59 protein-coding genes and 1 riboswitch (2 of these 60 cut by a window edge) are annotated in these 56,481 nt (G+C 45.1%); of the genes, 28 read left to right on the forward strand and 31 right to left on the reverse strand.

The window, feature by feature from the left end; all coding sequences use genetic code 11:
* Nucleotides 1-848: the 3' portion of a class I SAM-dependent methyltransferase gene (locus N288_RS11405; protein WP_410110751.1), read on the forward strand. The gene continues 193 nt to the left of window position 1, outside the view; the window shows 848 of its 1,041 coding nt (coding positions 194-1,041); its start codon lies beyond the left edge, outside the window; its stop codon occupies nt 846-848.
* A gap of 39 nt (nt 849-887) precedes the next feature.
* Here N288_RS11405 and N288_RS25380 read toward each other — a convergent pair whose 3' ends face one another.
* From N288_RS25380 to N288_RS11415, 4 genes are all read right to left on the reverse strand, one after another.
* Nucleotides 888-1,046 (reverse strand): hypothetical protein, encoded by a 159-nt coding sequence (locus N288_RS25380; RefSeq protein ID WP_009793820.1) that lies wholly within the window; start codon nt 1,044-1,046, stop codon nt 888-890.
* 153 nt (nt 1,047-1,199) lie between these two features.
* A complete protein-coding gene (locus N288_RS24700) occupies nt 1,200-1,307 on the reverse strand; it encodes a YjcZ family sporulation protein (RefSeq protein WP_009793819.1) in 108 nt (35 codons plus the stop codon).
* 94 nt (nt 1,308-1,401) lie between these two features.
* On the reverse strand, nt 1,402-1,686 hold the full coding sequence (locus N288_RS11410; protein WP_022543859.1) for a hypothetical protein: 285 nt from the start codon (nt 1,684-1,686) through the stop codon (nt 1,402-1,404).
* Between the two features lie 152 nt (nt 1,687-1,838).
* Nucleotides 1,839-2,492 carry a hypothetical protein gene (locus tag N288_RS11415; RefSeq protein WP_009793817.1) on the reverse strand — a complete coding sequence of 218 codons (654 nt, stop codon included), beginning with the start codon at nt 2,490-2,492 and terminating at the stop codon, nt 1,839-1,841.
* Between the two features lie 276 nt (nt 2,493-2,768).
* Here N288_RS11415 and N288_RS11420 point away from each other — a divergent pair, with 276 nt between their 5' ends.
* On the forward strand, nt 2,769-3,986 hold the full coding sequence (locus N288_RS11420; protein WP_009793816.1) for a NupC/NupG family nucleoside CNT transporter: 1,218 nt from the start codon (nt 2,769-2,771) through the stop codon (nt 3,984-3,986).
* 49 nt (nt 3,987-4,035) lie between these two features.
* Here N288_RS11420 and N288_RS11425 read toward each other — a convergent pair whose 3' ends face one another.
* On the reverse strand, nt 4,036-5,964 hold the full coding sequence (locus N288_RS11425) for an endonuclease MutS2 (protein ID WP_009793815.1): 1,929 nt from the start codon (nt 5,962-5,964) through the stop codon (nt 4,036-4,038).
* A 534-nt stretch (nt 5,965-6,498) separates the two neighbouring features.
* Here N288_RS11425 and N288_RS11430 point away from each other — a divergent pair.
* Both N288_RS11430 and N288_RS11435 read left to right on the forward strand, forming a co-directional pair.
* Complete coding sequence (locus N288_RS11430) at nt 6,499-7,983, forward strand: aldehyde dehydrogenase family protein (RefSeq protein WP_009793813.1); 1,485 nt, start codon at nt 6,499-6,501, stop codon at nt 7,981-7,983.
* 200 nt (nt 7,984-8,183) lie between these two features.
* Nucleotides 8,184-8,783, forward strand: a complete 600-nt coding sequence (locus N288_RS11435; protein WP_009793812.1) for an SCO family protein — start codon at nt 8,184-8,186, stop codon at nt 8,781-8,783.
* Nucleotides 8,784-8,951: 168 nt separating this feature from the next.
* Here N288_RS11435 and N288_RS25670 read toward each other — a convergent pair whose 3' ends face one another.
* The gene (locus tag N288_RS25670; protein ID WP_009793811.1) at nt 8,952-9,086 is read right to left on the reverse strand and encodes a hypothetical protein; all 135 of its coding nucleotides are present in this window, start codon (nt 9,084-9,086) and stop codon (nt 8,952-8,954) included.
* Nucleotides 9,087-9,395: 309 nt separating this feature from the next.
* On the opposite strand from N288_RS25670, the gene N288_RS11440 reads away from it, so the two are divergent.
* Complete coding sequence (locus N288_RS11440; protein WP_009793810.1) at nt 9,396-11,015, forward strand: ABC-F family ATP-binding cassette domain-containing protein; 1,620 nt, start codon at nt 9,396-9,398, stop codon at nt 11,013-11,015.
* 85 nt (nt 11,016-11,100) lie between these two features.
* On the opposite strand, the gene N288_RS24705 is transcribed toward N288_RS11440, so the two are convergent.
* Nucleotides 11,101-11,238, reverse strand: coding sequence for a YuzL family protein (locus N288_RS24705; protein ID WP_009793809.1), 138 nt, complete (start codon nt 11,236-11,238; stop codon nt 11,101-11,103).
* Nucleotides 11,239-11,343: 105 nt separating this feature from the next.
* Here N288_RS24705 and N288_RS11445 point away from each other — a divergent pair, with 105 nt between their 5' ends.
* Nucleotides 11,344-11,589: a YkuS family protein gene (locus N288_RS11445; RefSeq protein ID WP_009793808.1), complete on the forward strand. Its 246-nt coding sequence runs from the start codon at nt 11,344-11,346 to the stop codon at nt 11,587-11,589.
* Nucleotides 11,590-11,656: 67 nt separating this feature from the next.
* On the opposite strand, the gene N288_RS11450 is transcribed toward N288_RS11445, so the two are convergent.
* The 3 genes from N288_RS11450 to N288_RS11460 form a co-directional block, all read right to left on the reverse strand.
* Nucleotides 11,657-12,820 carry a D-alanyl-D-alanine carboxypeptidase family protein gene (locus N288_RS11450; RefSeq protein WP_009793807.1) on the reverse strand — a complete coding sequence of 388 codons (1,164 nt, stop codon included), beginning with the start codon at nt 12,818-12,820 and terminating at the stop codon, nt 11,657-11,659.
* A 252-nt stretch (nt 12,821-13,072) separates the two neighbouring features.
* Nucleotides 13,073-14,059: a glycine-rich domain-containing protein gene (locus N288_RS11455; protein ID WP_009793806.1), complete on the reverse strand. Its 987-nt coding sequence runs from the start codon at nt 14,057-14,059 to the stop codon at nt 13,073-13,075.
* A 76-nt stretch (nt 14,060-14,135) separates the two neighbouring features.
* On the reverse strand, nt 14,136-15,353 hold the full coding sequence (locus N288_RS11460; protein WP_009793805.1) for a DHH family phosphoesterase: 1,218 nt from the start codon (nt 15,351-15,353) through the stop codon (nt 14,136-14,138).
* A gap of 167 nt (nt 15,354-15,520) precedes the next feature.
* Between N288_RS11460 and N288_RS11465 the strand changes: the two genes are divergently transcribed.
* The gene (locus N288_RS11465; protein ID WP_009793804.1) at nt 15,521-15,976 is read left to right on the forward strand and encodes a cupredoxin domain-containing protein; all 456 of its coding nucleotides are present in this window, start codon (nt 15,521-15,523) and stop codon (nt 15,974-15,976) included.
* A 763-nt stretch (nt 15,977-16,739) separates the two neighbouring features.
* Here the strand turns inward: N288_RS11465 and safA are convergent.
* Nucleotides 16,740-17,363: a SafA/ExsA family spore coat assembly protein gene (safA, locus tag N288_RS11470; RefSeq protein ID WP_009793802.1), complete on the reverse strand. Its 624-nt coding sequence runs from the start codon at nt 17,361-17,363 to the stop codon at nt 16,740-16,742.
* 184 nt (nt 17,364-17,547) lie between these two features.
* On the opposite strand from safA, the gene N288_RS11475 reads away from it, so the two are divergent.
* Nucleotides 17,548-18,597 carry a hypothetical protein gene (locus tag N288_RS11475; protein ID WP_035402573.1) on the forward strand — a complete coding sequence of 350 codons (1,050 nt, stop codon included), beginning with the start codon at nt 17,548-17,550 and terminating at the stop codon, nt 18,595-18,597.
* Nucleotides 18,598-18,675: 78 nt separating this feature from the next.
* Here the strand turns inward: N288_RS11475 and nadE are convergent, their stop codons facing one another.
* From nadE to N288_RS11490, 3 genes are read right to left on the reverse strand one after another with little or no spacing between them, the layout of a single operon-like run.
* Nucleotides 18,676-19,500 (reverse strand): ammonia-dependent NAD(+) synthetase, encoded by an 825-nt coding sequence (nadE, locus tag N288_RS11480; RefSeq protein WP_009793800.1) that lies wholly within the window; start codon nt 19,498-19,500, stop codon nt 18,676-18,678.
* A gap of 15 nt (nt 19,501-19,515) precedes the next feature.
* Nucleotides 19,516-20,979 (reverse strand): nicotinate phosphoribosyltransferase, encoded by a 1,464-nt coding sequence (locus N288_RS11485; RefSeq protein WP_009793799.1) that lies wholly within the window; start codon nt 20,977-20,979, stop codon nt 19,516-19,518.
* 16 nt (nt 20,980-20,995) lie between these two features.
* Nucleotides 20,996-21,541 (reverse strand): cysteine hydrolase family protein, encoded by a 546-nt coding sequence (locus tag N288_RS11490; RefSeq protein ID WP_009793798.1) that lies wholly within the window; start codon nt 21,539-21,541, stop codon nt 20,996-20,998.
* Between the two features lie 221 nt (nt 21,542-21,762).
* Between N288_RS11490 and N288_RS11495 the strand changes: the two genes are divergently transcribed.
* The gene (locus N288_RS11495; protein ID WP_009793796.1) at nt 21,763-22,539 is read left to right on the forward strand and encodes a glycoside hydrolase domain-containing protein; all 777 of its coding nucleotides are present in this window, start codon (nt 21,763-21,765) and stop codon (nt 22,537-22,539) included.
* Between the two features lie 141 nt (nt 22,540-22,680).
* On the forward strand, nt 22,681-23,259 hold the full coding sequence (locus tag N288_RS11500) for a biotin transporter BioY (RefSeq protein WP_022543861.1): 579 nt from the start codon (nt 22,681-22,683) through the stop codon (nt 23,257-23,259).
* A 42-nt stretch (nt 23,260-23,301) separates the two neighbouring features.
* Here N288_RS11500 and N288_RS11505 read toward each other — a convergent pair whose 3' ends face one another.
* Entirely contained in the window at nt 23,302-24,198 is an 897-nt protein-coding gene (locus N288_RS11505) for a lysylphosphatidylglycerol synthase domain-containing protein (protein WP_022543862.1), read from the reverse strand.
* 168 nt (nt 24,199-24,366) lie between these two features.
* On the opposite strand from N288_RS11505, the gene N288_RS11510 reads away from it, so the two are divergent.
* The 3 genes from N288_RS11510 to N288_RS11520 all read left to right on the forward strand — a co-directional run bounded on the left by N288_RS11510 (nt 24,367) and on the right by N288_RS11520 (nt 26,120).
* Complete coding sequence (locus N288_RS11510) at nt 24,367-24,669, forward strand: hypothetical protein (RefSeq protein ID WP_009793793.1); 303 nt, start codon at nt 24,367-24,369, stop codon at nt 24,667-24,669.
* 25 nt (nt 24,670-24,694) lie between these two features.
* The gene (gene yidC / locus N288_RS11515; protein WP_009793792.1) at nt 24,695-25,483 is read left to right on the forward strand and encodes a membrane protein insertase YidC; all 789 of its coding nucleotides are present in this window, start codon (nt 24,695-24,697) and stop codon (nt 25,481-25,483) included.
* Nucleotides 25,484-25,577: 94 nt separating this feature from the next.
* Entirely contained in the window at nt 25,578-26,120 is a 543-nt protein-coding gene (locus tag N288_RS11520; RefSeq protein ID WP_009793791.1) for a YhcN/YlaJ family sporulation lipoprotein, read from the forward strand.
* Here the strand turns inward: N288_RS11520 and N288_RS11525 are convergent.
* The 9 genes from N288_RS11525 to N288_RS11565 all read right to left on the reverse strand — a co-directional run bounded on the left by N288_RS11525 (nt 26,113) and on the right by N288_RS11565 (nt 33,292).
* Nucleotides 26,113-26,715, reverse strand: coding sequence for a GNAT family N-acetyltransferase (locus N288_RS11525; RefSeq protein WP_009793790.1), 603 nt, complete (start codon nt 26,713-26,715; stop codon nt 26,113-26,115). The genes N288_RS11520 and N288_RS11525 overlap by 8 nt on opposite strands.
* 106 nt (nt 26,716-26,821) lie before the next feature.
* Nucleotides 26,822-27,025, reverse strand: coding sequence for a DUF6501 family protein (locus N288_RS11530; RefSeq protein WP_009793789.1), 204 nt, complete (start codon nt 27,023-27,025; stop codon nt 26,822-26,824).
* Between the two features lie 51 nt (nt 27,026-27,076).
* The gene (locus N288_RS11535; RefSeq protein ID WP_129612184.1) at nt 27,077-27,334 is read right to left on the reverse strand and encodes a hypothetical protein; all 258 of its coding nucleotides are present in this window, start codon (nt 27,332-27,334) and stop codon (nt 27,077-27,079) included.
* 60 nt (nt 27,335-27,394) lie between these two features.
* A complete protein-coding gene (locus tag N288_RS11540; RefSeq protein WP_022543863.1) occupies nt 27,395-28,273 on the reverse strand; it encodes a gamma-glutamylcyclotransferase in 879 nt (292 codons plus the stop codon).
* Nucleotides 28,274-28,665: 392 nt separating this feature from the next.
* Entirely contained in the window at nt 28,666-30,321 is a 1,656-nt protein-coding gene (locus N288_RS11545; protein WP_035402570.1) for an AMP-binding protein, read from the reverse strand.
* Between the two features lie 127 nt (nt 30,322-30,448).
* A complete protein-coding gene (locus N288_RS11550; RefSeq protein WP_022543866.1) occupies nt 30,449-31,183 on the reverse strand; it encodes a class I SAM-dependent methyltransferase in 735 nt (244 codons plus the stop codon).
* An 83-nt stretch (nt 31,184-31,266) separates the two neighbouring features.
* The gene (locus N288_RS11555; RefSeq protein ID WP_022543867.1) at nt 31,267-31,680 is read right to left on the reverse strand and encodes a secondary thiamine-phosphate synthase enzyme YjbQ; all 414 of its coding nucleotides are present in this window, start codon (nt 31,678-31,680) and stop codon (nt 31,267-31,269) included.
* An 18-nt stretch (nt 31,681-31,698) separates the two neighbouring features.
* Nucleotides 31,699-32,478, reverse strand: a complete 780-nt coding sequence (locus N288_RS11560) for a VOC family protein (RefSeq protein WP_009793782.1) — start codon at nt 32,476-32,478, stop codon at nt 31,699-31,701.
* The gene (locus N288_RS11565; RefSeq protein WP_009793781.1) at nt 32,462-33,292 is read right to left on the reverse strand and encodes an AAC(3) family N-acetyltransferase; all 831 of its coding nucleotides are present in this window, start codon (nt 33,290-33,292) and stop codon (nt 32,462-32,464) included. Before N288_RS11565 ends, N288_RS11560 begins: the two co-directional genes overlap by 17 nt.
* A gap of 267 nt (nt 33,293-33,559) precedes the next feature.
* On the opposite strand from N288_RS11565, the gene sda reads away from it, so the two are divergent.
* On the forward strand, nt 33,560-33,691 hold the full coding sequence (gene sda / locus N288_RS11570) for a sporulation histidine kinase inhibitor Sda (RefSeq protein WP_022543868.1): 132 nt from the start codon (nt 33,560-33,562) through the stop codon (nt 33,689-33,691).
* A gap of 328 nt (nt 33,692-34,019) precedes the next feature.
* Here sda and odhB read toward each other — a convergent pair whose 3' ends face one another.
* A complete protein-coding gene (odhB, locus tag N288_RS11575) occupies nt 34,020-35,288 on the reverse strand; it encodes a 2-oxoglutarate dehydrogenase complex dihydrolipoyllysine-residue succinyltransferase (protein ID WP_009793778.1) in 1,269 nt (422 codons plus the stop codon).
* Between the two features lies 1 nt (nt 35,289).
* Nucleotides 35,290-38,130 (reverse strand): 2-oxoglutarate dehydrogenase E1 component, encoded by a 2,841-nt coding sequence (gene sucA, locus N288_RS11580; protein WP_009793777.1) that lies wholly within the window; start codon nt 38,128-38,130, stop codon nt 35,290-35,292.
* Between the two features lie 833 nt (nt 38,131-38,963).
* On the opposite strand from sucA, the gene N288_RS11590 reads away from it, so the two are divergent.
* The 9 genes from N288_RS11590 (at nt 38,964) to N288_RS11630 (ending at nt 50,517) form a co-directional block, all read left to right on the forward strand.
* Nucleotides 38,964-39,143 carry an H-type small acid-soluble spore protein gene (locus tag N288_RS11590; RefSeq protein ID WP_035402568.1) on the forward strand — a complete coding sequence of 60 codons (180 nt, stop codon included), beginning with the start codon at nt 38,964-38,966 and terminating at the stop codon, nt 39,141-39,143.
* Between the two features lie 83 nt (nt 39,144-39,226).
* Nucleotides 39,227-39,340, forward strand: a riboswitch (SAM riboswitch).
* A 66-nt stretch (nt 39,341-39,406) separates the two neighbouring features.
* Nucleotides 39,407-40,555 (forward strand): methionine biosynthesis PLP-dependent protein, encoded by a 1,149-nt coding sequence (locus tag N288_RS11595; protein WP_050767301.1) that lies wholly within the window; start codon nt 39,407-39,409, stop codon nt 40,553-40,555.
* Entirely contained in the window at nt 40,552-41,739 is a 1,188-nt protein-coding gene (gene metC, locus N288_RS11600) for a cystathionine beta-lyase (protein WP_009793773.1), read from the forward strand. Before N288_RS11595 ends, metC begins: the two co-directional genes overlap by 4 nt.
* Nucleotides 41,736-43,601 (forward strand): bifunctional homocysteine S-methyltransferase/methylenetetrahydrofolate reductase, encoded by a 1,866-nt coding sequence (locus tag N288_RS11605; RefSeq protein ID WP_009793772.1) that lies wholly within the window; start codon nt 41,736-41,738, stop codon nt 43,599-43,601. The genes metC and N288_RS11605 overlap by 4 nt, the downstream gene beginning before the upstream one ends.
* Nucleotides 43,579-47,028 (forward strand): methionine synthase, encoded by a 3,450-nt coding sequence (gene metH, locus N288_RS11610; RefSeq protein WP_009793771.1) that lies wholly within the window; start codon nt 43,579-43,581, stop codon nt 47,026-47,028. The genes N288_RS11605 and metH overlap by 23 nt, the downstream gene beginning before the upstream one ends.
* A 497-nt stretch (nt 47,029-47,525) precedes the next feature.
* Nucleotides 47,526-48,029 (forward strand): CBO0543 family protein, encoded by a 504-nt coding sequence (locus N288_RS11615; RefSeq protein WP_129612176.1) that lies wholly within the window; start codon nt 47,526-47,528, stop codon nt 48,027-48,029.
* 73 nt (nt 48,030-48,102) lie between these two features.
* Nucleotides 48,103-48,804 carry a 5-oxoprolinase subunit PxpB gene (gene pxpB, locus N288_RS11620; protein WP_009793769.1) on the forward strand — a complete coding sequence of 234 codons (702 nt, stop codon included), beginning with the start codon at nt 48,103-48,105 and terminating at the stop codon, nt 48,802-48,804.
* A complete protein-coding gene (locus N288_RS11625) occupies nt 48,795-49,772 on the forward strand; it encodes a 5-oxoprolinase subunit C family protein (protein ID WP_009793768.1) in 978 nt (325 codons plus the stop codon). The genes pxpB and N288_RS11625 overlap by 10 nt, the downstream gene beginning before the upstream one ends.
* Nucleotides 49,759-50,517, forward strand: coding sequence for a LamB/YcsF family protein (locus N288_RS11630; protein ID WP_009793767.1), 759 nt, complete (start codon nt 49,759-49,761; stop codon nt 50,515-50,517). The genes N288_RS11625 and N288_RS11630 overlap by 14 nt, the downstream gene beginning before the upstream one ends.
* Before the next feature lie 22 nt (nt 50,518-50,539).
* On the opposite strand, the gene N288_RS25675 is transcribed toward N288_RS11630, so the two are convergent.
* Complete coding sequence (locus N288_RS25675) at nt 50,540-50,674, reverse strand: hypothetical protein (RefSeq protein ID WP_009793766.1); 135 nt, start codon at nt 50,672-50,674, stop codon at nt 50,540-50,542.
* 264 nt (nt 50,675-50,938) lie between these two features.
* On the opposite strand from N288_RS25675, the gene N288_RS11640 reads away from it, so the two are divergent.
* Both N288_RS11640 and N288_RS11645 read left to right on the forward strand, forming a co-directional pair.
* Nucleotides 50,939-51,259, forward strand: coding sequence for an AbrB/MazE/SpoVT family DNA-binding domain-containing protein (locus N288_RS11640; protein ID WP_009793765.1), 321 nt, complete (start codon nt 50,939-50,941; stop codon nt 51,257-51,259).
* Nucleotides 51,260-51,391: 132 nt separating this feature from the next.
* On the forward strand, nt 51,392-51,601 hold the full coding sequence (locus N288_RS11645) for a hypothetical protein (protein ID WP_009793763.1): 210 nt from the start codon (nt 51,392-51,394) through the stop codon (nt 51,599-51,601).
* Between the two features lie 52 nt (nt 51,602-51,653).
* On the opposite strand, the gene N288_RS11650 is transcribed toward N288_RS11645, so the two are convergent.
* The 3 genes from N288_RS11650 to N288_RS11660 form a co-directional block, all read right to left on the reverse strand.
* The gene (locus N288_RS11650; RefSeq protein ID WP_009793762.1) at nt 51,654-51,950 is read right to left on the reverse strand and encodes a hypothetical protein; all 297 of its coding nucleotides are present in this window, start codon (nt 51,948-51,950) and stop codon (nt 51,654-51,656) included.
* 47 nt (nt 51,951-51,997) lie between these two features.
* Nucleotides 51,998-52,846 (reverse strand): MBL fold metallo-hydrolase, encoded by an 849-nt coding sequence (locus N288_RS11655; RefSeq protein ID WP_009793761.1) that lies wholly within the window; start codon nt 52,844-52,846, stop codon nt 51,998-52,000.
* A gap of 119 nt (nt 52,847-52,965) precedes the next feature.
* Nucleotides 52,966-53,253 (reverse strand): hypothetical protein, encoded by a 288-nt coding sequence (locus N288_RS11660; protein ID WP_022543871.1) that lies wholly within the window; start codon nt 53,251-53,253, stop codon nt 52,966-52,968.
* A gap of 423 nt (nt 53,254-53,676) precedes the next feature.
* Here N288_RS11660 and N288_RS25850 point away from each other — a divergent pair, with 423 nt between their 5' ends.
* Nucleotides 53,677-54,045, forward strand: coding sequence for a MerR family transcriptional regulator (locus N288_RS25850; RefSeq protein WP_224950349.1), 369 nt, complete (start codon nt 53,677-53,679; stop codon nt 54,043-54,045).
* A gap of 74 nt (nt 54,046-54,119) precedes the next feature.
* Nucleotides 54,120-55,436, forward strand: a complete 1,317-nt coding sequence (locus N288_RS11665; RefSeq protein ID WP_009793757.1) for a hemolysin family protein — start codon at nt 54,120-54,122, stop codon at nt 55,434-55,436.
* 32 nt (nt 55,437-55,468) lie between these two features.
* Here the strand turns inward: N288_RS11665 and N288_RS11670 are convergent, their stop codons facing one another.
* A complete protein-coding gene (locus tag N288_RS11670) occupies nt 55,469-56,047 on the reverse strand; it encodes a YitT family protein (RefSeq protein WP_022543873.1) in 579 nt (192 codons plus the stop codon).
* 131 nt (nt 56,048-56,178) lie between these two features.
* On the opposite strand from N288_RS11670, the gene N288_RS11675 reads away from it, so the two are divergent.
* Nucleotides 56,179-56,481, forward strand: the beginning of a protein-coding gene (locus N288_RS11675; protein ID WP_009793755.1) for a dimethylarginine dimethylaminohydrolase family protein. It continues 567 nt past the right edge of the window; the window shows 303 of its 870 coding nt (coding positions 1-303); it begins with the start codon at nt 56,179-56,181; its stop codon lies beyond the right edge, outside the window.

Raw genomic sequence — 56,481 nt, forward strand, 5'->3', positions numbered from 1 at the left:
TTGCAAAAGAAAAGCATGACTGGGAAAGGGAGCATGAAAAGGAACTTCCCGTCCATACATCCTGGGAAATGTTCAACCGTTCCTTTCATCAGTGGTTTGTTAAGGATGTCCCAGCCGAAATGGACAGGTCTAAGAAGGAATTCTTGAAAAATGCAGCTATGATGAAGCCCCGTGCAGCGAAATCAGCTTTGGGCGAGCTGGTAAGGCTGTCACTATGGAATTATGTTCACAGGATTCAGGATGGGATTTGGGATCCGCGCGGAAAAAGAGGCCTATTTGCCAACTTGGACCTTGAAAAACCCCGTATCCTGTTTTTAGGTGCTGCAGAAGGATATGAAGCAATGCAGCTGTCTGCCATGTATCCAGGCGGAGAAGCAGTACTGGTGGATTATGATCCGTTTTGCAGGGATGCACGCTTTGAAGAATTTCCGGAATCATATCCCTTCCTTGGCCAAAATAAACAAACAGGGGGCAGAAAAGCTTTTTACAAAAATGATTTCCAAATTGACTATGTAGTGGAGGATATCAGGAATCTGCCTTATGGGAAGGAATTTGATATTGTCTTGAGCGTGGGGCTGCTGGAGCATTTCCCTGACAAATTAAAGCCCGAGGTGGTCGATTGGCACAGAAGTTTTGTGAAACCATCAGGGTATATCATTATGACGACTCCAAGAGCACAGCTCAGGTCCAAGCTTTATTATGAAATAATGGCCGATGTTATGAACCACACGTACCGGGAGCTTATGACAGTCGAACAGATGGGGCTTTATATGTATGAAAACGGACTGGAAATTCTTCAGCACGGAATTATAAAAGTGCACAATGGCATTGTAGCAAGAGCAAGATAAAGTGACAGAATCAAGCTGCATAGCGCAGCTTGATTCAAGTCAATTCTTATAGTCTGCCCTTTTGCCCACTTCAGGTTCTCCGCCGGTTTGATTGCCTGTTGTAGCGGTATAGCCGACTTGGTAGGATGAATTGCGCTGTTTCTTTAACGCATCCGGCATTTTGTATTGTGACATGTCATCCTGTGCTTCTTTTGGCATGATGAATCCCTCCTTGAGGCTGTCATTATATTGTTTTCTTTTTCAGGATTTTAATTCAGGGAGATCATCCATGCGAGCAAGAATGGTTTAGGGGGAAAACGCAAAAAGGAATCTGCCTGAAAACAGATTCCTTTTGCTCAAATGCAGAAAGGATTAGAAGCCTCCCCCAACATAAGCAGCGCCAACAATAATCAAAAGGATGAAAAGCACGACGATAAGGGCAAACCCGCCGCCGTAGCCGTATCCAGCTCCACCGCTCATTCATTGCACCCCCTTTATGCACGACCTAGGGTATTGTATGAGAAGGATGACTGTTTTGAATGGGCTAATAGTATCTTTGTGCTTAATTGAGCTCTTACCATAGAAATGGGACAAAAGCTAAAGCAGCAATTGCTCCGAACGCAATGCCGATGCCAAAGCCTCCCCAGCCCCAGCCCCAGCCCCAGCCGTAAGGATACGCAAATCCATCAAACTCTCCATAGCCGTGGCCGCCGTAATTCCTGCCGCCTGCAGGTCTGATAAAAACCTTTGAAGGTGTAACACGTTCAATAACTCCCACATGCTCTCTTCCATGCACAGTCCGGATCCGCACCATTCGGCCCATGCCGCCTCTGCACTGATTGTAATAGCTTCTTGACATTTCAATCACCTCCGATATGTTGTCCGCTAACATCATATGCAGGAGGGCCTGTCAGCTAATGGACAAACGTCCGGGGACAAGTGCGGATATTCCTAAAGCTGGACCAGTATATGTTGCGAAAAAAAGTGCGGAGCAATTTCTGCCCCGCATTTTTATACGGCATTCCTATCCAAATATTTTTTTGTCAAAAGCAGGCTGGCAATTAAGATTAGCTCAAACAGATTCGTAACTGCAGCACTGCCTGGATCAAATGGTACAGCACTTCCTGCAGCCATAATAGCAATTCCGGCAAACATCCAGAACCAGCCTGTTTTTTTCCAGACAATAACTCCGGATATCAAGAGAAAGACCGATACACCGATCACCATTATTGGAGGACCGTGAGCATGCAATGGTGCATATTTCAGCACCCCGTATTCAGTTACTGCCTCAAGCTGAAGATTCCTGATGGCAAAGAATTCTATAGACATTAATACAATGGTTATGATCCAGGCAATCCCCAGGCTTTTCTTTTGATCAAGCACCCTTGCACCCGATTCTTTTGCAGCATACCAGGCAAAGAGAACGAGGAGAGGTGTTGCGGCGGCATGTAAAATAAATCGCATTCTATTGAGAGACAGAAGCATGTCAGATTCTCCGGCTATCCGTCCTGCTGCAAGGATGCTATTATCATAGATCAGGCCGGCAATCACAACTAGCAGCACATCTCCGTATGTGGGCCTTCCCTTTTTAAATAAAAGAAAAATTCCCCAAACCAGCAGCAGAGTGTAAATGATAGCATAAATACCGAAAAAATAAGGATCCATCCAATCCCCCCTTTGTTTTTTCTTCTGTTTCCCTGAACCTGCTCAGACTAACCATATTTAATTTTCCGCAAAAGCGAATATGGAAAATAGAATCCATGTATTAATTTTCTAAACAATTTTATTAAACAAAATACTGGACTGTAAACGGATTCATGTTAAAATGAAACAGGTAAATTAGTTGGATGTCTGACGTCTGTTCTCATACAACATTTGGAAGACGTTTATGAAGATTTTTATAAGCTAGAGATTACTATTAGTTGTTAAGGGGTGGAACTGATGAATTTACTTTGGGGACTATTTGGGATTGCAGTCGTTCTTGGAATCGCACTTCTCTTCTCTTCAAACAGAAAAGCGATCAATCTAAGGACGATAGCTGGCGGACTTGCCATACAGCTTATCTTTGCTTTTGCTGTTTTAAAATGGAATGCGGGGAAAAAAGCACTAGAGATGCTCACTGAAACGGTGAACAATATCGTAGGCTATGCGAACGAAGGAATCAACTTCCTGTTTGGCGGCCTGTTTGCCGATGGAACGAATATTGGGATGGTATTTGCCTTTCAGGTTCTGCCGACTGTCATATTCTTCTCATCTTTAATCTCTGTTCTTTATTACATTGGTGTCATGCAGTGGGTTATCAAGATTATCGGCGGAGGACTTTCAAAACTGCTGGGGACAAGCAAGGCAGAATCCATTTCTGCAGCAGCAAATATTTTTGTGGGCCAGACAGAAGCTCCTCTCATCGTCCGTCCATTCATCAGTAAGATGACCCGGTCGGAATTATTCGCTGTCATGACGGGCGGACTTGCTTCAGTTGCAGGTTCAGTCCTTATCGGTTACTCCCTGCTGGGGGTGCCGCTGGAATATCTCCTTGCTGCCAGCTTCATGGCTGCTCCTGCAGGCCTGGTATTAGCAAAGATCATGATTCCGGAAACAGAACAATCACAGACAGATAAAGAGATTACTATTGAGAAAGATACAGAATCTGTCAATGTAGTAGATGCAGCCGCAAAAGGCGCCAGTGTCGGCCTTCAGCTTGCATTGAATATCGGTGCCATGCTTTTGGCGTTCATAGCGCTTGTTGCTATGATTAACGGATTGATCGGCTTTGCCGGCGGGCTATTCGGTGCAGACAATCTGTCTCTTGAAATGATTCTCGGCTATGTATTCTCGCCAATTGCATTTGCGGTGGGTGTTCCGTGGTCAGAAGCGGTTCAGGCTGGGGGATATATCGGTCAAAAGCTTGTTCTGAATGAATTTGTGGCCTATTCTTCCTTTGCCCCTGAAATCGGGAATCTGTCTGAAAAAACTTCAGCCATCATCAGCTTCGCTCTATGCGGATTTGCCAATATTTCATCCATGGCCATCCTTCTTGGCGGTCTTGGAAACCTGGCTCCCGACCGGAGAGGCGATATCGCTAAACTCGGATTCAAAGCAGTCGTAGCGGGTGCGCTGGCTTCATTGCTGAGCGCAGCAATTGCAGGAATGCTTTTGTAAGTATGCAAAAAGGAAAGAAGCCTTCGCTTCTTTCCTTTCTTTTTATATGTTAATCATCAGCATCTGCACTTAAACCTTTTACATGCTTCTTACCCATCTGCTTCAGAACTTTCCGATTCTCTTTTGTATCAAATATGATGGAAAAATCATATTCTTCCGGATATAGCTCCTCTGCCTTAATATACAGCTTGAGTCTTTTAGAGTTGATCTCCTTTTTCTCTCCTTTAATTTGCACAATATATTGATCCCGGCTGTCAGGTCCTTTATAGATAATCCCCAGTTCACCTGTACTTGTATAGAGTACATTGTCACCTGTTTTAAAGGCGGCAGGCTTTTCTATTTTTGCTGTCTTCTCTCTTTTCTTTTCGTGCTTCTGAACAAATATTTGCCTCTCCATCTTTTTCTTTGCTGTATCATCTGAAAGTTCCTGTGGATAGCTCTTCTCTATCCCGTATGAATAGTAATGGGCCCTTTCAATCAGCTTCGGATGGATTCCAAGCTTTAAAGCGATGGCAAATGCCTGGCTTTCTCCTGACTCTCCTATTTTCAGCCTGTATGTTGGCTTTAAGGTGGCAAGATCAAATTCCATGCTTCCATTTATAAAGCCTTCATGATGCTCTGCAAAAGATTTGATCTCTTTATAGTGCGTTGTTGCCAGGATAGCAGCTCCTTTCCTGTGCAGCTGCTCCAGAATAGCTGCTGCCAGCCCCATTCCCTCCCCCGGGTCAGTGCCTGAGCCAAGTTCATCCAGAAGCACCAGGGAGTCAGCAGTGGATTCTTCTAAGATTTCGCCTATATTTTTTATCCGGGAGCTGAAGGTGCTTAAGTTTTCTTCAATGCTTTGGCCGTCCCCTATATCAACCAGGATCTTCTGGAATATGCCCATTGAGCTTCCCTGGGAAACCGGGAGAAGCAGACCGCATTGAGCCATCAGGACGAGCAGGCCGACCGTTTTGATGGCAACTGTTTTGCCTCCTGTATTCGGTCCCGTTATCACAAGGGCTGTAGTTCCGCTCTGTCCAAGCTCTATAGTTAGAGGGACTGCTGAGCTCCCCAGCGAAGGATGTCTGGCATCAAGGAGGCGGAAAGACTGATCATCCTGAAAACAAACTGGGATGCCCTCAATCGCCAGCCCGTATTTTCCCTTTGCAAAAACGATATCATAATGGATCATTGTCTCGGCCGCCAGCTTGATTTCTTCATGCTTATCCTCCGCCAGCCCTGTCAAGTACAAGAGAATGTTCAGGATTTCCGACTCTTCATCTGAATGCAGCCAATTCAGCTGGTCCTGGTGTGCTCCGATTTCTTCAGGTTCAATAAAAAGGGTTGAACCTGAAGCACTTCTGTCCAGTACTGACCCTTTGATCTTATACCTGTATTCCTTCTTTACCGGCACCACATACCGGCCATTCCTCTGGCTGACTACCCCCTCCTGCAAAACCTCTTTATATTTAGCTGATTTCAGGATCTGGTTCAATTTTTCCTTAAGCCTTTCTTCCTGGATAGCAATCTGTTTGCGGATCTTCAGGAGGTCCTTGCTGGCATGGTCATCTATCCCCCCATTCCGGATGCAGCGCATTAGTTCTTCTGCAAGGAAAGGCAGATCGTCAACAGAGAGTATATAGGAAGATATTCTTGGAGCAAGGTTAGACTTGTCTTTCATATACTTCTTAAGCTTCTTGCAGGATTGCAGAAATTCATATAGCCTGCTAAGCTGTTCTACCCGCAGCACAATTCCTTTGTGGAATGATGACAGCAGGGCTTCAACCCCTTTCATACTGCCGATGGGGACACTGCTTCCGGTTTTAAGAATTGCAGCTGCCTCAGCAGTTTCGTCTGCCAGTGCTTCGATCTGGCCTTTTAGAAAGGATGGCTCCATGCTGAGTATCTTTTTTCTTCCTCCTTCCGTCAAAGCGAATTGAGCCGCATTTTCTTTTACCACATGGAAATCTAAAGACTCATAAGTGTGTGAATTCAATTTTTTTCCTCCTTTTTATCAATACAAAAAGCCGCAATGAACTATATCATTGCGGCTCCCAAAAATAGGATTCAGCATATATCAGTATTCAAAAAAGCTGTGCTCAAAGAACACAGCTTTCCACTGATAGAAAATGCTGCAGGCTATGACCGAGTTCTTAACTCTATTCCATGGGCACACTTAAATAAAAGTTCCCTTCCTTAATCTTTTAAGAAAGAGCCCCGGAATGACCGTATTTGATTAACGGTTTAGTTAAGAACGGCACCTAACATACAACATACCCCTTTTGCTGAACAAATTATTTAATACAATATAATTATATACAAGGGAGGCCACAGAAGTAAATAGAATTTTTCTTTTTATCAGAAATTTGAAGGGATAGACAAAAAGCGCAGAAGAATATTGTCGAAAATTATCTGAAAATTTGTTCTCTTTTTATTTGAATAATAGAATCTGTAAATGCTAACATAGTTTATGGAAGCGCTATCAAAATAGGCTTTTGGCTACATAAATTAATTTCAGGGAGGAATTGCAATGACCCAATTAACAATTAATTTGAAGGAAAAAGTAGAAAAGTTCCTGGCCGGAAAGAAAAAGCTTTTCATTAATGGAGAATTCGTGGAAAGCGCCTCTCAGAAAACATTTGAAAGCTATAACCCTGCTACCGGTGAAGTTCTGGCGACCCTGTATGAAGCAGGTCCTGAAGACATTGATAGAGCCGTGCTCGCTGCAAGGAAGGCATTTGATGAAGGAAAATGGTCCAAGATGGGCAGCGCTAAAAGAAGCAGATTAATGTATAAACTCGCAGATTTAATGGAAGAACACAAAGAAGAGCTGGCACAGCTTGAAACCCTGGACAACGGTAAGCCAATCAGGGAAACCTCTGCAGCTGATATCCCGCTTGCTGTTGAGCATATGCGCTACTATGCGGGCTGGACGACAAAAATCGTCGGACAGACAATTCCGGTAAACGGCCCATTCTTTAACTATACACGCCACGAGGCTGTTGGAGTGGTCGGCCAGATCATCCCTTGGAACTTCCCTCTCCTCATGGCAATGTGGAAGCTTGGGGCGGCACTCGCCACAGGATGTACGGTTGTTCTCAAGCCGGCGGAGCAGACACCTCTCTCCGCTCTGTATCTGGCAGAATTAATCCAGGAAGCGGGCTTCCCTGAAGGAGTCGTGAATATCGTCCCCGGCTTTGGTGAAACAGCAGGCCAGCCGCTTGTGGATCATCCTCTGGTCGATAAGATCGCGTTCACCGGTTCTACAGAGGTCGGAAAAATGATCATGCAAAGGGCTTCCAAGACACTGAAACGTGTCACGCTGGAACTTGGCGGGAAGTCGCCGAATATCATCCTTCCTGATGCCGACATGACAAAGGCCATCCCAGGCGCATTGAACGGAGTCATGTTCAACCAGGGCCAGGTATGCTGTGCAGGATCGCGTGTGTTCATCCAGAAAAAGCAGTTTGATAATGTAGTGTCCGATATGGTCGATCATGCCAAGAAGATCAAGCAGGGTGCCGGCCTGCATGCTGATACGCAGATCGGCCCTCTCGTTTCAACAGAACAGCAGAACAGGGTCCTTGGATATATTGAAAAAGGCGTCAGCGAAGGAGCAGAACTGCTTGTCGGCGGAAATAAGCCATATGAAGAAGGTTATTTTGTCTCTCCTACTATCTTTGCCGATGTACGTGATGAGATGACGATTGCCAAAGAAGAAATCTTTGGTCCTGTCATCTCGGCGATGCCGTATGAAGATCTTGATGAACTGATTGCCAGGGCAAATAACAGCGAATACGGCCTGGCGGCGGGCGTCTGGACGAAGGACGTCTCCAAAGCCCATTATATCGCCAGCCAGCTCAGGGCAGGAACTGTTTGGGTCAACTGCTATAATGCCTTTGACGCAGCCTCCCCATTCGGCGGCTATAAACAGTCTGGCATGGGCCGGGAAATGGGATCCTACGCTTTGAATAATTATACAGAAGTGAAGAGCGTCTGGATCGGAATGAACTGATCCAATCATTAAAAGAGGGGCCCGCGGGCTCCTTTTTTTCTTTTATAACTCTACTTGAGAAATTATCGAATCACCCAGATAGTGCTGTCCATATGCCACGGAGCCGGATGAATATTTTTTTGCTCCTGCTTTTAAAATTTCACATAATATCCATGTCATTTTTTCCTTCTCTTCCCTATTCTTAAGTGGGAGGGAACGAAATGAAGAAACTTTATTGGATCAGCTCTATCCTTATTATTGCCGGGATTTCTGCAGGGATTGCTTTTTTTGTCATCAGGGATCATTCAGCAGAAATTCCTGAAGATCTGTCATTAATTAATGAAAATGGTGAAACCTATGATTTCAGCGAGCGTGGACAGACCTTAACATTAGTTGAATTTATCTATACCCATTGTCCTGATATCTGTCCCACAACAACACAAAAAATGAATATGCTCAGAAGCGATCTGGAGAAAGATCATGTTTTTGGCAATAAAGTAAAATTCATGACAGTAACCATTGACCCTTATCGCGACACACCTGAAGTGCTGAGTAAGTATATGGACACTTTTGAAATTAATAAAGACGGGAACTGGGTGTTCCTGACTGGAGATCGAGACAGCATGAAAGAAGACCAGCAGGAAATACAGGAGCTCGCCAATGCCTTCCAGTTTCAGTACCGTGATCCCGGGGATGGCTTCTATGTGCACAGCACCTATGTTTATCTCCTGGATAAAGACAATAAATATATTAAAAAGTTCCCAATGGGTGAAAGTTTTGATAGAAAAGAAGTATATAAGAAGATTTTGAAGGAGCTGTAAATCCAGGGTTCCCACGGCCTGGATTTTTTCTTAAGCACGAAAAAGGCTGACTGCCGGAGAGGCAGGTCAGCCTTTTGTATGTATATTCATTCGTATGTTTCTTATGTTCTTCAGGCTGCACAACAGGAGACAGCTGTATATGTGCCTGTCTCCTGTACCTCTCTAGTCTCAGTTCGTGGAGGAAGATATCTTTCCGGCCTGGTTAATGTGCAGCAGGTAGTCAGATTTTGGCTTAGTGAAGCTTATCTTTATGCCGGATTTTTTCAAACGGTTAACTAAATCGACGAGCTGCTTTTTAGCCATGTCAAAAAACTCCTTTGTTTTGCCTGTATGTTTTCATTTTACATGAAAAATATGAAAAAACTATGACATTCGGCAAATTAAATGTGAATAATTTTTGATAATTTTATTTATAAAAAATTGGCACGCATTCTGAGTCAGCTGATTTACTCTATCTATTTCCCATTTCTTCTCAGCTGAAACTTTTTCTCTTGCCTTTCTTCTTATTCTGCCTTTTTCTTTTCATAGGCACCTGTTGGAAAGATTCGCTCTTGGACGCTGAAAGTGTTATAATTCTTACGATATTGTTTTTTTTGGAGGAATCAAACCTATATGATAACTGTCAGCAACGTAGGTCTTCGTTATGGCGACAGGAAGCTGTTCGAAGATGTTAATATTAAATTCAATCCCGGTAACTGCTATGGCCTTATCGGCGCCAATGGTGCCGGGAAGTCGACATTCCTGAAAATCCTCTCTGGAGAAATCGAGTCCCAGACGGGTAATGTATCACTTGGCCCAGGAGAACGTCTTGCAGTATTAAAGCAGAACCACTATGAGTATGAGGAGCATGAGGTACTTACGACGGTCATCATGGGCCATGCCCGCCTATACCAGGTTATGCAGGAAAAAGACGCCATCTATATGAAAGCTGATTTCTCTGATGAAGATGGAATGAAGGCAGCTGAGCTGGAAGGTGAATTTGCTGAACTGAACGGCTGGGAAGCTGAATCTGAAGCGGCCATCCTGCTTAAAGGCCTTGGAATTGGCGAAGAGCTCCATAATAAAAAGATGGAAGATCTTACAGGATCAGATAAAGTAAAAGTCCTGCTTGCACAGGCTCTATTTGGCAAGCCTGATGTCCTTCTGCTAGATGAGCCTACAAACCACTTGGATATCAAAGCAATCCGCTGGCTTGAGGAGTTCCTGATCAACTTCGAAAACACAGTCATTGTCGTTTCCCATGACAGGCACTTCCTTAATAAAGTTTGTACGCATATTGCCGATCTTGATTTCGGAAAAATCCAGGTTTATGTCGGGAACTATGATTTCTGGTATGAATCAAGCCAGCTGGCTTCCAGGATGGCATCTGATGCAAATAAGAAAAAAGAAGAAAAAATCAAAGAGCTGCAAAGCTTTATTGCCCGTTTTAGTGCAAATGCATCAAAATCCAAGCAGGCAACTTCCCGGAAAAAGCTGCTCGATAAGATCTCCCTTGATGATATCAAGCCTTCTTCCCGCCGTTATCCTTATGTTGGATTCACGCCGGAGCGCGAGATTGGAAATGATCTTTTAAGGGTAGACAGTATCAGCAAGACGATCGACGGTGTCAAGGTGCTCAACAATGTCAGCTTCATTATGAATAAAGACGATAAAATTGCACTTGTCGGTACAGATGAAATTGCAAAAACGGCATTGTTCAAAATCCTTACCGGAGAAATGGAACCGGACAGCGGTTCATTTAAATGGGGCATCACGACTTCACAGGCGTATTTCCCTAAAGACAACTCGCAGTATTTTGAAAACAGCGAACTTAACCTTGTTGACTGGCTGCGCCAATTCTCCCCTCAGGATGAGAGTGAAAGCTTCCTGCGCGGATTCCTTGGCAGAATGCTGTTCTCAGGCGAAGAAGTGCTGAAAAAAGCCAGCGTGCTTTCTGGTGGAGAAAAAGTCCGCTGCATGCTTTCAAAGATGATGCTGAGCGGTGCGAATGTGCTTCTTCTTGATGAGCCGACAAACCATTTGGATCTTGAATCTATCACAGCATTGAATAACGGATTGACCAGCTACAAAGGTTCCATGATCTTCGCTTCTCATGACCATCAGTTCATCCAGACCATTGCAAACCGGATCATTGAAATCACTCCGAACGGCACTGTTGATAAGCAAATGACTTATGATGAATACTTGGAAAACACAGACCTGCAAAAACAGGTAGCTGAAATGTATAAATAAAAATGAACCAGGAAAGCACTGCTTTCCTGGTTTTTCTTATTCCTGATCAAGTTCCGGTTTAGTATCAGGCTAAGATTTTCAGGGGTCAGACATCTTGTTTTTTTGTCTTTTTTCTTGCTGAATCAGCTTTGAACCTGCCTGTTTCATTATTGGTCGTGCCCTGTCCCTCAACTTCAGGCGAGCTTAAGCCGGTTTTGGAAGGATCTTTTTTATGTTTGGCCATCTTAAACACCTCCGTTTATTACTTTTAACTCCCAAGCCACATCTCATTCATGGGAATAAGACCACGCTCTTTCAGGCATCATAACATTCAGAGGAGGTGTAAGTTATGGCGAAACGTATTGCGGTAGAACAATCTCTTACCAATATCCAGGAGGCACTCCGTGCGAAAGGTTATGATGTAATTGACATGAAAACTCAGGAGGATGCCCAGAATTGCTCCTGCTGTGTAGTGACAGGACTGGACTCCAATGTTATGGGGATGCAGGATACTTTCACACAATCTTCAGTCATCGAGGCAAACGGGTTATCGGCAGATGAAGTTTGCCAGCAGGTTGAATCAAGGCTTCAATAAATGGCGCAGAAGACTAAAGGTTACTCTTTAGTCTTTTCTTTTATAAAAAGGCATTGAATCAGCTGATTCAATGCCTTTGTTTGATTCTGCGGTATAGTTTCCGTGACATAATGTAAAGAGAAGCCAGTAAAAGCACAAATACCATGTAAAAGACCCCTGACTTAACCGGTGTCTCCTCAATTTCCTGTGCCTGGACCGCTTCAGAAGGACCTGCAGCTTTTACGGCCTCCGGCTCGAGGGGGAAGATTTGAATCAGTTTTCCGCTTCCATCAACGATTTTCAAAAGGCCTTCTTCTGTGACGATTTTTTCAAAATGATTCAGCGGTAATGTGACAAAGCGGTCTTTTCCGCTAAAATAAATCTGGTCCCCTTTTTGAAAGGAAGTTTCTTTGCTGATCACAGAAGACTTGAAACGGCTGAAGCCGTAGTCAAATAAGGTTTTTGTATCATTATAGATATCCCTCTTGAAATCTGCTTTCATGACGATGGCAGTCAGCTGGATTTTTCCGTTTTCTGCGGAAGTGGCCAGCGTCTGCTTGCTTTCGTTCACAAACCCTGTCTTTCCGCCGGTTATCCCGGTATATGGCACTTCCCCTTTAAGCATCCGATGGTGGGTAAATATCGTTGTATCCCAGCTTTCTCCATCCCATGCGAGCTCTTTTGTCCCGTAAATCGTTCTGAAGGTATTGTTTTTCAAGGCATAGCTGGTAATAAGAGCCATGTCTTCAGCTGTCGTATAATGCCTTTCATCAAACAAGCCGTGCGGATTTGTAAAATGGGTATTATGGACATGCACTTCTTTTTCCAGGAATGTGTTCAAATTTCTCTCATACTCTTCTATATTTCCGTCAATATGCTCGGCAATAGCTGCAGCAGCATCATTCCCTGAGTTTATCAGCATCCCCTCGATCAGATGCCTGAGCGTTGTCTTCTCGCCTTCTTCTAAATAAACCTTAGTCCCTTCTGTTTCAACAGCACTCCTGCTGACAGTCACCATGTCATCCAGATTTCCTTTTTTTATAGCATAAATAGCGGTGGCAATCTTTGTCAGGCTGGCTGGATACATCCGGTCAGATCCATTTTTGCTGTATAAAATAGCATTTGATTGCGAATCAATTAAAACCGCAGCCTCACTCACTATGGCAGGTTCTTTTTCTTCTTTTGCGACAGCGCTCTGTCCGGCGTGTACAGTAAGCATGAAAACCATTAAAGCGGATAAAAATTTCTTCATCTGTCAATCTCCATTTGCTGATTTTGATAGTGCTAAATTCCCTAATTTTGATTGTACCAAAATATTTTGCGGCAAATGGGCTTGTTTATGAATTGTTACAAAAATGAAAAATAACAGGTTTGGTGAATGTTGAGGCTGGGTATATAGCCGGCCAAATTGAAAAGCCATCTATTAAGATGGCTTCAAACAGTGTGCTTTTTTAAAAGCTGCATATTTAGTTTAAAAACACTTTTTATCCAGGGCTGCAAAGGTCTAGCTTCCCCCGCAGCCGCCTCCTCCTCCGCAGCTTGAGCAGCTGGATCCGCCCGAACAGTTCGCCCCCCCTGAACAGCTGCCGGAATCTGAATCATGATCAGTGCTGCAGGCAAAACCGGAACAAGAGGTCGCACCCGCATACCCGCTCTTCATCATTTCTACAGGAAGCACCTCTTCAATATGTGATGAATAATCATCATGCTCATATATCGAGAAAAATACGGCTGCCGGAAGAAGCATGCTCATATCATGTGAAGAAGAAATCCGCGTGAATGGCTTTTTTTCATTTTTGCTGAAAGTCATTTCTGCTTCCCTGATATCATTTTTGAGCTGCCGGATCAGATAAAGCTGAATTTCTCTTGCAGCTTCTCCATCCCTGAAATACTTTGCTAGAAGCTCTCCTTCAGATTTGGTTCTGAAATCATGCAAAATGCCCTGCTCAATCGGTGTTCTCAAAAATTCTCCCCAAATCAAGCGGCTGTTTCTGGCCGGAGAAAAGACCTGAAGGTAGACCCAGTCGAAAAAGGCTCTTTCCCCTGGGATGGGAACTATCTCCATATTGGGTGTGTGGTGCAAAAAGCTGTTGTAGAACTTTTTCGAGAAATCTTCATAATCTCTTGTGAACATAAGCATCTCATGCCAGACTGCATCCACTTTCCCACTGAACATCGGCACCGATTTCAAGATGCTGCTTAGCACAAAGAATCTTTTAAGCTCAAAGAATACCCAGTCAAAATGCTTTTCCGACCAGGAAGGATGCTCTTTCAGCATTCTATTTTTAATATTGGACTGAAATCCGTCAGACAGTGCTTTTTCTAAATGCTGTGCAAGCGGTTTGGCCGCATCTTTTTCGATGCCAAGCCCTTCAGGCAATTCATCCGCATACAGCCTCGGACGCCTTTTTCCTTTATTGCCGCTGATGATAGAAACCGCCATACCGAAGATGAATACGAAAACGATGATAAATACAATGAAACCTGCCATTCTCCCCCTCCTTATGACTGATACTACCATTATATTCTGTCATGCATGTTTTTTACAGGAAAAAACCGCCATTTTATCAATGGCGGTTTCCCTTGCTGGAATTCAGTTTTGCTTCAAGGAAGAAATCTTTTAAATAATCGATGAAATTTTCGTCTCTGGCCAGCCAGGCGGAATGGTTCCTTTTGAGGTCATGTTCCGCAGCCGTAAAGCTGTCATATTCTTCCCCTGCTGTTCGGCCATTCACATCAATTTTCCATGAGTCGTTGTCCTTGAAGATGAGGAAATGATCTCCCTTTCTGTTCTCATAAAGAGAGCCTGAGCCGGATTCTTTGTGATTATGTTCATTTTTATAGGCGTCACCCTTAATGGGGTCTTCTGAAAAAACGTCTTTCACAAAAAGGGAAAATGCCTCTTCAGTCATGCTGCTGCCTGATGCTTTGCCATGCCCGCCGCCTCCGAACCTTCCTGCTATTTCTGAAACATCGATATGATCATGGATGGTCCTGTAGCTTATCCTTTTTCCGCCTATGCTGAGCAGGGCAATATAGTCCAGGTGAGGGAATTCCTTTCCAAGCTCATTGCCAAGCTCGGAGTGGTAAGACTCTGCGTGGACAATTCCCGCACAATGCTCCCCTATAAAAGCCTGGACGATTTCCCGCTTTTTTCTTCTCATATAACGTTCAATCTTGTCTTCTTCCATTTCGAGAAGTTTTTTCTCAAATTCATCAAACTCGAATGACGCGCTATCTTTCAGCCGGTCGAGCATCTTCTCTTCAAATTCTTCAATGGAAAGAAGGAAAAAGAGATCATTCAGCTGTTTTGACTTCATGTTCCCGTTCTGGTCCCATTCCCATGTATCATATTGCCTGACGAGCTCTACAAATTCTTTAAGTGCTTCTGTTGGGGTTATGTGGTCTTTCTTGATCAGATAATCGAAAAACAGGGACGTTGCAGAAGCAAGCCGTCCGTCATCATATTCCACGGTTACACTCGCCCAGCTGCTGCTGTTCAGATGCAGAGCGGATTTATGGTGATCGATCAGCTGCACGGAGCCTCCCTCCTTCTGCAGCTGGCTTAGCCGCTGTTCATTTTCTTCATTAACAGATAAATCTGTGATCAGCAGTATATCCTGTTTCTTTTCTTTGTTTTTCAGCCGGTCCAAATGACGGCTTATCTGTATATCCAATCCGGAGACCGAATTATAGCGGACCTCTGCCTTGTCACCATATGCAAGCTTTGCTAATATTCCGCAGCCTATCCCATCAAGATCATTATGTGTAAATAATCGGTACATACTACACCTCGCCAAAAATGTTGTCCTGAATAGTGTGGTGAAACTTTCCTGTTTTATGCCTTTTACCCAGCTGGAACAAAAATTAAAAATATTTTGTGGAATAAGACAAGTTCCCCCGCCCCCCTGGCATATCTTTAATATAGATCAATTCAAAGGGGGATCTGTATATGCCATTTTTAGTTTTAAAAAGAAGTACCGTTATTTTCGCACTGGTTCTGCTGGCAGCTGTCGTGTCGGCAACAGGCTGGTTTTTGCTGGGCAAGGACAGCATAAGTGTATTCAGCCAGGATAAAGCAGCGGCGGCTCCAAGAGAAATACACATGGTCACAGGCGAATTCAAGGCGACGCTGCCTGATGGAAAGGAACTTGAAGCATACCGCTGGGATCCTGGAACGATTTTCATCAAGGAAGGCGAAGAAGTCGTTTTAAAGATTTCCGGCATCAACGGCATGGAACATCCGTTCATCATTGAAGGAACTGATATAAAAGGGATCGTGAAAAAAGGCGGTGAAACATCAGTGCTGGTCAAGATTGATAAAGAAGGCATTTACCGCCTGGTCTGCCTTACCCATCCTGATAGAGACAGCAACGGGCCGATGATCGGGTATATTGTTGTGGATTGAAAGGAACCACCGCACCTTTTGATGGCGGGTGGACAGATTCGGGAATAGAATACGCCGGCATTGTGTTTTTTCTGCTTGAAAGGAAGAATATCGGAGTGCCTATTAGATTAAACAAACGGCGTTTTTTGAGGAGACTAGTGTGGAATTAAGAATCTAAGACCGGAGTGCTTCACGGATTCTTTCTGAGACCTTCTGGCAAGCAGTTTACGGAACAGAGTGCCTCATATCATCCAGATGAGACACTTTGGCAAGTATTATACAAATTAGCGAGATCCAGTACAGCCGACTAAGACCCTCTGGCTAGCAATTCTCAAATCAGAGGGTACTAGTTCAGCTGACTAAGACCCTCTGGCTAGCATTTTTCAAATCAGAGAGTACTAGTTCACCCGACTAAGACCCCCTGGCTAGCAATTCTCAAATCAGAGGTTACTAGTTCAGCCGACTAAGACCCTCAGGCTAGCAATTCTCAAATCAGAGGGCACTAGTACAGCCGACTAAGACCCTCAGGCTAGCAATTTTCAAATCAGAGGGCACTAGTACAGCCGACTAAGACCCCCTGGCAAACACTCCACAATTCAGAGGGCTTTTGATCAGCCGACTGAGACACTCGACCTATACAGTCCAGTTTGCCCGAGCAAAATTTCAACTCAATGAATAAACCTCAGTTATGTTTCCCGATTAAATAAAAAGAGGATTCCAGCGCATCAGGCTGGAACCCTCTTTTTCCAAGATACATTTGCTGTTCAGTATAGCCAATGCCTTCCTATCGCCCAATAAACATCTGTGTCCAGTAATGCCCGTAGCTGCCTCCTTTGGCATATCCGACGCCGATTTCGGTGAAGCTGCTGCTGAGGATGTTTTTGCGGTGGCCTTCACTGTTCATCCAGGCGGTGACTGCAGCCTGTGGTGTGGATTGTCCGGCAGCGATATTTTCCCCTGCTGTCCTGTAGGAAATTCCAAAGCTCTTCATCATATCAAATGGTGTACCATAGGTTGGTGAGTTGTGATCAAAATAGTTTTTGTTGATCATATCCTGGGATTTGTACCTTGCAGTCCTTGAGAGCTCCCAGTTGGACTTAAGTGGCTTCAGGCCGTATTTCGCCCTTTCTTTGTTTACCAGCTGGACTACCTGTTCTTCGGCAGATTGTTCGGCTGCTGCTGAAGGAATGGTGATCCTCTGGCCCGGATAAATGAAATGAGGGTTTGTGATATGGGAATTCAGATTGATGATTTCTGTAATGCCCGCCTGATATTGCTGGGCTATTTTCCACATCGTATCCCCTTTTTGTACTGTATGTACGGTTGAAGCGTCCGCTGTTAAGCGCGTTCCAAAGACAAAGGTGACGGAAAGCAATAAAATGATAGAATATTTCAGTAATGTTTTCATACTGCTATTTAACCAGATAGATAGTCTCAGAGCCAGCGGTAATTCCTGGCCATTTTTGCGGGATTTGCCCTCTCTGATGAAACCTGGAAGTGGAGTCAAATATTCATAAATGTTTCACAAAGCTGCACTCAAAGGCCTTTTTGCACTCCATCAATTCCTATATAATGGAAATGAGGTGAGAACTATGTTGTTGTCCATTAAAAGGTATGATAAAGCTACTTTTGCAGTACTTGCAGGCATGGTAATCGCAGCAAATTGCCTGCTTTATCGGACATCTTATTTAGCTCCTGTCCCTAAGGGAGTTTATTGGGGCACTTTGGCGGATTTGTATATTGTCCTGCCGGCTTTGGTTTATTTTCTCCTTTTAAGGAGAAAACACTCTATTCTATATTTAAGCCCCGTCCTTTTTGCCGCTTATGTACTCTCACAAGTGATTATCCCTGACGGGCACCTGCAATCAGCCAATATGCTGCAGTTTATGCTTATTCTCGGGGAAATCTTTATCTTCTCGGCTGCAATACTGGGAAACAAACAAAAAATATGGCAATTTTATAAAGAACTTAATAGGCGGAACACCCATGATTCTTTTCTGAAATACAATTTGGACAAAGCAGCCGGAAAGTATTTTTCTGATTCAGCGGCTCTCAGGCTTTTAATGTCTGAAATCGCCCTTTTCCACTATTCCTTATTTTCTTGGAAAAGAAAGCCTCTGACAGACACTGGCACTGTATTTACCTATCATAAAAAGAAAAGCTCAGCGGCCGTTTACATCATGCTGATTCATGCAACAGTTCTTGAATCGGTTGGACTGCACTTCTTTCTGCATCAATGGAATGCGGTTATTTCTTATATTCTTCTTATAGTGAATGTGTATGCAGTTTTATATTTCATCGGAGAGCTGCATGCAATGCGGCTGACCCCTTATCTATTGACACAAGAAGTCCTTTTGCTGCAAACAGGGCTTTCCAAAAGCATGGAAGTGAAGCTCAGCAATATTGAAAGCATATCTTTCTATGAAGGTCCCGAAAAGTTTACAAAAAAAGAACTGCAAACTCTCTATGATGCAAGGGCCATCGACTTTATGCAGGAAAAGCCTCAGATTGAAATCAGGCTTAAAGAGCCGGGAAAAGTACTGATGCCTTTCGGAATAGTCCAGCAGGCTGACCGGATTGTTCTGGACGCTGATGAACCGCAGGCATTCGCTGAAGAACTTAAATCCAGACTTCCAAAGTAAGAAAAGCCGTCCACTGATTGGACGGCTTTTCTTAGTATTTACTGGCTCTGTCCGGCATTTCTGCCATAGGTCCGTTTTTTATTTTTTCCACCAGCTGTCAAACATGGAAGCAGGCAGCTGTCTTTTATGTTCGGTGATCAGGTATCTCTTTTCGATCTTTTCGGCAGATTCAGGTGAAACCTCTTTTCCTTCCAGGTAATCATCCAGCTCATCATAGCTGATCCCCAGCTCAGTCTCATCCGCCTGTCCCGGCTTATTATCAAGAAGGTCGGCGGTAGGGGTCTTGAGATAGAGGCGTTCTTCTGCACCCATTTCCTTCAGGAGCGCCTTACCCTGGCGTTTCGTGAGACCTGTTAGAGGAAGTATGTCTGCTCCGCCGTCGCCATATTTCGTAAAGAAGCCGGTAACTGCCTCTGCTGCATGGTCTGTGCCGATGACAAGAAGTCCTTCCTGGCCGCCAATAGCATACTGGGCAATCATGCGCATCCTGGCTTTTACATTACCCTTATGATAATCAGACAAAGGCTCGCCTTTTGTGATGGTGTCAAATTCTTCTTTAACGGCATCTACAGCATTTTTTACATTAAAAGAGTATTCAGTGTCGGCTTTGATGAATGAAAGAGCAAGCTGTGCGTCATCCTCATCCTGCTGCACTCCATACGGAAGGCGGACGGCTATGAAGCGCACTTCATGCCCTTCACTCCTCAATTCCTCCACCGCCATCTGGGCCAGCCTGCCGGCAAGGGTTGAATCCTGTCCGCCGCTGATTCCGAGCACATAGCCTTTTGCCTGGGAGGCCACCAGGTAATCTTTCAAAAATTGGACTCTATTTCTGATTTCTTCAGAAGGATTAATTTCTGGCTTTATATTTAACTCTTCCATAATTCTTTTTTGCAGATTCATTTTGTTTCTCCTCCTCTATTGATTCCGTTTCACCTTTTCTCTAACTTGCTCAATATTGCGCATTTTGTTTTCCCAGCATAATGTGCTCAAATCAACCGGATATTCCTCAGGATTGAGGGAGCGCTTGTATTCATCCCAGAGCACATGCAGATTGCTCTTTGCAAAAGCTTGTATCTTGTTGAGCTCAGGGGTTTCATATACAAGCTTCCCATCACGGAAAATATCATGATGCAGCTCCTGTGCCTTAAAGCTGGTGATGAATTTGCTGATAAAGGTATGGACCGGATGGAACATTTTCAGCCTTTCTTCTTCTTCGGGCCGTTCATTCTCCATAGCAATATAGTCGCCCTCTGATTTTTGATTAGCCGTATTGATGATCCTGTAAACCTTTTTCAGGCCAGGGGTTGTGACCTTTTCAGGATTGCCGCTGATTTTGATGGTGTCTTTCATGTTACCTTCTTCATCCTCAATGGACACAAGCTTATAAACGGCACCCAGGGCTGGCTGCTCATAAGCCGTGATAAGCTTTGTCCCGATGCCCCATGTGTCTATTTTTGCACCCTGGGCTTTCAGGTTCATGATGGTGTATTCATCAAGGTCATTTGATGCTACTATCTTTGCATTCGGGAACCCGGCTTCATCCAGCATCCTTCTGGCTTCTTTTGAAAGATAGGCAAGGTCGCCGCTGTCCAGCCTTATCCCTATAAAGTTGATTTTATCGCCAAGTTCCTTCGCTACCTTAATGGCGTTTGGAACCCCGGATTTCAGGGTGTCATAAGTATCTACCAGGAATACACAGTCTTTATGCCGGCGTGCATATTTGTGAAATGCAGTATATTCATCCCGGTAAGCCTGTACAAGCGCATGTGCATGTGTACCGGAAACAGGAATGCCGAACAGCTTCCCGGCCCGCACATTGGAGGTTGCATTGAAGCCTCCTATATAGGCCGCTCTTGTTCCCCAGATGGCAGCATCCATTTCCTGTGCTCTTCTCGTTCCGAATTCCATCGCAGTTTCCTCGCCGACCACCTGCTTGATGCGGGAAGCCTTGGTTGCAATAAGGGTCTGGTAATTAATAATATTCAAAAGAGCCGTTTCGACCAATTGCGCCTGGGCAAGCGGAGCTTCAATCCTCATGATCGGCTCGTTTCCGAAAACAAGTTCACCTTCTGCCATTGAACGGACAGATCCGGTGAATCGCAATTCTGCCAGATACTCAAGGAAATCTTCTTTATAGTGAAGCTCATCCCTTAAATAATCGATATCTGTTTCAGTAAAACGGAAATTTTCGAGATAGCCTATTACCCGTTCAAGGCCGGCAAAAATACCATAGCCGTTTCCAAACGGTAGCTTCCGGAAAAATAGCTCAAACACCGCTTTACGGTTATGAACGCCATCCTCCCAGTATGTTTCGGCCATATTGATTTGATATAAGTCAGTATGAAGAGTCAAACTGTCGTCCAGATACTTTCCTTTCATGTCCTACCTCCAATGATTACTCTATTACCAAAGCATTCAGGCTGCCTTTGAAATGCTCCAGTGCCCAGCTGTGTCCTGCCTGGTTAAAGCTTGCGACCGCCTTCTCATGCACGATGATTTTATACCCTTTATTATAAGCATCCACAGCTGTATGAAGAACACAGATATCGGTACAGACCCCTGCCAGATGGAGCTCTTCAATCCCCCGCTCCCTCAGCTTAAGTTCAAGATCAGTTCCTGCAAAGGCACTATAGCGCGTTTTGTCCATCCAGTGGACATTTTCCTTACTCTGGTGCTGCATAAACACATTTTTCAGGCTGCCATATAAATCCCGCCCTTTAGTACCTTCTATGTTATGGGGCGGATAAAGCTCTGTTTCAGGATGAAAAGGATCATTTTCTTTGTGGAGATCAATGGCAAAAACGGTATAATGCCCTTCCTTTATGAAAGTCTCAGTAAGGTTTGTTATGTATTCTTCGATTTCCTGGGCAGGCTTGCCGCACGGCAGGGCTCCGATTACAAAATCATAAGTGTAATCAATATTGATTAATGCTTTTTTCATACAGAATTCCTCCCTTGCTCTTTAAGAATAAATCTATTATAAGCCAATTCATGGAAGGAATCATCCCGGAGCTTTCTCCAAAATGGTTCATCTTTTACGATGATACCCCAACTTCAAGCTATTTACTCTTATAAAGCCCTGCAACCGGCTCAGAATCTTTGACAGCCCAAGCACACTCCCGGGCCTGAGAATATCATGTAAAGATGAAAGGAGTGTGACAGATGATTAATTGGAAGCAGTTCTTTGCTGTATTGATCCCGGTCCTTCTGATAGCGGCCATTCCTTTTATTATTTTCCACTGGGGTCCTTCAAAGGGAGATGACAGCGGCGGAAATGAGACCGATCCCGAATCGGTGGTGTGGGGAGTCGATTCCGCCAGCCTGACGACAGAGGAACTATTTTCCTGTGTTAGAGATAACTTTGGGAACCCTCAGATCTGGGGAAGATATCTGGGAACTAAAGAAGGAGTTTCACAAGGACTGACAAAAGAGGAAGCGGCCTTTCTGCAATCCAATAATGCCGGAATCCTGCTGATCAATAACCAATTCACAGATGCTACAGGCATGGAAAATGGAACAGAAATAGGGAATCTGGGGATTCAGCTTGCCAGTGAGCTGGGGGTTCCGGAAGGTACAGCCATTTTTGCTGATATAGAACCTGACTATCCGGTTGACTCTGACTTTATTAGAGGCTATTACGGCGCTATGAGTGAATCTCCATATGAGGCAGGGATTTATGGTGTTTTTTCCAGCAACAGCACTCTGTATGCCGCTTATAATAATGCTGCCGCAGACTCAGCCGGATTGAAGGAGAATGTAATTATTTGGACAGCTTATCCTCAAGCTGGGATTTCCACTGAAAGCGAGGCACCTGCCTACAGTCCGGAAGCACCGGAAGGGTCAGCTGTGTTGGGCTGGCAATATGGACTAGATGCCGAAGCCTGCAATATTGATACCAATCTATTTAAGGGGCGTATGATTGAATATATATGGAAGTAGAACCGTCAGTCCGGCTTAAGGAAGCCGGACTTTACTTTTAAGTAAACTTATATATTTTTTGGTTGACATTAAATTCTGAAAGGTTTACATTTTAATTGTTAACATACATAAGATTATAGTTTACTGAAAAGGAGAATCATGATGACGAAAGATCAACTTAAACTTAGGTCAATGATTGTGACTGCATTATTTGCAGCGATCATCGGGGTGCTGGCACAGATTACTGTTCCGCTGCCTCTCGTGCCAATTACCGGCCAGACGCTGGCAATCGGACTGGCAGCTACCATACTTGGCTCCCGTTACGGAACTTTATCGGTTATTCTTTATCTGATTATCGGCGCTGCCGGTGTTCCTGTTTTTGCTGAATTTTCAGGAGGCATTTCAAAGCTGGCCGGTCCAACGGGAGGGTATCTTGTCGGCTTTATTCCTGCCGCTTTTATCACCGGGCTGTATATTGAAAAAACGGGTTTTACCTTCAAGCATGCTTTAGTGGCCAACATAATCGGGATGTTCGTTACCCTCATTTTTGGAACTGCCTGGCTTAAGATTGCAGCAGGGCTTGGATGGGGTGCTGCAATCGCAGGAGGATTTACGCCTTTCCTTGCTGTAGGAGTCATAAAAGCGGCCCTGGCAGCCTGGGCCGGGATCATTGTAAGGCGAAGGCTTGTGAGTGCAAGGCTCCTCTTCACGTCAGGACCCGCAGTAAAAGAGTCTGCATAATGTAATAAAAATTGAGGGCTGTCCATTATGAGGGCAGCCATTTTATTTTCCCAGTATTTTCTTTACAATAAACGGTGTTCCTAGAAGGACTGGGAATAGATAATAGCTGAGCCTGTACAAAAACAGGATGAGCATGGCAGCTTCACCTGCAACCCCCTCCCTCTGCATCATTAAGAGGAAGATCAGATCAAAAGATCCTGCTCCGCCCGGAATCATGCTGATAATTCCAGTACACAGCGCGATGATGACGATTGGGAACAGCTGAAAAAAGGATATGTTCACCCCGATTGTATGGGATATCCCCCATATGCATAGGACGATGAACAGCCATTCAAAGATTGAAATGGCAACCAGCTCAGATACAAAGCCTTTCCGGTTTCCGGGAATATCCCAAAAAGGCTTCCGGTGCCAGTAAAGTGCCAAAAAAAGCGGGTTATAAAGTGCAATCGCCCATAAGGGCACACTCTCCCAGCCATCCAGCGGCCCTGCAGAATTGGTTAGGACAGCAATTGCAAAAAGAGAAAGACCGGTTAAAAAGAAGAACGAGAGCTTGGCAGCCGTCAATACCAGCGGACTGTCCTTCGGCAGATATTTCTTATAGAAATATGTCCTGAGGGTGGCACCCGCTATGCCTCCCAGACCCACGATATTGGAATACGCGTTAGCTGAAAGTGAATAAAAGAATAATTTTGTTTTCGGTATATGGACAGAAAACATCTGAAGCAGTACAACATCGTAAAAGTACATTGGAGAAAGGGCGGCGATTCCAAGAGCAAATATATAGAGCAAATCCAGGAATGAAAGACTGCGGGCCAATCCGGCAGAAGCATCCCAGTCCAATTTGGAGAGCATGCCTTTAGCCTCATATCCTAAGACAATGAAAAATAATGCTGGCAGGGCAAGTTTCAGCAGAAAGATATATTTATTTTTTATTGCCACCCTTTTCCTCCTCTCTGTTAATCTGCTATAACTTATCCTATTCATTCTTTCGTTTAAAAAGAATCTGCAGCCTGCTGAATCAGTTGGACCGCCGCCGGGCAACATTGCCTTTAGTGCTGAAATAGCATATAATGACAGTATTGGCCTACTAATGTATGGGGTGAATGAATGTTTGATCTTTTAATGGATTTTACAAATATTCCGGCTGAATATACTTTGTATGCGAGCTTCATGCTTGGCCTTACAGTAAAGTTCTTATGGGCATGGAATATTGAATACTCTTTCATGGAATCTACCTGCAAGCCAGCCGAGCTGGGCGCCGGTTCTGAAAGCCTTAAGCTTTACGAAGCATGCGGCAGGCCCTTCAGCCCGCTTCTCCGCTGGATTGCCAAATATATACGCGCCAAGGAAGGATCGGGCAGCGACTCCGAGGATGCAGACTCCTCCATTTTGCTTAAATTTGCTATCTAAAATTTAAACTAATGGAGGAATTAAATTGAAATTGAAAAAAAATCCTGCTGCATTTCTTGTTCTATCTTTAACAGCTATCCTTCTTTCCGCATGCCAGGCATCACAGCCCGGCCAGCAGAGTGATGGCTTTTTCAACACCTATCTGGTCCAGCCTTTTGCAAGTGCCATCCATATGGTCGCTGAATTATTTAATGGCAATTTCGGTTTATCCATCATCCTTATTACGCTGATCATCCGCCTGGCCCTTATGCCGCTTATGCTTAAGCAGTACAAAAGGCAGCAGGATATGAAAGGCAAAATGGATGTGCTGAAGCCGGAAATGGACAAGATCCAGGCCCAGTTGAAAAAGACGAAAGATCAAAAAGAACAGCAAAAGCTGCAGCAGGAAATGTTTGCCCTTTACCGCAAGCATGGAGTCAACCCGCTCAATATGGGCTGTCTTCCTATCCTGATTCAAATGCCTATTCTGATGGGCTTTTACTATGCCATCAGAAGTTCTCATGAAATTGCTACCCATTCTTTTCTATGGTTCAACCTTGGACAGCCTGATCTGCTCATAACAGCTGCAGCAGGCATAGTCTACTATCTGCAGTTTAAAGTGACTCAGGCCAATATGCCAGTCCAGCAGCAAAACCAGATGAAGTTCATGGGACTGCTCTCGCCGGTCATGATTGTGGTCTTCTCCTTCAGCGCTCCAGCAGCCCTGCCATTATACTGGACTGTAGGAGGAACATTCCTTATCGTGCAGACCCTTATCGGACGCAGGCTTTATCAGACGGCTCCTGCAGCCAAAGAAGCGGAAATATCTAAGTAATATTGAAAGAAGCATGAGGGAAACCTTCATGCTTCTTTTTTGTATAAATGGCATGGAACTCTGAAATAATGAAGAATAGAAAGGATGTGGGATTTTGATCAGCAAAAGACTATTTCTAACGGGATTTGCAGCCCTCTCTGTTCTCCCCGGCTGCGGAATTAATGAAAAAGATACATATGATGATACTGCTATCAGGGATATGGGAAGCAAGCAGACTGAAAATCTCATCAGCAGCCCGAAGGAAGACAGTGAAACAAACACAAAGCTGACAGATCCAACAAGGACATCTTATGAAGGGAAAAATGAAGCGCCCAGGCTGATCCTGGATGAAAATGCTTCTAATAGGATCAGCAGTATGGACATGGTTAATGATGCTGTCGTGATTAAAACGAATAACCGCACGTTTGTTGCGGTAAAGCCAGGTAATGATTACCAGCTTGCCGAAAACTCCAGACAGGAAATCAAACAGGCAATGCAGGGAGAAAACTCTGCAAGAACGGTTTATTTAACAGAGGATGCAGAGTTTTATAAGCACGTAAAATCCTATCAGGATGCAATCATTGCCGGAAAACCGGTTGATCAGCTATACCAGGAGTTTATAATGCTTGCAGAAAAAACATTTCCAAGTCTTAAATAGGATAGATATGCACCATTTTCTGTATGAGCCTTTCTTTTACTTCCGGCCATTCTTCTTTTAAGATGCTGTAAAATACAGTATTCCTGGCGTATCCATTTGCTATGATCCTGTCTTTCCGAAGAATGCCCTCTTTAACTGCACCGAGCCTTTCAATTGCCTTCTGGGATCTGACATTCCTGCTGTCCGTTTTTAGCTGGACCCTGTTCATATCCCATTGTTCAAAAGCGTGCCTAAGAAGGAGAAACTTGCATTCCGTATTCACAGATGTCCTCCAGACATCTGGCGTATACCATGTTGAGCCGATTTCAAGCGTTTTATTTTCCGGCAGGATGTCCAGAAACCTGGTGCTGCCCACAAGCCTGCCGGATTCCCTCAGGGCCACCGAAAAAGCCAGGTGTTTCCCTTCCTTCTCCAAATCCGCCGCTTTCTGGATATCTGCCTCCATTTCATCAAGGCTAAAGATTTTTGACGCCGTATATTCCCAGATCTCCTTATAATCAGCAGCCTCCCACAGCAAACTGCTTTGTTCTTCATGCATTGGGCTCAGCCTGACGGTCTTTCCTTCAAGGATGGGCGGTTCTATCCATAATGCCATAAAAGTTCTCCTCCTGTTCTGCTAAGAAAAACTATATTCGACAATGGTTGAGAAAAATCCTTTTTCAAAAATAAAAAGCCCCAGGCATATGCCCGGAGCTCTCTTCTTAAGCTTCCTGAAAGTAATCTTTATAAAAACCGCTCACTTTTCCGGAATTGTCTACGACAAAATAAAACTCTTCTGTCTCATTTTTTACTTCATACTCTTTGCCCTCAGTAAGCGCCCTGTTCACAATATACTTGGCTGCATTCGTATGGACGCATTTTACTGTTTTTAATGTTGGCCGTTCATGCCAGTCTAAATGGATCATCTTTTGCCACTCCTTCAGCTTTTTCACCTTTTAGTATAAAGAATCGGGAGCCTATATAGCAACTGGATTTTCCTCTTCATCCGGTTTTGGCTGGATATTAGTAATGATGTTATCAATATATTCTTCATCGAAAGTGTACATTTCACCTGTCACTATATTCTTGCATGTTACATATGTTTTTTGGCAAATATTATCTAGCCGGATGAATTCTAAGTATTGATAAAGCTTTTTCTTATAGATTACTTCAATCAGCAAGCCATTATCCATAATCATATTCATATGCTGACCCTCTTTCTGAGATGATGGCAAAGGTTATTTACCACCTTGGGAGCCAGTATTAAACCTATGGATAGGCTTTAGCAGAAATTTTTATTCCTTTTGGCCAGCTAAAGGGCTTTGGGAACGGAGCGCAGCGATCTTTCCTTCTAGCTTCTTGAAATATTCCCCGCTTAGCCTCCCCTTTGCACCCCGAAGGATCTCTGCAGCATAATGGTCAGGAGGTGCAAGCTCATCCCGTTTATTATAAACATGAAAGGAAAGGACATTTTTATGCAAAATGCCTTCTGATTTGATATCAACGAAAACGGGCCTGTACAGTCCTCCATGAAAACCTTCACGGATGAACAGGTATTCGACTGCATCATATGGCAATCGGTAAAGGATCCCCTCAGTCAATCCGCCATCCTCAATGATATCTCCCCTGCCCTCGTCCGGCCTCTCCAGAAGATATTTCATTGAGTAGCCTTCTAAGGTGCCTGATCCAATAATCTGCTGAAAAAAATGATCCACCTTTGCCAGTCTGAAGCGTTCATCGTCCATACAGGAGCCGTAAGCAAAATATAATACGTCTGCAGGGCGTTCTTCCATAAATCTGTAAAGTTTCCAATCGCCATGAAGGATAGGTTTCGCCAAAAGATCATCTCTGTTGGATATATAAACAAAACCGCTGAGGGAGCCGGCATCCGTATGGATGTCCTGCTCCACCCTGTCATAGAGATTATCCTTCCGGCCAGGAATATAATCCTCCAATTCATCAAGGTCCTTGAATTGATCCAAGTGCACTTCATATAATTCCCCGTATACTTTCTGATTGGCTGAAGCCTTCATGGAAGGATAGCCCAGCCCTGTGTCATACAGTTCCCCGTAAACCCATGCCTGCTCTGCCAGGCACCTGCCGGTTTCCAGCAGATAGTGATTCTCTTCATGCTTTCTCAATGTACCGTACACAAACAGCTTTACGTAAGACAATGTCAAACCTCCATATTGATATAAAATGAAATGTTGATTCCCGTCATTCCTGCCTTACGCCTATTATACAGAATATAGAAAGCAGGGGCTAATGAAGACCCTGCTTTACCTGGCTACAGATTAAGCTGGCTGCAATGGCATGCCGGCCTATTCTTAAATAGTGAAAAGTGGCAGTAAAAAGGATATTTTTCCTTTTTTTCCTTTTCTAAAAACACTATACTTGCCAATTCCTTTCCCCTGTATTGACTGAGCTTCTCAATTACATAAGTATCTTCATACATCATGCTGCGCCTCCCGCTTTTTGATATTCTCATTATAATCTGCAGAGCATTCTGCAGCATTGGCGGGAAGGAGGAACAGTATTCAGACTTTTGATTGAAAAAGGAAGTATCTTATTTATGCCGTAACAGGGCTCCTTGTTCTTTTTCTGCAATCTCTCTTGCTTTTTCCCTTAATTTAAACTTTTGGATTTTCCCGGAGGCTGTCATCGGATATTCTTTGACAAACTCAAAATACCGGGGAATTTTGTGCCTGGATATTTTTCCCCGGCAGAATGACCTGAGTTCCTCTTTCCCAGCGGTTTCCCCTTCCTTCAGGATGATCCATGCCATCAGCTCTTCCCCGAAAACCGGGTCAGGAACCCCGGTGACCTGCACGTCCAGTACCTTGGGATGGGTATATAGGAATTCTTCAATTTCACGGGGATATATATTTTCTCCTCCCCTGATCACCATATCCTTCAGGCGGCCGGTGATGCTGCAATAGCCGTTCTCATCCATAACAGCAAGGTCCCCTGTATGAAGCCACCCTTCACTGTCAATGGCCTCTTTTGTTGCATCAGGGTTGTTGTAGTAGCCTTTCATGACATGATAGCCCCTTGTACATAGTTCCCCTTGGGTCCCCCGGGGAACTTCATGTGAAGTCCCGGGAGTTACAATCTTGACTTCGACATGCGGCAGCGCCTTCCCAACTGACTCTACACGAAGCTCTATGGGGTCGTCTGTCCTTGTCTGTGTGATGACTGGGGATGATTCTGTCTGTCCGTAAGCAATCGTAATTTCAGCCGCTCCCATTTTCTCAATGACAGCTTTCATCACCTCAATCGGGCAGTTGGAGCCGGCCATGATCCCTGTCCTCAGTGAAGAAAGATCATATCCGCCAAAGGATGGGTCGTTAAGCTCGGCAATGAACATCGTCGGTACACCATGAAGGCCGGTGCACTTTTCGTTTTGGACAGTCAGCAGCACCTCTTTCGGGCTGAATTCCCGGACAGGGAGCATAGTAGCTCCGACAGAGACACAGGCGAGGGTGCCAAGCACACATCCAAAGCAGTGGAAAAAAGGGACAGGAATGCATAGACGGTCCTCTTTTCCCAGTTCCATGCAGCCTGCGATATGGTAGGCGTTATTGATGATGTTAGCATGTGTCAGCATTACGCCTTTAGGGAAACCGGTTGTCCCTGAAGTATATTGCATGTTAATGACATCATCTGGGTCCAGTAATTCCATCCGGCGGTCGAGATCTCTGTCTTTTACTTCTTCTGATAATTGAAGGATATCTTCCCAGCAGTAGGCTCCAGGATATCTGTTTTTACTCATGACTATAATATTCTTCAAAAAGGGAAGCTTCTTGCTCTTCAGCTTGCCGGGCTCAGATTTCCTCAGCTCAGGTACAATTTCATAAAGCATGTCTATGTAAGAAGAACCCCGGTAATTCTCCTGAAGGATCAAAGTGGAAGACTCTGACTGCTTAAGCAGATACTCCAGCTCTGAAGCCTGGTAATTCGTGTTCACTGTGACAAGGACAGCACCCATCTTGCCTGTGGCAAATTGGCAGGCAAGCCATTCTGGTGTATTTGCCGCCCAAACAGCAAGGTTTTCTCCTTTTTCAATGCCCAGTTTCATTAAGCCTTTTGCAGCCTTCCGGCAATATTGGTCAAACTCATGGTATGTCATCCGCAGCCCTTCTGTATGATAAACGACAGCTTCATGCCCCGGATGCAGCCGTGATTTCTCTTCCAATAATTTTCCGACTGTTGTATTAAGCAATCCCTGCATATTCCCCACTCCTTCTAATGTGTTGAAAAGGCTTACAAATATGTTATCATATTTTACAGAATATTCAATTATTGAGAGAGGGAAATAACCCTGCATCCCCGGCAGGGCTTATCAATAATTATGGCTTGCTGCAGGAAAACAGCAGGAATAATGGTATCCTTCTTCTTCGTTCATACTCCGATTTATCCATAAATAATCCTTCCTGAGGAACTGCTTCTTTCAAGCTTTCAACAGTCAGTCCTGCCTGCTGGAGGAGTCCAAAATAGTTCTCAACCGTTCTGTGGTATTTTACTACTAAGCTCCCCATCCATGGCTCCTCCCTTTTTCCAGTCAGAAAATAGTCGTCAACGATCCATTCGTTTCTTTTTCCATCACTGTCCGTGCTTTTGAAAGAAGAAGTCAAAAGGGGGTGCTGCAGGCTGATGACTAGCCTGCCCCCAGGCTTCAGGGCTGAGCGGATGTGGGATAAAACCGGGCCAAGGTCTTCTATGTAATGAAGGACCAGCCTGGATAAGACCAAATCATATTTTTCCTGCTCCCACTCATAATCTTCTATCCTGCTATGAATCACTGTTCCATTGGAGTTCCCCATCCGCTTTTGTGCAAGTCTGGCCATATTTTGCGACCCTTCGATTCCAGTATAAGAAGCACATCCCGCTTCCAGCAGGCTGGCAGCATATGAGCCATCACCGCACCCAATTTCGAGTATTTCCTTGCCTGAGGGGCTGCCGGCCAAAGAATAAAAGGCAGGCTCTTCCATTGTATGATTCGGACTCTCTGCCCGATATCTCCTGGAAAGATAGCTGCTGAAAAACCCTTCCTCATCATAAGCTTCCGGTCCCTTAAATGGCATCATTCCACCTCTTTCTTCATAAATTCAAATCTTTTGAATTTTATCACAAAAAACCAAAACAAAAAAGGCGCCTTAGCGCCTGCCTACTCTTTTGCACGATTATGAATGGCCTTAAGGTAAAATGTTCTTTCCCGGGGACCATCGAATTCACAGAAATAGATGCCCTGCCATACACCAAGCAGCAGACTGCCGCCGGTAACGATGACATGCTGTGAAGCTCCCATGCAGGAAGCTTTCAGATGGGCGGCCGTATTCCCTTCCTCATGCCGGTCCTTTAAATGATTCCATGGAAAGGTTTCATCGAGACGGTTGATCATATCAATTTTTACATCTGGATCTGCATTTTCATTAATTGTCAGTCCTGCCGTTGTATGAGGGCAATATATAAGGATTGCTCCTTCAGTGAGCTCCTGATCTAAGGCAAATTCCCTTACAGTATCAGTAATTTCTGCTAATTCATCCCGCATCGAGGTAGTTATCGAGTATTTTTTCAGCACAAGCATCCTCCTTTGTTTTTATTGATAGATACCGCCATAAATATGGATCCGGTTCTCTTTCAGGGACGGGCTGTAAGTGACTTGCCAAATCGTTTCCCCAAACTCTGAGAAGATGTTTTCGGTTTCTTCGCTGTATGGTTCACTAAAATCAATCCGGCACCCTCCTGCCTGAACAATTAACGATTCACCCGCAGTCTTTTGCTTAACTGGGGAGGTGCCTCCCAAAAGCTTCGCCCAGGATTCTGCTGTTTCGCTCTTATTCTCAGTCAATATCTTAATGGTCTTAACCGCATGTGACTCCTGGCTGGGCAATAAGATGCCCGTATTTCTTAAATCATTAAACCTTTCTTCATCCTTCTGTTCCCACTCGATGAAAAAAGGATATGGAAGGCGGCCTCCCCCTTCAGCAAAAAGCATTTTCCATTTAATCAATTTACCATCTTTCCTTGTTCTTCTTCCTTTATGGATGACTGTTTTGATGCCATTACTGGCCATTTGCTCCTGCAGCTTGCCGATATGTTCGGTCCTGAAGCAAAGCTGGCCGATTCTTTCTCCTCTTTTTACCCCTTTTATGAGCTGCTGAATCAATGGATTATCAGAAGAAGCAGCAATCTCCGCCTCCTCCACTGCCAGGAATTCTATATATGAAGAATTGAAGTAAATGACACTGTTATAGGTTCCCCAGAGCGGATGCCGGCCGCCCATATATCCCTTCAGTCCCTCTTGGTTCAATTTATCAATCGCTTCAGCGGGGTGCCTGTCAATAAAGTGCACAATATGATCAAGCTTCAAATTCATTTATTTGGCCTCCTTTTTCTTTTTGCAGCCATTTTACTGTAAAGTCAACAATATCCCTTTGACTCATCATCAGACAGTCTGCCTGCCCCAGCTTCCCTTTCATGACAGAATGCTCTTTTTCAAAAGCCCGTCCGATTTCAGGGAAGCGGTCTGAATCAACCTCTGCCTCTGTATAAGTCTTCCAGATCCTTTTCCCGCCCTCCATCATGGCAGAACTTTGCTTATAGGTTTTCAGGCCGCCTGCTCTGTACTCTCCCAAATGCATGCTTGTGCTGTTGTCGTAACCCACTCCGATCAGGAGTACCATGCTGCCGGAATCATAAAGCTTAGCCAGCGGAGATTCTTCCCCGAATGGTAAATCGGTGGAATGAGTCTGTGTCATTTCCTCTGCCAGGCGGCCGATGGCTGAAAATGAAACGGTAGGATGTCCGCTCCTTCTAGCGTCCGGAAAAGTCCTGAACAGCTCAGCGACCCTGCCCATTCCTCTTGTAGGAGTAGTCGTGGGATCATAAGCCGGCATGCCTTTCCTGATACCATCCCACCATTCTTCAGGTACAGCAGGATTCTGCCAATATTTTGGATCACTGTTTCCCAGTGACTGAGACGGCATCACAATTGTGCCTTGTTCGCCGACGGCGCTAAGTAATGCCTGAATGACTGCCTGTTCTGCACCGCATACCCAGCCGATTGAACTGAGGCTTGAATGTACAATTAAAGTCATTCCTTCACGCACACCGAGACTTTCAAGATCTTTCCTGAGCGTCTCTGCTGTTATCAGGCTTGTGCTTCTGCTTACTGCTTTTTCTTCACTCATTATGCTTTCACTACTTCCCTGTCATTGTATGTCTCTCACAGTCTATTTTACTTTTTTTTAATAACCAGAGTCTATCTTCCGCCAGCTGTAAATTTCTATTCATACCCTAAATCGACAGAAATAATCGATTTGAGGTAGGTTGCTTAAAATAGGTACTTTAGGACCGATTGTAAATTTTTTTACCTTATTGCTTTTCAAAATGAGCACAATCATTTACAATAAATGAATAGTAAGAATATTCAATTCTTTTTCTGGGAGGAATGCAAAATGAAAATTATGAGTAATGAACAACTTGTCGTCTCGTATCGTGATGCATTGAAAACTGGTATGGAAAAAGAATGGATCAACATACTTAAAGGTGAAATTCAGCGAAGAGGACTAAGGCCATTTAAAAATTAATGAAGCATTTTACCCGTTTAGAATATTCTAAACGGGTTTTTTAGTATTAACCCTTATGAATTTTTTTAACTGTGCAAGGACTCATGTTCAGCTGCTGCTTCTTTTTCCGCCGCAGCAACCCTCAATTATCTTTTGATATTCTTCTTCACTGATAATCCCCGCTTTTTTCATTAAAGCTGAATAGCAGTATATTTTCTTCTGAATTCGTCCCACTTTTCTCACTCCTGCTTTTTATATAGCTTATTCAAAAACGAGAAAAAGTTTCCTTCGGGAAACTTTTTTAGACGCACAAAAAAGCAGAGCCTGTTAAGGCTCTGCTTCCTATCTATTAAGCTTCAAAAAGCAATGATTCCGGATCTTCGATCAGCTCTTTTACGCGCTTCAGGAAGGTAACTGCTTCTTTTCCGTCAACGATGCGGTGGTCGTATGATAATGCTATATACATCATTGGGCGGTTTTCCATCTTCTCGGCATCAATGGCAACCGGGCGCAGCTGGATGCTGTGCATTCCCAGGATGCCTACCTGAGGGCCATTCAGGATCGGTGTTGACAGCAGTGAACCGAATACTCCGCCATTTGTGATTGTGAATGTTCCTCCCTGCAGGTCATTCAGTGAGAGTTTATTGTTTCTTGCTTTGTCAGCAAGATCCATGATGTCGCCTTCTATTTCAGCAAAGTTCTTCCGGTCCGCGTCCCGTACGACAGGAACGACGAGGCCTTCTTTTGCAGAAACAGCGATGCCGATATCATAGAATTTCTTGAGTACCAGCTCGTCACCCTGTATTTCCGCATTCAACAAAGGATTCTTCTTCAGGGCAGCAACAACTGCTTTTGTGAAGAATGACATAAAGCCCAGCTTAACGTCATTTTCTTCAAAGAACTTGTCTTTGCGGCGCTTGCGCAGGTTCATTACATTGGTCATATCAACTTCATTGAACGTTGTCAGCATGGCAGCATTCTGCTGAACCTCAACAAGGCGATTGGCAATCGTCTGTCTGCGGCGGGACATGCGGACGCGTTCGACAGGCTTGCTGTCCTGTGCCGGCTGTGCAGCAGGTCCTGGTGATGCAGCTGCTGGCTTTGATTCTTGCTTTGCTGCCTGTGGATTGTATCCGGAAACATCCTGTGCCCTTACGCGGCCAAGAGGATCGGCTGTCGGCACCTGGCTGAGATCAATGCCTTTTTCCCGGGCCATCTTGCGTGCTGCAGGAGATGCGATCGGACGCTGCTTCTTTTCCTGTTCTTCTTCTGTCTGCGGCTTAGCTTCGTTTGTTACAGGCTCTTTCGGAGCAGCCGGCGGCTCAGATGCCTGAGGCGCTTTCTCAGCTAGTGCTTCTTCAGCAGGAGCACTGCCTTCTGTCGCTTCCGTATCAACTGTCGCAATCGTTTCGCCAACCTGGACAGTGTCACCTTCTTGTGCGCCGAGATCCTTGATGACTCCGCTGTATTCAGAGATGATTTCAACATTGACCTTGTCGGTTTCCAGCTCTACGACATAATCCCCTTTATTGACAAAGTCGCCCGGCTGTTTCAGCCATTGAGCCACCGTACCTTCTGTAATTGATTCCGCCAATTCTGGAACTTTAATTTCTGCCACTTTAAAATCCTCCCTCTTCCGTACGTGTTAAGACTTCATTAATGATGCGCGCTTGTTCTTTTTTGTGGACGTTCGGGTCACCCTCTGCCGGGCTTGAACGGCGGCGTCTTCCGGTATAGGAAACTTTTGCACCGGCTGGAGCCAATTCGGAAAGGCGCGGTTCTACAAAATTCCATGCTCCCATATTCTTCGGCTCTTCCTGAACCCATACGATTTCCTCAACGTTTGGATACTGTTCAAGGATGCTTCTGATTTTCTTCATCGGGAACGGGTAAATTTCTTCGACCCTTAAAATATGAAGCCAGTCAAGGTTAGCTGCATCCTCAATATTCTCATGAAGGTCGATCATGATCTTTCCTGTACCAAATACAATCCTTTTCACCTGATCTTTTGCCTGTCCCAATCCAGGCTGTTCAATGATCGGCTGGAAGGCTCCTTCGCTGAGCTCCAGCCCGTTGGAAGCAACATTCGGGTTGCGCAGCAGGCTCTTAGGCGACATGAGGACAAGTGGCCTTACTTCTTCCCTGTTCAGGATGGCAGCCTGTCTCCTCAGAATATGGAAGTACTGTGCAGATGAAGTCAGGTTGGCAACTGTCCAGTTGTTTTCAGCTGCTAAAGTCAGGAATCTTTCAACCCTGCCGCTCGAGTGCTCTGGCCCCTGGCCTTCATAACCATGAGGCAGAAGCATGACAAGACCGGATTTCTGTCCCCATTTCGCTCTTCCAGCGGATATGAATTGGTCGAACATGACTTGTGCAGCATTGGAGAAGTCACCGTATTGTGCTTCCCACAGCACTAAAGTTTCAGGTGCGAATACATTGTAGCCGTATTCAAAGCCGACAACAGCCATTTCTGACAGCGGGCTGTTATGGACTGCAAATGAAGCTTTAGAAGAAGAAAGCATATGCAATGGTGAATAAGCTTTTCCTGAACTGCTGTCATGAAGGACAACATTTCTCTGGGCAAAGGTTCCGCGTTCTGAATCCTGCCCGGACAGGCGGATTGGCGTACCATCCTTCAGGATGGAGGCGAATGCCAATGTTTCTGCAAGGCCCCAGTCAATTTTTCCGTTGCCTTCGAGCGCTTCAGTCCTGCGCTTCAGGATTTTGTCCAGTTTATTGAAGACCTTGAAATCTTCAGGCCATGTCAGAAGCTCTTCATTGATTTGCTTTAATGTCTTCAGTTCAACAGCTGTGGCTAATTCAGGAATACCTTTTTCAACCGTTTCAGGCGGATTGGTTTCCTCAACTTCCTTTTTCTTATCTGGAACTTTATTATAGGCCTCTTTCAGCTTATCAAGAACCTCAGCATCCATTCCTTCCAGGCTTTCCCTGGAAAGAGTGCCGTTTGCAACCAGCTGTTCACTGTATAGTGATTTAATGGTTGGGCGCTTATGTATAACATTGTACATAAGCGGATTTGTCGTCATCGGCTCATCCATTTCGTTGTGTCCGAAACGTCGGTAGCCGATCAGATCAATCAGAAAATCTTTATTGAATTTCGCCCTGTATTCACAGGCGAGCTGGGCGGCAGCTACCACAGCTTCAGGATCGTCAGCATTTACATGCAGGATCGGAATTTCATAGCCCTTGGCAAGATCGCTTGCATACCGGGTAGATCTGGAATCCTGGGATTCTGTTGTAAATCCGATCGTATTATTTGCAATGATATGAATGGTTCCGCCAGTACGGTAACCAGTAAGCTGGCTGAGATTCAATGTTTCTGCCACAGTTCCCTGTCCCGGGAAAGCTGCGTCACCATGAATAAGGATTGCCATAGCCGAGCTTGGATCTTCCTTCGGATAGCCGGAAGCGCTTCTGTCATCCTGGGCTGCCCGTGTGAAGCCTTCAACTACCGCGCCGACGAATTCAAGGTGGCTCGGGTTATTAGCAAGCGTCAGTCTTGCTTTAGTCGTGTTTTCCTTCTTGATCTGCCTGTCCAATCCCAGGTGATATTTTACGTCGCCTGTCCAGCCGTAGTTAATGCCGATAGAACCTTCAGAAGGCACAAGCTCTTTATTCGGCGCATGCTGGAATTCAGCGAAGATCATTTCATACGGCTTACCAAGCACATGGGCAAGCACGTTCAGGCGGCCCCGGTGAGCCATTCCGATATTGATCGTCTTCGCGCCGTCGACAACAGATTCTGCAACCAGCTCGTCCAATAGCGGCACAAGCGTATCAAGCCCTTCGATTGAAAAGCGTTTTTGCCCGACAAATGTGCGATGAAGGAATTTTTCAAACTCCTCAACCTCCATCAGCCTTTTCAGGACTCCCACCTTCTTTTCATTTGAAGGTTCGGCAAGCAGTGTGCCTGTTTCCACCTTGTTCCGAAGCCAATTCTTTTCGTTCACATCGTATACATGATGAAACTCATAAGCTATTGTTTGGGTATATACATTCTTAAGATGCTCTATTGCTTCAAATCCATTGCGTACATGTGAAGGGGCATCTGAACAAATGATCGATGCCGGCACCTGCTCCAGATCATTCCGGGTCAATCCATATTGCTCCAGCGCAAGGATGTCTTTCTCCGGCTTATTGTTTTTTAATGGGTAGATATCAGCCGAGATATGGCCGTACGCCCTGATATTATCCGCAAGGCGGATAGCTGCCAGCGTTTTTTCCAGCTGTCCGGGAGCTGCAGCCTGGACAGGCTTATCATTTTCAAAGGTGTCAATCTGAGTTTGTTCAGGAGATCCCCACTTTTCAAAGTACTCTCTCATTTCAGCGTCTACTGATTGAGGGTCCTCCAGGAATCTTTCATATAATTCAATAACATAGCCAAGGTTTGGTCCATGAAACCCCTGTAAAGGTCCCTCGCCGTTGGATGGCGTTTTCATGAAAATTACCTCCGAGTGTTTTTTTAAGAAAACATTTAGTTTCCGGCATTTTATCCCGTAAATTTTTACCCTAATATATGAAATAGTAACGCAAAATTGTATGAATAATAATTTTATTCAGAGGATAAAACGTTTTCAATGACATTTTACCACGCAAATCCCTATCGTACAAAGGATTTAAACTGAAAATTAGAAGAAAAATGTAATTTTTTTTCATCACCTTAAAATCTATATTAAAAAAATGATTTTTCTATTTTTTTTCGCTCCATTATGAATATAGTAATGTTATAATAGGTAGATATCTAACTTTAGGACTGTAAAGGATTAAGGGATTCTTGTGAATAAACAGCGATTATTATTCTAATAGTAAAAAATAAAACCGGGAAAGATTCCCGGTTTTATTTTTTTCCTATGTTTCAACTTAGTAATCTAATACAATGCCTGACCCGGCGTTTTTATGTGCAGTCCCCCATTATATTCTTTCTATATTAATGCCCAGCTGTTTTGTTTTCCTGCTCTTTATGCTGTGCAGACATTCTTGTCTTCTGTCCAAAGGAAAGTCATAAGGACCCTTGACCAGGGTGTCCGCATGCTGGAATGGAATATGGCCTGCCTCTTCGATCAGCTCTCCGTCTTGAATGCATTCATACAATAAGCAGCGATTTTTCATATGTTTTTGCATGGACTCACCTTCACTTTCCTTTTCTTGCTTCTATTCTAAAGCAAAAGAGCTGAATTTTCACAAAAATAAATTCCCATTTTTTCTTTTCTTCCGCATAAATTTCTCCCGGCTGTACAAAAAATATAACGATACTTTCCAAGGAGGAATGAAAATGAATATTGGCAGGGCAAAAGAAATTCTTATGTCTGCTGATCCTATTAAAGTCAGCTATGAAGGTGAATCTGTAATCATACAGCATGTGGATGAAAGGACAAGGACAGCGAGGATATATTCCAGGGCTGAACCTGAAAAGGAATTGGATGTATCTGTCCTGAATCTGATCGAGGGTTGAGATCATATTTTTAAAATATTATGAAAGTTCATTGACTTTTACTGGTTTAATATTGTAAAGTATAGAAAATTCAATAACTGTATTTCTTATCAAGAGAGGCAGAGGGTATGGCCCTGTGAAGCCTCAGCAACCTTCAATGGATAATATTGAAAAGGTGCTAATTCCTGCAGGTCCTTTATGGGCTTGAAAGATAAGAAGAATGACAAGTGCTGCATCCAAAAAGTCTTCTTCTTATAGAAGACTTTTTTTATTTTCCATGGAGCATGAAAGCATTGTGCAAAAAAGGAGTGAACATATTGGTGAAAACAGAAACATTATTGGCGCAGCTTGGCAATCGAAGCGATCAGCATACAGGAACCGTCAACCCTCCGGTTTATTTTTCTACAGCTTACCGACATGAAGGAATCGGCAAGTCCAACGGCTATGATTATGTCCGGACGGGAAATCCAACTAGGGAAATACTTGAGCAGGCAATTGCCAGCCTTGAAGGAGCTGATCAGGGTTATGCCTGCAGTTCGGGCATGAGCGCCATCTCCGTTGTTTTATCTCTATTCCGTTCAGGTGATGAGCTGGTGGTGTCAAAGGATCTTTATGGAGGCACCTACAGGCTGCTTGAGCAGGGTTTTGCCAAATGGGGGCTGGTTACAAAATACGCAGATACCTCTGATATCCATGCGGTAAGCAGGCAAATCTCGCCTCATACGAAAGCAATATTCCTGGAAACGCCGACCAACCCGCTCATGCAGCAGGCTGATATTGAGGCTATGGCTGCAATCGCCCGCCAGCATGGAATTCTACTGATCGTCGATAATACCTTTTTTACGCCGGTCCTTCAGCAGCCAATCAGACTGGGGGCCGATATCGTCATACACAGTGCTACAAAATATCTGGGCGGCCATAACGATGTGCTCGCAGGCCTTATTGCGGCACGAGGAGAGAAGTTATGTGCCTCCCTTGCCCATCACCATAATGCTGCAGGAGCAGTGTTAAGCCCATTTGATTCCTGGCTCCTGATGAGAGGGATGAAGACCCTTGCCCTCCGGATGAAGAAGCATGAAAGCAATGCTCGTAAACTGGCTGAATACTTGAACAGCCATGAATATGTAGAGGAAGTGCTGTATCCCGGAAAAGGCGGAATGCTCTCCTTCAGAATCCTTGAAGAAAATTGGGCAGATCTATTCCTGCAGAAGCTGAACCTTATTACTTTCGCCGAAAGTCTTGGCGGAACTGAAAGCTTTATTACTTATCCTGCCACACAGACACATGCTGACATCCCGGAAGAGACCCGATTAGCCAATGGAATCTGCGGCAAGCTCCTTAGATTTTCTGTTGGCATCGAAGATCCGGAAGATTTGATGAAAGATTTGGAACAGGCCTTCAGTGGCTGTGTGGAAGGGGAGAATGCAAAATGAACGAAGACTGTTATAGATTCGAAACAAAGCTATTGCACAATAAACATAAAACAGACCCGGTTACAGGGGCTGTAAGCGTCCCGATTCATCATGCCTCCACCTTTCATCAAAAGGATCTTGAGTCTTTTGGCAAATATGACTACTCAAGAAGCCTAAACCCGACAAGAGAGGCGCTTGAAGAAGTAATTGCAGGACTTGAAGGCGGAACCAGAGGATTTGCGTTTTCTTCCGGTATGGCGGCCATCTCCACTTGCTTTCTTCTTCTTTCCCAGGGAGACCATGTCGTCATTTCAGAGGATGTATACGGAGGCACCTACAGGATGGTCACAGAGGTCCTCTCGCGCTACGGAATTGATTACACCTTCGCAGATATGACTAATTTAGAAGAAGTAAAAGAGGCTGCCCTTCCACATACAAAACTATTCTATGTTGAAACACCTTCCAATCCCCTCTTGAAGGTTGCCGATATTAAAAGCATTGCTGAGATTGCCAGGGAAAAAGATGCTTATACGTTCGTTGACAATACTTTCATGACCCCCCAGCTGCAAAAGCCGCTGGACCTTGGGGCAGATATTGTCCTTCACAGTGCGACGAAATTTATCTCCGGACACAGTGATGTCGTTGCCGGCCTTTGTGCAGTAAAAGATCCAGTGCTGGCTGAGAAAGTGGCCTTTCTGCAGAATTCCTTTGGTGCTGTCCTTGGTGTGCAGGATTGCTGGCTGGTGCTGAGGGGTTTGAAAACCCTTCATGTCAGACTGCAGCAGTCCATGATAACAGCAGAGAAAATTGCTCTTTTCCTTGAGAATCACCCACTTGTGAAAAAAGTGCATTACCCTGGGCTTGAGAGCCATCCGCAGTTTAAGCTGCAGAGAGAACAGGCTGCCGGGCCGGGAGCTGTGCTGTCTTTTGAGCTTGAAGACGAAGATGCGCTGCGGAAATTCTCTGATGCTCTGGAAATCCCGGTTTTTGCAGTAAGCCTGGGCGCTGTCGAGTCGATACTCTCCTGGCCAGCCCGGATGTCTCATGCCTCCATGCCTGCACCCGAAAGAAGCAGGCGCGGAATATCCGACTCCCTTCTCCGCCTTTCTGCAGGCCTCGAAAATCCGGATGATTTAATACACGATTTCAGCAGAGCACTTTCTGCCGCAGAGAGAACATGCCATACAGCGAGGGTAAAACTATGAGTCTGCTGGATAAAATGGAAAAAGAGATCATCATAGCAGATGGAGCGATGGGCACTCTCCTCTATTCCTATGGTACAGATTTCTGCTTTGAAGAACTTAATGTATCACAGCCAGGCCATATTCAAAATATCCACCAAGCTTATATAGATGCAGGTGCAACTTTGATCCAGACCAATACCTATGCAGCCAATTATCTCAAGCTGCAGCGCTACGGACTGGAGGACCATGTAAAGGAAATAAACAGTGCCGCTGTCACTGTTGCGAGGAAGGCTGCGGGAAATCATGCCTTTGTGGCCGGAACGATTGGCGGAAACCGCGGGATCAAACCCCACTCAATATCTATAGAAGAAATAAAAAGGAGCTTCAGGGAGCAGCTCTACTGCTTGCTGATGGAAGGGGTGGATGCGATCCTTCTTGAGACCTATTATGATCTCAAGGAACTGGAAACTGTCCTTTCGATCGCGAGGAAAGAAACAGCCCTCCCTCTCATTGCCCAGGTGTCACTGCAGGAGACGGGTATTATGCAGGATCACACTCCCATAAGCGAAGCGCTGTCCAGGCTGGATGCGCTCGGCGCGGATATCGTCGGGCTCAATTGCCGGCTTGGCCCCCATCATATGCTGCTGACGCTTGAGGAGGTGCCCCTGCCACAGAAGGCTTACCTGTCCGCATATCCAAATGCCAGCCTGCCTGCATACACGGATGGAAAATTCCATTACGAAGGCGATGCAGAATATTTCAGGCAGTCTGCCAAAGCTTTCAGGAACCAGGGGGTAAGGCTGCTTGGAGGATGCTGCGGCACCACTCCTGCTCACATCCGTGCATTTTCAGATGAATTAAAAGGATCTCCTCCTTTAGAGAAAAAGGAAGTCAGGGAACCAAAGGCTAAAATTCGGATTATGCCAAAAGAGGCCCAAAGGGATCTTCCCCCGCTCCAGGATCTTGTGAAAAAGAGACAGTCAGTCATCGTTGAATTGGATCCTCCAAGGAAATTGGAAACGGATAAATTTTTTGCCGGGGCCAAGGCTCTTCAAGACGCAGGCATTGACGCAATTACACTTGCCGATAATTCGCTTGCATCCCCCCGGATCTCAAATGAAGCACTCGGCTATTTGGCAAAGAACAGGCTGGGGCTTCGTCCGCTCATTCACCTGACGTGCAGGGACAGGAATATCATTGGGCTGCAATCCCATTTAATGGGCCTTCATACACTGGGACTCCATGATATTCTTGCCATTACCGGAGATCCTGCAAGGGTCGGCGATTTTCCCGGCGCATCTTCCGTATATGATATGTCCTCCTTCGAGCTGATTCAGATGATCAAGCAGCTGAATGAAGGCCGCTCGATTTCAGGCAAGGATCTTGGACAAAAAGCTGCATTTTCTGTTGCTGCTGCCTTTAACCCAAATGTCCGTTCTCTTGAGAAGGCAGTTCAGAGGCTCGAAAAAAAGGCGGAGTGCGGAGCGGATTATTTTATTACCCAGCCTGTATTTTCGGAAGAGAAGCTTATGGAAATATATGAGGCTACCAAACATATGGAACAGCCGATCTATATCGGCCTCATGCCTCTGACGAGCAGCAGGAATGCTGATTTCCTTCATAATGAGGTGCCGGGCATCAAAATATCCGACAAAATCAGGGAACGTATGAACAGCCTGAAAGATGACCCCCTCCAGTCAGTCCGCGAAGGGATCAGCATAAGCAAAGAGCTGATTGATGCAGCAGCAGAGCTGTTCAATGGCATCTATTTAATCACCCCGTTTATGAAGTATGAACTGACAGCGGAGCTTGCCGCATATGCGCGCAGCGAGAAGCTGAAGACAGCCAGGAGGAGCAGGAATGCCAAAGATTTCTCTATCTGAAAGAATGAATAATAAAATCCTGATCATGGATGGCGCCATGGGAACGATGCTGCAGAGAGCTGATCTTTCTGCTGAAGATTTTGGCGGCGAACAGTATGATGGCTGCAATGAATACTTGAATCTTACAGCACCGGGGGTTATTAAAGAAATCCACCTTGCCTATCTTAAGGCCGGTGCCGATATAATTGAAACCAATACTTTCGGGGCCACAAGCATTGTCCTTGATGAATACAGCCTTAAAGAAAAAGCCTATGAAATCAACAGAACTGCTTCTTTGATTGCAAGGAAAGCGGCTGATCAGATCAGCACTCCTTCATGGCCGCGTTTTGTTGCCGGATCTATGGGACCTACTACAAAAACACTTAGTGTCACAGGAGGAACGACATTTGAAGAGCTGTCATTGTCATATGAGGAACAAGCCTGCGGATTAATTGATGGCAAAGCGGACCTCCTCCTTCTTGAGACCAGCCAGGATATGCTCAACGTGAAAGCAGGATATATCGGGATACAAAATGCCTTCAAAAAAACCGGCATCACTCTCCCCCTTATTGTTTCAGGTACAATTGAACCTATGGGGACGACACTCGCGGGCCAGCCAATTGAAGCTTTTTATATTTCCCTAGAGCATATGAAACCGCTGGCTGTCGGCCTTAATTGCGCTACAGGACCTGAATTTATGCAGGAGCATATCAGGTCATTATCTTCGCTTGCAGATGCTGCTGTCAGCTGTTATCCAAACGCCGGGCTGCCTGATGAAGAAGGGCGCTACCACGAAACACCTGAATCGCTCGCAGAAAAGCTTGCAGGGTTTGCCTCACAGGGCTGGCTGAACATCGTCGGCGGGTGCTGCGGAACTACACCGGAGCATATCAAGGCAATTGCAGATAAAATGGAACATTTTGCACCGCGGAAAATCTCTGCAGCATCTGCCCATAAAGTATCAGGCATTGAGCCGCTCATCTATGATGACCCAACCCTCCGCCCCATCATGGTCGGCGAGCGGACAAATGTCATAGGATCCAGGAAGTTCAGAAGACTGATTGCCGAGGGAAAGTTTGAAGAAGCGTCAGAAGTCGCGAGGGCACAGGTCAAGAATGGCGCCCATGTTATTGATATATGCCTTGCTGACCCTGATCGGGATGAACTGGAAGATATGGAAAATTTCATTAAAGAAGTAACTAAAAAAGTAAAAGCACCGATTGTAATAGATTCTACAGATGAGAAAGTTATAGAAAAAGCCCTTATTTACCTGCAGGGAAAATCCGTGATCAACTCTATCAATCTGGAGGATGGCGAAGAAAGATTTGAGGCTATTGCCCCTCTTATACGCCTGTACGGGGCAGCAGTGGTAGTCGGAACCATAGATGAGAAAGGCATGGGAGTGAGTGCAGATAGAAAGCTTGAAATTGCTTCCCGCTCCTATACCCTTCTGGTTGAAAAATATGGGATTCCTCCTGAGGACATCATTTTTGACCCGCTCGTCTTCCCGGTTGGGACAGGTGATGAACAATACATCGGTTCGGCAGAAGCGACTGTTGAGGGTATCCGCCTGATAAAAGAACGCTTTCCAAAGACACAAACGATTCTTGGCATCAGCAATGTTTCTTTTGGCCTGCCTCCGGTTGGAAGGGAGATTCTTAATTCCGTCTTCCTCTATCACTGTACCCAGGCGGGATTGGACTATGCAATTGTGAATACAGAAAAACTTGAGCGGTTTGCCAGTATAGCAAGTGAAGAAATTGCTTTGGCAGAAAAGCTGTTATTTGAAACTACGGATGAAACACTCGCACAGTTCACAGAATTTTACCGGGGCAAGAAAAAGGAAGAAAAAAGCCTTCTTCCTGATATGAGCCTGGCTGAACGCCTTGCCTATTATATAAAAGAAGGTACAAAAGAAGGCCTCTTGGAAGACCTTAAAGCAGCCTTACTGGAGTACAGTTCCCCTCTTGAAATCATAAATGGACCCTTGATGGATGGGATGAAAGAGGTCGGCCGACTGTTCAACGACAACCAGCTGATTGTCGCCGAAGTGCTGCAGAGTGCAGAAGTGATGAAGGCCTCGGTTTCCTATCTTGAACCATTTATGGAGAAAGGAACTTCATCAGGCAAAGGGAAAATCATTCTTGCCACTGTAAAAGGAGATGTTCATGATATAGGCAAAAACCTTGTTGATATCATTCTCAGTAATAATGGGTACGAAGTAATCGACCTTGGCATCAAAGTATCACCTTCTGAGCTAGTTGAAGCAGTAAAAAAGGAAAAGCCCAATATGGTCGGACTCTCTGGCCTGCTTGTTAAATCCGCACAGCAGATGGTCATCACCGCTTCTGATATGAAACAGGCAGGCATTGATATCCCTATTCTCGTCGGCGGTGCGGCACTATCAAGGAAATTCACAGATACGAAAATATCGAGAGAATACAATGGCCTCGTGATGTATGCCAAAGATGCGATGAATGGATTATCAATAGCCGATCAGCTCCGTGATGAGCCGGAATACAACAGGCTCCTTGCCGAGCAAGAGGCAAAGCGGTCCCTCCCCCTCCCTTCTGCTTTAACAGAAAGAAAAACAGGAGCTCTTGCTGCACTTAAGGTGAGGCCTTCAGTCCGGTCTGATGTACCGGTTTTTGTTCCGCAGGATTTGGAGCGGCATGTCCTAAGATCCTATACACTTGGGCATATTGAGCCTTATATTAACCGGCAGATGCTTTTAGGGCATCATTTGGGGCTTAAGGGCAATATCAGCCGTCTCATTGAGTCAGGTGATGAGAAGGCATTGAAATTGAATGATACTGTAGATTCCCTTATCGTGCAGGCGAAAACTGAGGGCTGGATCATACCTAGTGCTGTCTATCAATTTTTTCCTGCTCAATCTGACGGGAACAAGGTCATCATCTATGATAAGGACGACCACAGCAGGATATTAGAGGTATTTGATTTTCCAAGACAGCAGACTGAGCCATTTTTGTGCCTTGCCGATTATTTGAAGCCTGCTGGTGGCGGGGAAATGGATTATGTCGCCTTTTTCTCTGTTACTGCAGGCAATGCTGTAAGGGAGACTGCCGAAATACTTAAAAAGGAAGGCCGCTTTCTTGAAAATCATGCCCTGCAGGCTTTGGCGCTTGAAACGGCAGAAGGTTTTGCTGAACTTGTCCACAGGCAAATACGTGACCGCTGGGGCTTCCCTGATCCTGTAGACTTTACTATGAAAGAGAGGTTTTCAGCAAAATATCAGGGACAGCGCTTTTCATTCGGCTATCCCGCCTGCCCGGAGCTTGAAGATCAGCGCAAGCTTTTTGATCTGATCAAGCCGGAGGAAATTGGCATAGACCTGACAGAAGGATTTATGATGGAGCCGGAAGCTTCGGTTTCAGCCATGGTTTTTGCCCATCCGGAAGCACGCTATTTTAATGTATTGAAAAACTGATATGGAGGCCTGCCAGTAACGGCAGGCTTTTTCGCTGTGCAGGTATTTAAAATTTTTAATCTTGTGTAATTAATGTTTGATTGACATACAGGAGCTGCGATGCTGTATTTTTTGTAAGGCTCTATTCGCATTGATTGTTGCTTTTTCGCAATCATTATTTAAGATCAATCCCCGCCCATCCATTAAAGAACGGAGGCTTCCCGGACCTGAATGGTAGATTCAGTGACAGGCTGAAATATAAGCGGAGAAATTCCCTCTGAGCTTGAAAAGCCTTTAAAAACAGTTTAAATAGAGGGAGAAATTCCGACTAACGACTCCAAAAACAGGAAAATGGGCTACTTTGCTCTTCTTGAACGGAAATTCTCCGCTTATTTCAAGGTTTGCTGTTCCCTCAAATAATTAAAAGAGACAATCTTTACGAAAAGAGCTCTAACGGGGGAGTATTTTTTACAAAAAAAGTAAATTATATAATGACTTCTTCTATTGAGGTGCAGAAAATGAATATTACTTTATCCATTATCCTGGCTGTTTGCGCCGGCTATTTGAAAGCATGGAAAAACTGGCGTGTCTTTCACCCTACCATGCTTTATACCTCTGTATTGGTGTTATTGTATAATTTTATCTGCAAAGATCATCTTTTGTGGAAGCACAGAAGCATTCCATTAGAATCGCATTTTGCTGGCGAGCTGTTTCATGCATTCGCCATACTTCCGACCATAACAGTATTATACTTGACATTCTATCCGGAGAAGCATGGCCGGCTTCGGTATATTATCCTTTGGAGTGTTCTTTCCTTTGCAGCTGAATTCCCCTTTGCTGCAACAGGGATGATTGTTTTTGAGAATGGCTATCAATATTGGATGGAGCTTCTTTTTTACCCGGTGATGTACATCATGATCAGGCTTCATCATATTCGGCCATTAGTGTCCTACGGCCTGTCAGCTGTGATCATCCTTTTGATGGTCTGGCTTTTTAAAGTGCCGGTCCAGCTTGCCTTTTAAATCAGGTGGCTATCTTGTACAATAGTCAGTATACTCATTTGTTTCTGACTACTTAGAGAAAGCTGGTGCAAATATGCATTATCATACATATGCTGCAGGCGACAGCTGCATCATCCTTGAATTTGGCAGCAGCATCGACCCGGGAAGCAATCAAAAGGTCAGGAAAGCGGCTTCCCTTTTATCCAAAAAACCTTTCAGGGGCATGATTGAATGCGTTCCTGCCTTTCATACACTGGCTGTTCATTATGATCCGTATGCCGTCGGAACCTTATCTCCCTTTGAAGCAGCCTCATCCTTGATTGCTGAAATGCTTGCAGAGAAAATACAATTGGATGTCCAATCTCCGCGGCTCTTGGATATCCCCGTCTGCTATGAAGGAGCCCACGCCCCGGACCTGGCTTTTGTAGCCCGTTCAAATGGATTATCAGAGAAAGAAGTTATAGAGATACATAGTAAAAGAGACTATGAGATTTACTTTCTTGGCTTCTCACCCGGCTTCCCTTTCCTGGGCGGGATGGATCCGCGCATAGCGGCTCCGCGCAAAACTTCCCCAAGATTGAAGATTCCCTCCGGCTCGGTGGGCATTGCCGGCGGGCAGACAGGGATATATCCTTCGGAGACCCCTGGAGGCTGGCAGATTATCGGAAGAACACCGATAGCGTTATTCGATCCAAATAGGGAAGAACCCAGCTATCTAAAGCCCGGAGACCGTTTGCGTTTCATTCCGATCAAAGAAGCAGAATTTCAGTCAGGGGGCGGCAGCCTATGGGAATAAAAGTTCTGAAGCCGGGACTGATGACAACTATCCAGGATGCAGGGAGGAAAGGATACCAAAATCTCGGCGTATCGCCTTCAGGTGCGATGGATCTTTTCTCTTACACGCTTGCCAATCTGGCAGCAGGCAATTTTAATGATGAAGCAGCTCTTGAAATTACCTTGATTGGCCCCCGGCTGCTTTTCGAAAAAGATATCATCTTCAGCTTCTTTGGCGCTGAAACAGAAGCAAAGCTGAGCGGCAGCAATATTCAAGGCGGAAAGCCGATCGCCGCGAAAAAAGGAGATGTTCTTTCTTTTGGCAGGATGAAGGCAGGGTGCCGTACATATCTGGCCTTCCATGGCGGCATCTTGATGCCTCGCCAGATGGGAAGCAGGAGCACATATCTGAAAGCAGGATTCGGCGGCCTGGATGGCAGGATATTAGAAAAGAACGATGTCCTCCCCATCAGACAAACCTCCTGCAGATTCAGCAGAAGCTGGAGCTTCTCCCCCTCGCTCGCCTCTTATCTTCATCAGGATCAGATCAGGGTGATGCCCGGCAGGCAGTCTGAATGGTTTTCTTCTGATGCTATAAACCAATTTTCAGAACAGGAATTTACGATTTCTCCAGATTCTGACAGGATGGGATACAGGCTGAAGGGACCTTCACTAGCAAAGGCAAGGGAAATTGAAATGATAACTGAACCAGTATCATTTGGAACAGTGCAGGTGCCTGCTGACGGCAATCCGATCATTCTGATGGCTGAAAGGCAGACAACAGGCGGGTACCCGAAAATCGCTCAAGTCCTGTCGGCAGACCTTCCTATCCTGGCACAGAAAAAACCGGGAGATAAGATCAGGTTTGCGCCTGCCTCCTTGGCTGAGGCACAACTGGCATATTTGGAACAGGTAAAAACAATAGGATCCCTTACAAAAACCGTCAATGAAAAATGGCAGAAAGAGGTGCACATTGTTGAAGAAAATTGACTTGAACTGTGATCTTGGCGAAAGCTTTGGAAGCTTCAAGATCGGATCTGATGAGGAAATCATGGCTTATATCACATCCGCGAATATTGCCTGCGGGTTCCATGCCGGAGATCCAGGGACAATGCGCAGAACAGTGAAGCTTGCCCTTCAGCATGGGACTGCCATTGGTGCACACCCGGGTTTGCCTGACCTCCAGGGGTTTGGCCGCAGAAAAATGGAAATTAGTCCGGAAGAAGCCTTCGACCTTGTCCTGTATCAAATTGGCGCACTCTCAGCTTTTGTGAAAGCAGAAGGCGGAAGGCTCAGCCATGTAAAGCCACATGGGGCGCTCTATAATATGTGTGCGGGAGATAAACGGCTTGCAGAGGCGGTAGCAAGGGCTGTCCAGAGTGCGGATGAGGAACTCGTGCTCTTTGGGCTCCATAACAGTGAAAGCACCTCGGCAGCGGAAAGGATTGGAATCAGAGCTGCGCAGGAGGTGTTTGCGGACAGAAGATATGAAGATGACGGTACGCTTGTTTCGAGATCAAGCAGTGATGCCCTGATCACTACTGCGGAAGAAGCAGTCGGCCAGGTACTGAGAATGGTTCTTGAAAACAAAACTGTCAGCCGGAACGGAAAAGAGATCATGATTAAAGCAGACACCATATGCCTCCACGGCGATGGTCTCCAAGCGCTCGAGTTTGCCGCGACGCTTCATGCCGCCTTAAAGGACAGAGGCGTTGAGGTTGCTTCATTCACATAAAAAGGGGGTCTCCCCCCTTTTTTCACCCTTCAGCATTGTGCTCTTCCCTGGATCTTTCTTCTTCTTCATCAACAAGAATATATGCAATCTGTTCTTCCATTACATGATGGAGGGCATCAAGCTCTTCCTCGCTCATCAGCTTCTTTTCATCCTTCATCTTTCTTCCTCCTTTTCGATAGGCATATGACAGGGCGCAGCCCTTTTGTACTTTCTCCTTATTTTTCCCTAATTAAACTTAAGCTGAAACTCTCATCCTCTTCTTATTCTTCCAGATAACGAAGCTCCGTTATTAAAAATGTCCCTTTTTCCCCCTCCTATGCAATAAGAGGTTTTCTTCGCTCCGTCATGTGCTATGTAGTAAGTAAGCTCGAAAACGTTATCCAGCAGAGAGCCAGTAAAAAAAAATCGGGGAAGTGTTAAGATGCAAAGCGTCTATAAATGCAAAAATTTTACTAAGACCGGAAAAGTCCTTCTTCCAAGTCCCTGGAGAAAAAAATTCGACCTTCTTCCAGGCCGGCTTGCCGACCTGGAGTTTGAAGATGAAGACAAGAAGATCTTAATCAGAAAAGCAGATCCGAAGAGTACTGAAAATAAAAGGCTTGTTTCTGATAATGGTTCCATCCATATACCAATGGAGCTGAGAAATCTGCTCGACCTAAAGGATCAGGAGGAATACTGCCTCTTCATTGATGAACAGGCCAAGCAATTCATTTTGCAGATCATGCCGGGCAAGACGGGTTAGCCCCCTTTTCTCCCGAAAAACAATGTAGGCAGCACCTGCATCAGGTCTGAAGCAATCTGTTTTTCTATTTTCCACCGCTTTCCTGGATAGCGCATTCCTGCCGGCAGCAACCTAAGATCAGGAGGTGGAAGCATGGACCCCATTAAGCCGGGTAGTGAAAAAATGCCAGATTTCAGGGAGCTGGATGACAGGCTCATTGCAGAGCATTCTTCGGTGCCTTTCCTCGTCATCAAGACCAATCTGGATCCTGAGAACTCAACAATAGAAAATCCATATTACAAAAATGAAAAACTGACAGACCGGATTGCCTTTGAGAGTTATTTTGATGAAGAGCAGCAGTAAGAAAAGCCCTGGATAACCAGGGCTTTTCTGCTTTTACAGCTTCAAAAGCCTGTCAGTAATATTCATAGCCGCAGCTGCCATGGTCCCCATACAGCATGGAGATCATCTTTTCTGAATCCTCTTCTGATACCTGCCGGTAATCATGGGCAAAAGCCTTGAATGTGTCGCAGAATCCTACATTATTTTCGCCTACACTCTCAGCCCAGCTGGAAAAATTACGGTAATCTTCAAGCGGATCATAAGATTCGAATTCGGCCACTTTATCATTGGATCCCAGTGTGGTGACTTCAATCCCTTTATAAGAATTAGGATCATGTTCTTCATACTTCACGCATGCATAGAAAATCATGCAGTCCAGCCCCTTTTTAATCTCTAGTTTGGGCCGGACAGGACATTTTATGCATTCCCGTCGACATATTTGCCATGGTCCGGTACAGCCAGATCGCCAAAATGATCGGCAAGCTTCTGCAGACCCTCTGCCAATTCCGGGCCGGACATCGGACGGCCATGCCCTGTTCCAGCGGCCGAAGGGTTCAAAGCAGCCAGCTTGATGACAGATGCTTCTGCGGCTTTCCAGTCGGTAGTCAGGTAACGGGGCGGCCCGTTCACTTCTTCTTCCTGGACAAGAACTTTATAAAGGGAATCCTGCCTCACCGTCACAAAAGCATCCCCTGCAATGAGCAGGCTGTCATCTTCTCTGAACAGGGATACATGGCCAGGAGAATGTCCTGGTGTATGGATCCATTTCCAGCCCGGCAATGGAGGAACAAAACCATTAGAAGGAAGCGGATGGATATATTCACTAATATCAATCCCTTCATGCGGAAAGAGCGGTGACATCTTGGCAATCATCCCGCCCTCGACACTGGCATCAGGCTTAGGATAATCTTTCTCCCCTGTCAGATATGGAAGTTCAAGCTCATGTGCATAAACTGGCACTTTCCAGGTTTTAAGCAGTCCGATTATCCCTCCAATATGATCAAAATGCCCATGGGTCAGGACGATTGCTTTCGGTGCGGCTCCCACGCCATAGAGATCTTCTGCTGCTTCAATAATTTTTTCAGCTGATTTTGGCATGCCTGCATCTATCAGCACCCAGTCACCTGAGCCATCGCTTAGCTCAGCATAAAAGACATTAACAATTTGAATCGGCAGGCAATGGACATCAGGGGTGATATTTTTCATATCTCCGCTTGTTGCAGAAGCAACCGGGAGAAAACGGTTGGATGATGAACTTTCTTTCATGGAATCAGCTCCTCTGCTAGTCTGCCTATCTTTACCCTTCTGAAGCCGAATTAGTCGCTCATACGCACTGTTTCAGGCGAAAAAAAAAAGCACCCTGCCAGGATGCTCAGCCAGCCTGATTAATAGGCCTTGCCCGCAGCAATGCGGTATTGCCTGATGAAGTCCTCAGGGCTGATATAAACTTTATAGGGATAAAGGCCATGGTTTGTATGCAAGTATAAAAACCCGAAAGAAGACTGTTCCCGGTAGGAGACATCATAGATATCAGCCAGCCGGAACTCGCGGTCTTCTGCAACGACCCGGTCATCATAAAGGTGGAGGTGATATTCCGTTTCAATCACTTTTTGTACATTCCACTCCACTTTTCTGCTGTATATTCGATAAGGATGCGAACAGCGGTGTGCCAAATCGGTCAGTTTCCCTCCTTTATTAATATAGAGACAGGATTGCCTGGAACCCGGTTATGTATCATGGTAAATGAAGCTGCCCCGCTATTTCAACTAAAATGCGGCCCGGCTCAATGCCGGGCCTTGCCCTGCTAACGCCTGCTCTTGCTTTTTCGGTAGACGAGAAAGGCGACCACAATTGCCGCAATAATAATCAGCGGCAAGAATGAAAGCACAGTCTGCCAAAACGGATGTGTAGAGTCCATAAAATAATTCCTCCCTGTCCTTTTTATAGGTTTTACCCTATCCTGATAAGAAAATTCCATTACCGCCAAAACTTTATGATTGTGATTTTAAATAAATAGGATTATCATTTTCACTATAACTAAAACGTTCTGCTGGGGAGGCGATGAGTTTGGGGCAGAGAAACTGAAAATCGGAGAGATTGCAAAAAGGGCGAATGTAACGAAGCGGACGGTAGATTATTACACACAAATCGGCCTTATTAAAGCAAGACGGTCTGCTTCCAACTACCGCTACTATGATGCAGAAGCTCTTGACACCCTTAAATATATCGAACAGTGCAAAAGGAACAGCTTTTCACTGGAAGAAATAAAGAACAGGCTAAAGGAAAAAGAATCAGATCTTATCGATTATGAAACACTTAAAGTAAAGATATCCGGTTTGGATAAGGAGCTTTCCGAGCTGCTCCAAAATCTGGAGGATAAAGGACTGAAGAAGGAAGCTCTTAAAAAGCACCTTTCTGCTGAAAGCATATCCCTCATGCAGACCATTCTCCTGTTATTGATGTAGCCCTCCTGCCGGAACTTACAGTAGACTTTTTTACTCATCCAGGAGGTGTAAGCCTTACTCTGTAAGGCGATTCGTTGGACATATTTATCAATTTGGTATTAGTTGCACTTTTAATTGCTTTAACCGCTTTTTTTGTGTCAGCAGAATTTGCAATTGTCAAAGTCAGAAGTTCGAGGATTGACCAGCTGATTGAAGAAAATAAACCTGGGGCCCAGGCGGCCAGGCATGTGATTACCCATATGGATGAATATCTTTCTGCCTGCCAGCTTGGTATCACCATCACAGCGCTGGGTCTTGGCTGGCTTGGAGAGCCCACTGTCGAGAAGCTGCTTCATCCCCTTTTTGAAAGTTTGGAGCTTAATCCATCGCTAACCCATCTTTTATCTTTCGGAATTGCCTTTGCTTCCATTACTTTTCTGCATGTAGTGGTCGGCGAATTGGCTCCAAAGACCATGGCCATTCAGCTATCAGAAAGAATTACCCTGTTGTTTGCAAAGCCGCTGATTTTGTTTTATAAGCTGATGTTCCCTTTCATTTGGGCGCTCAATGGTTCAGCCAGGATCCTTACCGGCCTGTTCGGGCTTAAGCCTGCATCAGAAAATGAACTGGCCCATTCAGAAGAAGAGCTCCGGATCATTCTTTCCGAAAGCTATGAGAGCGGAGAAATCAATAAATCAGAGCTGACCTATGTAAATAACATCTTTGAATTTGATAACAGGCTTGCCAAGGAAATCATGGTGCCGCGGACTGAAATCGTCAGCCTTTCAATCGATGACAGCGTGGAGGATATCCTCGGTACCATCCGCGAGGAAAAGTACACACGCTATCCGGTCATAAATGGAGATAAAGACAATATTGAAGGAATCGTCAACATCAAGGACATCCTGACTGCCACTGTAAAAAGGGAAACGCTGACAGGTTCACCCATCACAGCTTTCATGAAGCCTGCCATCAGGGTCATTGAGACAATACCGATTCATGATCTTCTCCTTAAAATGCAAAAGGAGCGCACCCATATGGCCCTGCTGCTGGATGAATATGGAGGGACAGCGGGGCTTGTGACAGTAGAAGATATCATAGAAGAAATTGTCGGTGAAATCCGTGATGAATTTGATGCAGATGAAATCTCCGACATCCGCAAATTGGCTGAGGGGCATTATATCATCAGCGGAAAGGTTCTTATTGAAGATGTCAATGATCTCCTTGGCACAAACCTGCCTGAAGAGGATGTTGACACATTTGGCGGCTGGTTCCTTTCCCAGCGGTATGATGTCGTTCAGGGGGAAGAAATCATCGAGGAAAACTATTCCTTTACAGTCAAAGAACTGGAAGGCCATCATATTGTTTTTATAGAGGTCAGGAAACTGGCTGAAGAAGAAAGCCCTGAGTAAGGGCTTTTTTTTTGACTCCAACACTGCCCTCCTTACTCTTTTGCTGCCCGATAGGTGCATAAGCTTGTGACCAGCCCTACTGTCAGGACCGTGATAAGGGACAGCATGAAAGTATCGCCTGAAACCAGCAGGCCTCCGATTGATATGACAAGGCAATCAATCAATAAAATCACTATTCCCACATTTATTCCTGAAAGGTCTGCGATAAATTGCGCCAGCAGGTCTGTTCCCCCGGTGCTGGTGCCATAGCGGAGCATTAAGCCTATGCCGAGGCCGACCAGCGCCCCGCCGGCTATAGAGCCGATTGCAGGGTCGATATATGGAAGTGACCGGCTGACCGGGTTCATGATATCGATTAAAATGGAAGACAACAGCAAACCGTGCAGGCTGTTGAAAAAATAACCTCTATCCTTGAACCAGGCAAGAGCAAATATCGGAATGCTCATCAGCAGGATGGACAATCCTGCTTCAAATCCCCATAAGTAGTTGCAGATCAAACCCAGCCCGATGACACCGCCGTCGAGAACCTTGTTAGGGATTAGAAAACCGTTTATTCCCAAAGATAGAAGTAGGCATCCAGTAAGGACGATAGCCGTTTTTTTTAAAATCATGATTGAACACTCCTGGCTGATGCATGTCCTCTAGTATATGAAGCCAGTCCCCGGGATAGTATGAGCTTTTTTCATAACTGTCCTGGTTTAGGTGAATAGTAAGGAAAGTAACCTAATCTTAGGAGGATATTATGGTAAAGCAAACGCCAGATATGCCGGCATATGTTGGAAGCGAATATGACCGGCTGAAAAAAGTGGTTCTATGTGAACCGGAGCATATGACAATCAAAGATGTGATCAACGAGACCCAGCGCCATTTTCTGAAAGAAGGCATTGATATTGACAAGGCATTGGAGCAGCACCGCAATTTTGTCAAAACACTAGAGCAATACGGTGTGGAAGTTTCCCTCCTACCGGCCAGGGGCAAATATCCTGAACAGGTATTCACGAGGGATATCGGTTTTACGCTTGGCCAAACGGTGTTTGTGGCCGAA

The sequence above is a fragment of the Bacillus infantis NRRL B-14911 genome (assembly GCF_000473245.1).
Classification (GTDB): Bacteria; Bacillota; Bacilli; order Bacillales; family Cytobacillaceae; genus Bacillus_AB; species Bacillus_AB infantis.

Excerpts from the sequence above, each read along its gene's own strand:
- N288_RS25380 (WP_009793820.1), bottom strand. The coding sequence starts at position 1,046 with ATGCCAAAAGAAGCACAGGATGACATGTCACAATACAAAATGCCGGAT.
- N288_RS24700 (WP_009793819.1), bottom strand. The coding sequence starts at position 1,307 with ATGAGCGGTGGAGCTGGATACGGCTACGGCGGCGGGTTTGCCCTTATC.
- N288_RS11410 (WP_022543859.1), bottom strand. The coding sequence starts at position 1,686 with ATGTCAAGAAGCTATTACAATCAGTGCAGAGGCGGCATGGGCCGAATG.
- N288_RS11415 (WP_009793817.1), bottom strand. The coding sequence starts at position 2,492 with ATGGATCCTTATTTTTTCGGTATTTATGCTATCATTTACACTCTGCTG.
- N288_RS11420 (WP_009793816.1), top strand. The coding sequence starts at position 2,769 with ATGAATTTACTTTGGGGACTATTTGGGATTGCAGTCGTTCTTGGAATC.
- N288_RS11430 (WP_009793813.1), top strand. The coding sequence starts at position 6,499 with ATGACCCAATTAACAATTAATTTGAAGGAAAAAGTAGAAAAGTTCCTG.
- N288_RS11435 (WP_009793812.1), top strand. The coding sequence starts at position 8,184 with ATGAAGAAACTTTATTGGATCAGCTCTATCCTTATTATTGCCGGGATT.
- N288_RS25670 (WP_009793811.1), bottom strand. The coding sequence starts at position 9,086 with ATGGCTAAAAAGCAGCTCGTCGATTTAGTTAACCGTTTGAAAAAATCC.
- N288_RS11440 (WP_009793810.1), top strand. The coding sequence starts at position 9,396 with ATGATAACTGTCAGCAACGTAGGTCTTCGTTATGGCGACAGGAAGCTG.
- N288_RS24705 (WP_009793809.1), bottom strand. The coding sequence starts at position 11,238 with ATGGCCAAACATAAAAAAGATCCTTCCAAAACCGGCTTAAGCTCGCCT.
- N288_RS11445 (WP_009793808.1), top strand. The coding sequence starts at position 11,344 with ATGGCGAAACGTATTGCGGTAGAACAATCTCTTACCAATATCCAGGAG.
- N288_RS11450 (WP_009793807.1), bottom strand. The coding sequence starts at position 12,820 with ATGAAGAAATTTTTATCCGCTTTAATGGTTTTCATGCTTACTGTACAC.
- N288_RS11455 (WP_009793806.1), bottom strand. The coding sequence starts at position 14,059 with ATGGCAGGTTTCATTGTATTTATCATCGTTTTCGTATTCATCTTCGGT.
- N288_RS11460 (WP_009793805.1), bottom strand. The coding sequence starts at position 15,353 with ATGTACCGATTATTTACACATAATGATCTTGATGGGATAGGCTGCGGA.
- N288_RS11465 (WP_009793804.1), top strand. The coding sequence starts at position 15,521 with ATGCCATTTTTAGTTTTAAAAAGAAGTACCGTTATTTTCGCACTGGTT.
- safA (WP_009793802.1), bottom strand. The coding sequence starts at position 17,363 with ATGAAAACATTACTGAAATATTCTATCATTTTATTGCTTTCCGTCACC.
- N288_RS11475 (WP_035402573.1), top strand. The coding sequence starts at position 17,548 with ATGTTGTTGTCCATTAAAAGGTATGATAAAGCTACTTTTGCAGTACTT.
- nadE (WP_009793800.1), bottom strand. The coding sequence starts at position 19,500 with ATGAATCTGCAAAAAAGAATTATGGAAGAGTTAAATATAAAGCCAGAA.
- N288_RS11485 (WP_009793799.1), bottom strand. The coding sequence starts at position 20,979 with ATGAAAGGAAAGTATCTGGACGACAGTTTGACTCTTCATACTGACTTA.
- N288_RS11490 (WP_009793798.1), bottom strand. The coding sequence starts at position 21,541 with ATGAAAAAAGCATTAATCAATATTGATTACACTTATGATTTTGTAATC.
- N288_RS11495 (WP_009793796.1), top strand. The coding sequence starts at position 21,763 with ATGATTAATTGGAAGCAGTTCTTTGCTGTATTGATCCCGGTCCTTCTG.
- N288_RS11500 (WP_022543861.1), top strand. The coding sequence starts at position 22,681 with ATGACGAAAGATCAACTTAAACTTAGGTCAATGATTGTGACTGCATTA.
- N288_RS11510 (WP_009793793.1), top strand. The coding sequence starts at position 24,367 with ATGTTTGATCTTTTAATGGATTTTACAAATATTCCGGCTGAATATACT.
- N288_RS11525 (WP_009793790.1), bottom strand. The coding sequence starts at position 26,715 with ATGGCATTATGGATAGAACCGCCCATCCTTGAAGGAAAGACCGTCAGG.
- N288_RS11530 (WP_009793789.1), bottom strand. The coding sequence starts at position 27,025 with ATGATCCATTTAGACTGGCATGAACGGCCAACATTAAAAACAGTAAAA.
- N288_RS11550 (WP_022543866.1), bottom strand. The coding sequence starts at position 31,183 with ATGCCATTTAAGGGACCGGAAGCTTATGATGAGGAAGGGTTTTTCAGC.
- N288_RS11560 (WP_009793782.1), bottom strand. The coding sequence starts at position 32,478 with ATGAATTTGAAGCTTGATCATATTGTGCACTTTATTGACAGGCACCCC.
- N288_RS11565 (WP_009793781.1), bottom strand. The coding sequence starts at position 33,292 with ATGAGTGAAGAAAAAGCAGTAAGCAGAAGCACAAGCCTGATAACAGCA.
- sda (WP_022543868.1), top strand. The coding sequence starts at position 33,560 with ATGAAAATTATGAGTAATGAACAACTTGTCGTCTCGTATCGTGATGCA.
- sucA (WP_009793777.1), bottom strand. The coding sequence starts at position 38,130 with ATGAAAACGCCATCCAACGGCGAGGGACCTTTACAGGGGTTTCATGGA.
- N288_RS11590 (WP_035402568.1), top strand. The coding sequence starts at position 38,964 with ATGAATATTGGCAGGGCAAAAGAAATTCTTATGTCTGCTGATCCTATT.
- N288_RS11595 (WP_050767301.1), top strand. The coding sequence starts at position 39,407 with ATGAAAGCATTGTGCAAAAAAGGAGTGAACATATTGGTGAAAACAGAA.
- metC (WP_009793773.1), top strand. The coding sequence starts at position 40,552 with ATGAACGAAGACTGTTATAGATTCGAAACAAAGCTATTGCACAATAAA.
- N288_RS11605 (WP_009793772.1), top strand. The coding sequence starts at position 41,736 with ATGAGTCTGCTGGATAAAATGGAAAAAGAGATCATCATAGCAGATGGA.
- metH (WP_009793771.1), top strand. The coding sequence starts at position 43,579 with ATGCCAAAGATTTCTCTATCTGAAAGAATGAATAATAAAATCCTGATC.
- N288_RS11615 (WP_129612176.1), top strand. The coding sequence starts at position 47,526 with ATGAATATTACTTTATCCATTATCCTGGCTGTTTGCGCCGGCTATTTG.
- pxpB (WP_009793769.1), top strand. The coding sequence starts at position 48,103 with ATGCATTATCATACATATGCTGCAGGCGACAGCTGCATCATCCTTGAA.
- N288_RS11625 (WP_009793768.1), top strand. The coding sequence starts at position 48,795 with ATGGGAATAAAAGTTCTGAAGCCGGGACTGATGACAACTATCCAGGAT.
- N288_RS25675 (WP_009793766.1), bottom strand. The coding sequence starts at position 50,674 with ATGAAGGATGAAAAGAAGCTGATGAGCGAGGAAGAGCTTGATGCCCTC.
- N288_RS11640 (WP_009793765.1), top strand. The coding sequence starts at position 50,939 with ATGCAAAGCGTCTATAAATGCAAAAATTTTACTAAGACCGGAAAAGTC.
- N288_RS11645 (WP_009793763.1), top strand. The coding sequence starts at position 51,392 with ATGGACCCCATTAAGCCGGGTAGTGAAAAAATGCCAGATTTCAGGGAG.
- N288_RS11650 (WP_009793762.1), bottom strand. The coding sequence starts at position 51,950 with ATGATTTTCTATGCATGCGTGAAGTATGAAGAACATGATCCTAATTCT.
- N288_RS11655 (WP_009793761.1), bottom strand. The coding sequence starts at position 52,846 with ATGAAAGAAAGTTCATCATCCAACCGTTTTCTCCCGGTTGCTTCTGCA.
- N288_RS11670 (WP_022543873.1), bottom strand. The coding sequence starts at position 56,047 with ATGATTTTAAAAAAAACGGCTATCGTCCTTACTGGATGCCTACTTCTA.